The sequence below is a fragment of the Acidovorax sp. GW835-FHT14G06 genome, from assembly GCF_058793595.1.
Genome location: NZ_JBXAGA010000004.1, coordinates 1 through 56,875, shown reverse-complemented (window position 1 = coordinate 56,875; position 56,875 = coordinate 1). Strand labels below are relative to the sequence as shown.

Annotated in this window: 50 protein-coding genes (1 of these 50 cut by a window edge); 21 read left to right on the top strand and 29 right to left on the bottom strand. The window is 65.0% G+C overall.

Annotated elements, in window-relative coordinates; genetic code table 11:
- The 8 genes from AC1Q64_RS07640 to AC1Q64_RS07605 all read right to left on the bottom strand — a co-directional run.
- A protein-coding gene (locus tag AC1Q64_RS07640; RefSeq protein ID WP_291433728.1) for an ABC transporter ATP-binding protein crosses the window boundary here: on the bottom strand, positions 1–190 show its start. Its footprint begins 539 nt before the window's first position; 190 of the gene's 729 nt are visible here — the first part of the coding sequence; the start codon lies at positions 188–190; its stop codon lies beyond the left edge, outside the window.
- Between the two features lie 2 nt (positions 191–192).
- Positions 193–987, bottom strand: a complete 795-nt coding sequence (locus tag AC1Q64_RS07635) for an ABC transporter ATP-binding protein (RefSeq protein ID WP_291433727.1) — start codon at positions 985–987, stop codon at positions 193–195.
- 20 nt (positions 988–1,007) lie between these two features.
- Positions 1,008–2,084, bottom strand: a complete 1,077-nt coding sequence (locus AC1Q64_RS07630; protein ID WP_056061055.1) for an ABC transporter permease subunit — start codon at positions 2,082–2,084, stop codon at positions 1,008–1,010.
- Between the two features lie 13 nt (positions 2,085–2,097).
- Positions 2,098–3,027: a branched-chain amino acid ABC transporter permease gene (locus AC1Q64_RS07625; RefSeq protein WP_291433724.1), complete on the bottom strand. Its 930-nt coding sequence runs from the start codon at positions 3,025–3,027 to the stop codon at positions 2,098–2,100.
- Between the two features lie 357 nt (positions 3,028–3,384).
- Positions 3,385–4,740, bottom strand: coding sequence for a replication-associated recombination protein A (locus AC1Q64_RS07620; RefSeq protein ID WP_492250934.1), 1,356 nt, complete (start codon positions 4,738–4,740; stop codon positions 3,385–3,387).
- 96 nt (positions 4,741–4,836) lie between these two features.
- Positions 4,837–5,469, bottom strand: coding sequence for an outer membrane lipoprotein periplasmic chaperone LolA (gene lolA / locus AC1Q64_RS07615; protein WP_291433720.1), 633 nt, complete (start codon positions 5,467–5,469; stop codon positions 4,837–4,839).
- Between the two features lie 44 nt (positions 5,470–5,513).
- Positions 5,514–7,850 (bottom strand): DNA translocase FtsK, encoded by a 2,337-nt coding sequence (locus AC1Q64_RS07610; protein WP_492250933.1) that lies wholly within the window; start codon positions 7,848–7,850, stop codon positions 5,514–5,516.
- A 73-nt stretch (positions 7,851–7,923) separates the two neighbouring features.
- Positions 7,924–8,601, bottom strand: a complete 678-nt coding sequence (locus tag AC1Q64_RS07605) for a Crp/Fnr family transcriptional regulator (protein WP_492250932.1) — start codon at positions 8,599–8,601, stop codon at positions 7,924–7,926.
- A 194-nt stretch (positions 8,602–8,795) separates the two neighbouring features.
- Here AC1Q64_RS07605 and trxB point away from each other — a divergent pair, with 194 nt between their 5' ends.
- From trxB to rpmG, 3 genes are all read left to right on the top strand, one after another.
- Positions 8,796–9,749, top strand: coding sequence for a thioredoxin-disulfide reductase (gene trxB, locus AC1Q64_RS07600; protein ID WP_291433716.1), 954 nt, complete (start codon positions 8,796–8,798; stop codon positions 9,747–9,749).
- Positions 9,750–9,930: 181 nt separating this feature from the next.
- Positions 9,931–10,164, top strand: a complete 234-nt coding sequence (gene rpmB / locus AC1Q64_RS07595) for a 50S ribosomal protein L28 (RefSeq protein ID WP_015013086.1) — start codon at positions 9,931–9,933, stop codon at positions 10,162–10,164.
- 11 nt (positions 10,165–10,175) lie between these two features.
- Entirely contained in the window at positions 10,176–10,346 is a 171-nt protein-coding gene (gene rpmG / locus AC1Q64_RS07590; protein WP_008904999.1) for a 50S ribosomal protein L33, read from the top strand.
- 264 nt (positions 10,347–10,610) lie between these two features.
- On the opposite strand, the gene AC1Q64_RS07585 is transcribed toward rpmG, so the two are convergent.
- The 3 genes from AC1Q64_RS07585 to AC1Q64_RS07575 all read right to left on the bottom strand — a co-directional run bounded on the left by AC1Q64_RS07585 (position 10,611) and on the right by AC1Q64_RS07575 (position 15,228).
- Positions 10,611–11,825 carry a DesA family fatty acid desaturase gene (locus AC1Q64_RS07585; RefSeq protein ID WP_291433691.1) on the bottom strand — a complete coding sequence of 405 codons (1,215 nt, stop codon included), beginning with the start codon at positions 11,823–11,825 and terminating at the stop codon, positions 10,611–10,613.
- A 131-nt stretch (positions 11,826–11,956) separates the two neighbouring features.
- Positions 11,957–13,231, bottom strand: coding sequence for an RsmB/NOP family class I SAM-dependent RNA methyltransferase (locus AC1Q64_RS07580; protein ID WP_492250931.1), 1,275 nt, complete (start codon positions 13,229–13,231; stop codon positions 11,957–11,959).
- Positions 13,232–13,374: 143 nt separating this feature from the next.
- On the bottom strand, positions 13,375–15,228 hold the full coding sequence (locus AC1Q64_RS07575) for a M48 family metalloprotease (RefSeq protein ID WP_492250930.1): 1,854 nt from the start codon (positions 15,226–15,228) through the stop codon (positions 13,375–13,377).
- Positions 15,229–15,293: 65 nt separating this feature from the next.
- Between AC1Q64_RS07575 and AC1Q64_RS07570 the strand changes: the two genes are divergently transcribed.
- Positions 15,294–15,557, top strand: a complete 264-nt coding sequence (locus AC1Q64_RS07570) for a DUF1653 domain-containing protein (RefSeq protein ID WP_291433685.1) — start codon at positions 15,294–15,296, stop codon at positions 15,555–15,557.
- 2 nt (positions 15,558–15,559) lie between these two features.
- On the opposite strand, the gene AC1Q64_RS07565 is transcribed toward AC1Q64_RS07570, so the two are convergent.
- Positions 15,560–16,627 carry an ATP-binding protein gene (locus tag AC1Q64_RS07565; RefSeq protein WP_492250929.1) on the bottom strand — a complete coding sequence of 356 codons (1,068 nt, stop codon included), beginning with the start codon at positions 16,625–16,627 and terminating at the stop codon, positions 15,560–15,562.
- Between the two features lie 47 nt (positions 16,628–16,674).
- Positions 16,675–17,403: a response regulator gene (locus tag AC1Q64_RS07560; protein ID WP_492250928.1), complete on the bottom strand. Its 729-nt coding sequence runs from the start codon at positions 17,401–17,403 to the stop codon at positions 16,675–16,677.
- A gap of 240 nt (positions 17,404–17,643) precedes the next feature.
- Here AC1Q64_RS07560 and xopAW point away from each other — a divergent pair, with 240 nt between their 5' ends.
- Positions 17,644–18,663, top strand: a complete 1,020-nt coding sequence (gene xopAW / locus AC1Q64_RS07555; protein ID WP_492250927.1) for a XopAW family type III secretion system calcium-binding effector — start codon at positions 17,644–17,646, stop codon at positions 18,661–18,663.
- A 271-nt stretch (positions 18,664–18,934) separates the two neighbouring features.
- On the opposite strand, the gene purN is transcribed toward xopAW, so the two are convergent.
- Entirely contained in the window at positions 18,935–19,516 is a 582-nt protein-coding gene (purN, locus tag AC1Q64_RS07550; RefSeq protein WP_291433678.1) for a phosphoribosylglycinamide formyltransferase, read from the bottom strand.
- Positions 19,517–19,540: 24 nt separating this feature from the next.
- Here purN and AC1Q64_RS07545 point away from each other — a divergent pair, with 24 nt between their 5' ends.
- From AC1Q64_RS07545 to AC1Q64_RS07530, 4 genes are all read left to right on the top strand, one after another.
- The gene (locus tag AC1Q64_RS07545) at positions 19,541–20,242 is read left to right on the top strand and encodes a YceH family protein (protein WP_291433677.1); all 702 of its coding nucleotides are present in this window, start codon (positions 19,541–19,543) and stop codon (positions 20,240–20,242) included.
- 47 nt (positions 20,243–20,289) lie between these two features.
- On the top strand, positions 20,290–21,471 hold the full coding sequence (locus tag AC1Q64_RS07540; protein WP_492250926.1) for an acyl-CoA dehydrogenase family protein: 1,182 nt from the start codon (positions 20,290–20,292) through the stop codon (positions 21,469–21,471).
- A gap of 12 nt (positions 21,472–21,483) precedes the next feature.
- Positions 21,484–22,599, top strand: coding sequence for an acyl-CoA dehydrogenase family protein (locus AC1Q64_RS07535; RefSeq protein WP_099729596.1), 1,116 nt, complete (start codon positions 21,484–21,486; stop codon positions 22,597–22,599).
- Between the two features lie 88 nt (positions 22,600–22,687).
- Positions 22,688–24,082 (top strand): alpha/beta fold hydrolase, encoded by a 1,395-nt coding sequence (locus AC1Q64_RS07530; RefSeq protein WP_492250925.1) that lies wholly within the window; start codon positions 22,688–22,690, stop codon positions 24,080–24,082.
- Between the two features lie 420 nt (positions 24,083–24,502).
- Here AC1Q64_RS07530 and AC1Q64_RS07525 read toward each other — a convergent pair whose 3' ends face one another.
- A complete protein-coding gene (locus tag AC1Q64_RS07525; RefSeq protein WP_291433671.1) occupies positions 24,503–25,060 on the bottom strand; it encodes an HNH endonuclease in 558 nt (185 codons plus the stop codon).
- A gap of 167 nt (positions 25,061–25,227) precedes the next feature.
- Between AC1Q64_RS07525 and AC1Q64_RS07520 the strand changes: the two genes are divergently transcribed.
- The 4 genes from AC1Q64_RS07520 to AC1Q64_RS07505 all read left to right on the top strand — a co-directional run bounded on the left by AC1Q64_RS07520 (position 25,228) and on the right by AC1Q64_RS07505 (position 31,669).
- Complete coding sequence (locus tag AC1Q64_RS07520) at positions 25,228–26,280, top strand: bifunctional riboflavin kinase/FAD synthetase (protein ID WP_492250924.1); 1,053 nt, start codon at positions 25,228–25,230, stop codon at positions 26,278–26,280.
- A 113-nt stretch (positions 26,281–26,393) separates the two neighbouring features.
- Positions 26,394–29,279 (top strand): isoleucine--tRNA ligase, encoded by a 2,886-nt coding sequence (gene ileS / locus AC1Q64_RS07515; RefSeq protein ID WP_492250923.1) that lies wholly within the window; start codon positions 26,394–26,396, stop codon positions 29,277–29,279.
- The gene (gene lspA, locus AC1Q64_RS07510; protein ID WP_291433664.1) at positions 29,279–29,782 is read left to right on the top strand and encodes a signal peptidase II; all 504 of its coding nucleotides are present in this window, start codon (positions 29,279–29,281) and stop codon (positions 29,780–29,782) included. Before ileS ends, lspA begins: the two co-directional genes overlap by 1 nt.
- A 231-nt stretch (positions 29,783–30,013) precedes the next feature.
- Complete coding sequence (locus AC1Q64_RS07505; RefSeq protein ID WP_291433662.1) at positions 30,014–31,669, top strand: Na/Pi cotransporter family protein; 1,656 nt, start codon at positions 30,014–30,016, stop codon at positions 31,667–31,669.
- Positions 31,670–31,737: 68 nt separating this feature from the next.
- Here AC1Q64_RS07505 and AC1Q64_RS07500 read toward each other — a convergent pair whose 3' ends face one another.
- On the bottom strand, positions 31,738–32,718 hold the full coding sequence (locus AC1Q64_RS07500; RefSeq protein ID WP_492250922.1) for a bile acid:sodium symporter family protein: 981 nt from the start codon (positions 32,716–32,718) through the stop codon (positions 31,738–31,740).
- A gap of 133 nt (positions 32,719–32,851) precedes the next feature.
- Between AC1Q64_RS07500 and AC1Q64_RS07495 the strand changes: the two genes are divergently transcribed.
- On the top strand, positions 32,852–33,772 hold the full coding sequence (locus tag AC1Q64_RS07495; protein WP_492250921.1) for a LysR family transcriptional regulator: 921 nt from the start codon (positions 32,852–32,854) through the stop codon (positions 33,770–33,772).
- A gap of 152 nt (positions 33,773–33,924) precedes the next feature.
- Here the strand turns inward: AC1Q64_RS07495 and AC1Q64_RS07490 are convergent, their stop codons facing one another.
- On the bottom strand, positions 33,925–34,758 hold the full coding sequence (locus AC1Q64_RS07490) for an NUDIX hydrolase (protein WP_291433656.1): 834 nt from the start codon (positions 34,756–34,758) through the stop codon (positions 33,925–33,927).
- Entirely contained in the window at positions 34,755–35,738 is a 984-nt protein-coding gene (locus AC1Q64_RS07485; protein WP_291433653.1) for a quinone oxidoreductase family protein, read from the bottom strand. The genes AC1Q64_RS07490 and AC1Q64_RS07485 overlap by 4 nt, the downstream gene beginning before the upstream one ends.
- A gap of 164 nt (positions 35,739–35,902) precedes the next feature.
- Here AC1Q64_RS07485 and AC1Q64_RS07480 point away from each other — a divergent pair, with 164 nt between their 5' ends.
- On the top strand, positions 35,903–36,802 hold the full coding sequence (locus AC1Q64_RS07480; RefSeq protein WP_492250920.1) for a DMT family transporter: 900 nt from the start codon (positions 35,903–35,905) through the stop codon (positions 36,800–36,802).
- 97 nt (positions 36,803–36,899) lie between these two features.
- Here AC1Q64_RS07480 and AC1Q64_RS07475 read toward each other — a convergent pair whose 3' ends face one another.
- The 3 genes from AC1Q64_RS07475 to AC1Q64_RS07465 form a co-directional block, all read right to left on the bottom strand.
- Positions 36,900–39,569, bottom strand: coding sequence for a bifunctional diguanylate cyclase/phosphodiesterase (locus AC1Q64_RS07475; protein WP_492250919.1), 2,670 nt, complete (start codon positions 39,567–39,569; stop codon positions 36,900–36,902).
- A complete protein-coding gene (locus AC1Q64_RS07470; RefSeq protein ID WP_492250918.1) occupies positions 39,566–40,681 on the bottom strand; it encodes a TRAP transporter substrate-binding protein in 1,116 nt (371 codons plus the stop codon). The genes AC1Q64_RS07475 and AC1Q64_RS07470 overlap by 4 nt, the downstream gene beginning before the upstream one ends.
- 152 nt (positions 40,682–40,833) lie before the next feature.
- Positions 40,834–41,664, bottom strand: coding sequence for an SDR family oxidoreductase (locus AC1Q64_RS07465; RefSeq protein ID WP_492250917.1), 831 nt, complete (start codon positions 41,662–41,664; stop codon positions 40,834–40,836).
- A gap of 62 nt (positions 41,665–41,726) precedes the next feature.
- Here AC1Q64_RS07465 and AC1Q64_RS07460 point away from each other — a divergent pair, with 62 nt between their 5' ends.
- Both AC1Q64_RS07460 and AC1Q64_RS07455 read left to right on the top strand, forming a co-directional pair.
- Positions 41,727–42,353 carry an SH3 domain-containing protein gene (locus tag AC1Q64_RS07460; RefSeq protein WP_492250916.1) on the top strand — a complete coding sequence of 209 codons (627 nt, stop codon included), beginning with the start codon at positions 41,727–41,729 and terminating at the stop codon, positions 42,351–42,353.
- Between the two features lie 12 nt (positions 42,354–42,365).
- Positions 42,366–43,406, top strand: coding sequence for a M48 family metalloprotease (locus tag AC1Q64_RS07455; RefSeq protein WP_492250915.1), 1,041 nt, complete (start codon positions 42,366–42,368; stop codon positions 43,404–43,406).
- 59 nt (positions 43,407–43,465) lie between these two features.
- Here AC1Q64_RS07455 and AC1Q64_RS07450 read toward each other — a convergent pair whose 3' ends face one another.
- The 8 genes from AC1Q64_RS07450 to AC1Q64_RS07415 all read right to left on the bottom strand — a co-directional run bounded on the left by AC1Q64_RS07450 (position 43,466) and on the right by AC1Q64_RS07415 (position 52,398).
- The gene (locus AC1Q64_RS07450) at positions 43,466–44,365 is read right to left on the bottom strand and encodes a DMT family transporter (RefSeq protein WP_492250914.1); all 900 of its coding nucleotides are present in this window, start codon (positions 44,363–44,365) and stop codon (positions 43,466–43,468) included.
- A gap of 189 nt (positions 44,366–44,554) precedes the next feature.
- Positions 44,555–45,853 carry a DUF3422 family protein gene (locus AC1Q64_RS07445; protein ID WP_291433640.1) on the bottom strand — a complete coding sequence of 433 codons (1,299 nt, stop codon included), beginning with the start codon at positions 45,851–45,853 and terminating at the stop codon, positions 44,555–44,557.
- Between the two features lie 118 nt (positions 45,854–45,971).
- Positions 45,972–47,483, bottom strand: coding sequence for a tripartite tricarboxylate transporter permease (locus AC1Q64_RS07440; protein ID WP_492250913.1), 1,512 nt, complete (start codon positions 47,481–47,483; stop codon positions 45,972–45,974).
- 15 nt (positions 47,484–47,498) lie between these two features.
- Positions 47,499–47,987, bottom strand: coding sequence for a tripartite tricarboxylate transporter TctB family protein (locus AC1Q64_RS07435; RefSeq protein ID WP_291433637.1), 489 nt, complete (start codon positions 47,985–47,987; stop codon positions 47,499–47,501).
- Between the two features lie 199 nt (positions 47,988–48,186).
- Positions 48,187–49,980, bottom strand: coding sequence for a type IV pilus assembly ATPase TfpB (tfpB, locus tag AC1Q64_RS07430; RefSeq protein WP_492250912.1), 1,794 nt, complete (start codon positions 49,978–49,980; stop codon positions 48,187–48,189).
- Positions 49,981–49,993: 13 nt separating this feature from the next.
- Positions 49,994–50,758 carry a class I SAM-dependent methyltransferase gene (locus AC1Q64_RS07425; protein WP_492250911.1) on the bottom strand — a complete coding sequence of 255 codons (765 nt, stop codon included), beginning with the start codon at positions 50,756–50,758 and terminating at the stop codon, positions 49,994–49,996.
- Complete coding sequence (locus AC1Q64_RS07420) at positions 50,759–51,400, bottom strand: DNA-deoxyinosine glycosylase (protein ID WP_492250910.1); 642 nt, start codon at positions 51,398–51,400, stop codon at positions 50,759–50,761.
- A gap of 137 nt (positions 51,401–51,537) precedes the next feature.
- Complete coding sequence (locus tag AC1Q64_RS07415) at positions 51,538–52,398, bottom strand: TatD family hydrolase (RefSeq protein WP_492250909.1); 861 nt, start codon at positions 52,396–52,398, stop codon at positions 51,538–51,540.
- A 141-nt stretch (positions 52,399–52,539) separates the two neighbouring features.
- Here AC1Q64_RS07415 and AC1Q64_RS07410 point away from each other — a divergent pair, with 141 nt between their 5' ends.
- Genes AC1Q64_RS07410 through AC1Q64_RS07395 form a run of 4 tightly spaced genes read left to right on the top strand, consistent with a single transcriptional unit; the run spans position 52,540 to position 56,708 of the window.
- Positions 52,540–53,496: a S1C family serine protease gene (locus tag AC1Q64_RS07410; RefSeq protein ID WP_492250908.1), complete on the top strand. Its 957-nt coding sequence runs from the start codon at positions 52,540–52,542 to the stop codon at positions 53,494–53,496.
- A 43-nt stretch (positions 53,497–53,539) separates the two neighbouring features.
- Positions 53,540–54,556, top strand: a complete 1,017-nt coding sequence (locus tag AC1Q64_RS07405) for an AAA family ATPase (protein ID WP_492250907.1) — start codon at positions 53,540–53,542, stop codon at positions 54,554–54,556.
- Between the two features lie 12 nt (positions 54,557–54,568).
- Complete coding sequence (locus AC1Q64_RS07400; RefSeq protein WP_492250906.1) at positions 54,569–55,606, top strand: DUF58 domain-containing protein; 1,038 nt, start codon at positions 54,569–54,571, stop codon at positions 55,604–55,606.
- Positions 55,607–55,661: 55 nt separating this feature from the next.
- On the top strand, positions 55,662–56,708 hold the full coding sequence (locus tag AC1Q64_RS07395) for a VWA domain-containing protein (RefSeq protein WP_492250905.1): 1,047 nt from the start codon (positions 55,662–55,664) through the stop codon (positions 56,706–56,708).
- The last annotated feature ends 167 nt before the right edge of the window (positions 56,709–56,875 follow it).

Sequence of the window (56,875 nt, the reverse complement as noted above, 5' to 3'; positions counted from 1 at the left end):
CATCGTTCATGGCCAGGGTGCCAGTGATGGCCTTCATGGTGGTGGTCTTGCCTGCACCGTTGGAGCCGATCAGCGAGACCAGCTCGCCTTCGCGCACTTCAAAGTCCACGCCCTTCACGGCCTGGATACCGCCGTAGGCCACCTTCAGGCCCTTGACCTGCAGCAGTACCTTGTTGGATTTTTCGGCCATTCTCAATGTCCTCCGGTGCCCAGATAGGCCTCAATCACTTTTTCATTCTTCTGCACGGTGGCAGGTGTGCCTTCGGCGATCTGCTTGCCGTAGTCCAGCACCGTCACGCGGTCACACAGGCCCATCACCAGCTTCACATCGTGCTCGATGAGCAAGATGGTGCGGTTGTCGTTGCGGATGCGGTCGATCAGCTCGCGCAGCAGCACCTTTTCGGTGGCATTCATGCCGGCGGCGGGCTCGTCCAGCGCAATCAGTTGCGGGTCAGTGGCCAGGGCCCGGGCGATCTCCAGGCGGCGCTGGTCGCCGTAGCTCAGGGTACGCGCCTTGTAGTCGGCAAACTTGCCAATGCCCACGTAGTCGAGCAGTTCCTGCGCACGCTTGGCGATGGCGGCTTCTTCTTCCTTGAAGCCCTTGGTGCGCAGCACAGCGCCCAGCAGGCCGGACTTAGTGCGGATGTGGCGGCCCACCATCACGTTTTCCAGCGCCGTCATTTCTGCAAACAAACGGATGTTCTGGAAGGTGCGCGCAATGCCCGCCTTGGCCACTTCGTGCACGGCCGTGGGCTCGTAGGGCTTGCCCGCGAGTTCGAAGGTGCCGCTGTCGGGGGTGTACAGGCCGGTGATCACGTTGAAGAACGTGGTCTTGCCCGCGCCGTTCGGGCCGATCAGGCCATACACCTGGCCTCGCTCAATGGTGATGCCCACGTCGGAGAGGGCTTGCAGGCCGCCAAAGCGCTTGGAAATGCCGGCAACCCGCAGCACCACGTCGCTGGCCGATTTCTGAATGTTCTCTGCCATGTTCTAACTTTCTGCGGTGTTCAGGTCTTCTGCGTGAGGCTCTTGCCATGGTCGGGCGCAGGCCACAGACCACGGGGACGCATCAGCATGATGATGATCATGGCCAGTGCGATCAGCAGCTGGCGCAGGATGGCGGAGTCCAGGCGGCCGTCCGTCATGGCCTGCAGGGGGCCTGCCACATAGCGCAGCACTTCGGGCAGGGCCGACAGCAGCACGGCGCCCAGGATCACACCAGGAATATGGCCGATACCGCCCAGGACCACCATGGCGACGATCATGACCGACTCCATCAGGCTGAACGACTCGGGCGACACAAAGCCCTGGAACGCACCGAACATCGCACCCGACACGCCGCCGAACGAAGCACCCATGCCGAAGGCCAGCAGCTTCATGTTGCGGGTGTTGATGCCCATCGCCTTGGCGGCAATTTCGTCTTCACGGATGGCCATCCAGGCGCGGCCGATGCGCGAGTCCTGAAGGCGGTAGCAGATGATGATGGAAACCACCACCAGGGTCAGGAAGAGGTAGTAGTACAGCGTGACGGAGTTGATGTCGAAACCGAACACCTCCAGCCGCTTGCCCAGGTCCAGGCCAAAGATCTTGACCGAGTCGATCTGACCCAGACCCTTGGGGCCGTTGGTCAGGTTGACGGGGTGGTCCAGGTTGTTCAGGAAGATGCGGATGATTTCGCCAAAGCCCAGCGTCACGATGGCCAGATAGTCGCCGCGCAGCTTGAGCGTGGGCGCCCCCAGCATGGCGCCAAAGAACGCCGCTAACAACGCCGCCACCGGTATCACGATCCACAGCGAGGTGTGCAGCCCGTTAGGGAACATGGCGGCAAACGCCGCAAAATTGTCCGCAAGGTGCGGCGAGGCCATCAAGGCAAACAGGTAGGCACCCACGGCGTAGAACGCCACGTAGCCCAGGTCCAGCAGGCCGGCGTAGCCCACCACGATGTTCAGGCCCAGAGCCAGCAGCACGTACAGCAGGGCCAGGTCGGCAATACGCACCCAGGCGTTGCCGAAGGATTGCAGGATCAGCGGCAGCACCAGCAGCGCCACGGCGCCGATGATCCAGTTGGTTTTGGTGTTCTTCATGGTGTGAGGCTCCTCAGGCGCGATCGGCAACACGCTCACCCAGCAGGCCCGAGGGGCGCAGCGTCAGGATGATGATGAGCACGATGAACGCAAAGATGTCGGTGTAGTGGCTGCCCAGCAGACCGCCCGTGAGCGTGCCGATGTAGCCCGAGCCGATGGCTTCGATGAGGCCCAGCAGGATGCCGCCCACCACCGCGCCGGCCAGGTTGCCGATACCGCCGAACACCGCAGCCGTGAAGGCCTTGAGCCCGGGCAGGAAGCCCATGGTGTGCTGCGCCGTGCCGTAGTTAGAGGCATACATGATGCCGGCGATGGCCGCCAGAATGGCGCCGATGATGAAGGTGGCCGAGATCACCATGTCGGGCTTCACGCCCATCAGGGATGCCACGCGGGGGTTCTCAGCCGTGGCGCGCATCGCACGGCCCAGGTTGGTGTGGTTGACCAGATAGACCAGCGAGGCCAGGGCCACCGCCGTCACACCCAGAATCAGGATCTGCGTGGGAGTGATGTACGCACCACCTACCTGGAACGGCGTGCTGGGCAGCAGCGTGGGGTACGGCTTGTAGTTGGGCTTCCAGATGATCATGGCCAGCGTCTGCAGCAGGATCGACATGCCGATGGCAGTGATCAGGGGGGCGAGACGGGGACTTGTGCGCAGTGGCTTGTAGGCCACTTTTTCGATCACGAAATTGAGCGTGGCAGCGACCACGCAGGCGATGAGCGTGGCCAGCAGCAAGATGACCCAACCCGGCGCGCCGGGCATGGCAGCCTGCATCATTCCAATACAGCTCCAGCTGGTGAGGGCGCCGATCATGAGCACCTCGCCGTGGGCGAAATTGATGAGTTGAATAATGCCGTACACCATCGTGTAGCCCAAGGCTATCAAGGCGTACATGCTGCCGAGTACCAGACCGTTGATGATCTGTTGCAGCAAAATGTCCATAAGAGAAGTCCTTCGTTTGTGACGTACCCACCGCTTTGGCACCGGAATCGGTACAGCCTTGTGGGCCCGACTGCCATCTAGCAAAAAACCCGCCAGGAATGCAGCTGTGCGGGTTTGTGGACGGGATTGTAGCGAGTAGTCACAACCGCCCCAATCCAAGCCGGGCGGGGTTTTCCCTCGGGTTTTCGTCACATCAGCGCGCCACGCACTGCATAAGGAATTTTGATGCACGCAAGATAATTGATGTGCAAACTTATTACCTTGATCATGCAGAATCGGCATAAAGCGCGCTGCGCAGTGCGTTGGGGCCGCCGCAGGAGATGCGCGGCCACCTCGCCCAGCCGGCCAGACTACCGATCAGGAGGCGGTGTCTGAATCTTGTACGCCAGGCGTGGCCGCTGCGGTATTGCGGTCGCGCAACTCACGCAGCTTCAGTGCGATCTTGATCTCCAGGCCCCGCTCCACGGGCTGGTAGAAGCCGGGTTCCGGCATGCCTTCGGGCAGGTAGTTCTCACCCGCCGCAAAGCCACCCTCCTCGTCGTGGGCGTAGCGGTAGCCCTTGCCGTAGTCGAGCTCTTTCATCAACTTGGTGGGCGCATTGCGCAGGTGCATGGGCACTGGGCGTGTGCCATCCTGTTTGACCCAGGCCCGCGCCGCGTTGTAGGCCTTGTAGACCGCGTTGGACTTGGGCGCCACCGCCAGGTACAGCACGCATTCGGCCAGTGCCAGCTCGCCTTCGGGACTGCCCAGGCGCTCGTACACCTCGCTGGCGTCCAGCGCCAGGCGCAGTGCGCGCGGGTCGGCCAGACCCACGTCCTCGGCTGCCATGCGCACCAGGCGGCGCGCCATGTAGCGCGGGTCGGCGCCGCCGTCCAGCATGCGCACCAGCCAGTACAGCGCGGCGTCGGGATCGGAGCCCCGCACGGACTTGTGCAGCGCGCTGATGGTGTCGTAGAACTGCTCGCCACCTTTGTCGTAGCGGCGCATGCGCTCGCCCAGCACCTTGAGCAGCCAGGCATCGGTGATCTCGGGAAGTTTCTCCTGCGCGGCCGCCATGGACAGGGTTTCCAGCGTGTTGAGCAGGCGGCGCGCGTCGCCATCGGCGTAGGCCACCAGGCGGTCAATTGCTATATCTTCTATAGCAGGCAGCGCATGTTCTTTCTGCGCCAGCGCCACTATCTGCTTCAAATCCTGCTCGGACAGCGGCTGCAGCACGTACACCGCTGCACGCGACAGCAGTGCGGAGTTGACCTCGAAGGACGGGTTCTCGGTGGTGGCGCCGATGAAGGTGAACAGGCCCGACTCGACATGCGGCAAAAACGCGTCCTGCTGACTCTTGTTGAACCGGTGCACTTCATCGACGAACACGATGGTGCGCTGCTGCATGAGCCCGTCGCGCGCGGCCTGAGCCTGCTCTACGGCCTCACGGATGTCCTTGACCCCACCCAGCACGGCGCTGATGCTGATGAACTGCGCATCGAACGCATCGGCCATCAGGCGCGCAATGGTGGTCTTGCCAACGCCGGGCGGGCCCCACAGGATGCAGCTGTGTGGTCTGCCGGACTCAAACGCCAGCCGCAGCGGCATGCCCGGGCCCAGCACATGCTGCTGCCCGATCACCTCGCCCAGTGTGCGGGGCCGCAGGCGTTCAGCCAGGGGCTGGTGGGTGGAAGGGTGTACCGAGGAAGGGGCGGAGGCACCGCGTGCTGCCATGTTCGTATCCTGTCTACATCACGCTGATTTTGAAGCCAAACTGGCCTCTAGCGCCCAAAAAACATGCACCGGCAGCTATTCTTTTGAGAGCAAAACCTACTGCTTCACGACATCCGCCCCAGCCGGAGGCTTGAACTGGAACGTGCTGGCAGGCAGCGCCGTATTGGCCTGCATGCCGGTAAAACGAATCAGCGAACGCTGGCCAAAGCTGTCCAGGATGTCCAAGGCCGCAAGCTGCTCGCCCGCAAAGCCCACACGCACGCTCTTGAGCTGGCCGTCCTTGGTCTTGGGGCTGGCCAGTACCCACCGCAGGCCGTCCGCATCGGGCGAGGCCTCCAGCGTGAACTCGGCCTTCAGCGCCGACAGGTCGGGCGCGGACGCCAGCAGTGCTGCGGGCGTGCTGCCCAGGGCCTGGGATTGCGAGCGCTGCGTGACCTGGTTCAGGTCCACGTCGTACAGCCAAAGGGTCTGGCCGTCGGCCACGATGGTCTGCTCGAAAGGTTTTTTGTAGACGAACTTGAAGCGCCCGGGGCGCTGGAATTCAAAGCTGCCGCTCGATGTCTTGGTGCGCGCGGTCTGGCCATCCTTGGGGGGCGAAGTCACGGTCTGGGTGAAATCGGCCTTTCCCGTCTGCGTGCCCTTCATGAAGGACTCCAGGCTTTTTAACCCGTCAGCGCTAGCCACGCTTGCCGCAGCAGCTATCAAAATTGCAGTAGCGATCTTTTTCAACAGAAACTCCTGTGGGGTAGGGTCCGGCCTTGCGGTCCGGCCGGTCATTCGCTGCGGTTGGGTACCAGCACTTCGCGCTGGCCGCTGGTGGTCAGGCCACTGACGAGTCCGGCCTTTTCCATGTCTTCCAGCAAACGCGCCGAGCGGTTGTAGCCAATGCGCAGCTTGCGCTGCACGTACGAGATGCTGGCCTTGCGGTCCTTGAGCACCACTTCGACGGCCTGGTCGTACATGGGGTCCTTCTCGCCCCCTTCGCCACCACCGCCCTCCCCTGACAGATCACCCTCGCCATCCACAGTTCCACCTTCGAGCACGCCTTCTATGTAGTCCGGCTCCCCTTGCTGCTTGAGGTAACTGACGACACGGTGTACTTCTTCGTCCGACACAAAGGCGCCGTGCACGCGAATCGGCAGGCCCGTGCCGCTGGCCATGTAGAGCATGTCACCCATGCCCAGCAGCGCCTCGGCGCCCATCTGGTCGAGGATGGTGCGGCTGTCGATCTTGGAGCCCACCGAGAACGCGATGCGGGTGGGGATGTTGGCCTTGATCAGGCCGGTGATCACATCCACGCTGGGGCGCTGGGTGGCCAGGATCAGGTGGATGCCCGCCGCGCGCGCCTTTTGCGCCAGGCGGGCGATCAGTTCTTCGATCTTCTTGCCCACCACCATCATCAGGTCGGCCAGCTCGTCGATGATGACCACGATGTGTGGCAAGCGCTGCAGCGGCTCGGGCTCTTCGGGCGTGAGGCTGAAGGGGTTGTAGATGAACTCTTCCTTGGCCTTGGCCTCGTCGATTTTGACGTTGTAGCCCGCCAGGTTGCGCACACCCAGCTTGGACATGAGCTTGTACCGCCGCTCCATCTCGGCCACGCACCAGTTCAGGCCGTGGGCCGCCTGCTTCATGTCGGTGACCACCGGGGCCAGCAGGTGCGGAATGCCTTCGTAGACCGACATTTCCAGCATCTTGGGGTCGATCATCAAGAGGCGCACATCGCGCGCCTCGGCCTTGTACAGCAGCGAAAGGATCATCGCGTTGATCCCCACCGACTTGCCTGATCCCGTGGTGCCAGCCACCAGCACGTGCGGCATCTTGGCCAGGTCGGCCACCACCGGGTTGCCCACGATGTCCTTGCCCAGGCCCATGGTGAGCATGCTCTTGGCCTCGTGATACACCTGCGAACCCAGGATTTCGGACAGACGGATGGACTGGCGCTTGGCGTTGGGCAGCTCCAGCGCCATGTAGTTCTTGCCGGGGATGGTCTCGACCACCCGGATGGACACCAGGCTGAGCGAGCGCGCCAGATCCTTGGCCAGCCCCACAATCTGCGAGCCCTTCACGCCGGTGGCGGGTTCGATCTCGTAACGGGTGATCACCGGGCCGGGCATGGCGGCCACCACGCGCACCTCCACGCCAAAGTCCTTGAGCTTTTTCTCGATGAGGCGGCTGGTCATCTCCAGCGTCTCGGGGGCCACGGTTTCCTGGCGCTGCAGGGGGCCATCGAGCAGGTCTACCAAGGGCAGCTTGCTGTCCGGCATCTCGGTGAACAGGGGTTTCTGGCGCTCCTTCACCACGCGGGTGCTCTGTGGCACGTCCACCAGGATCGGCTCGATGATCTGCACGGGCTCAGGGTGGTGCACCTCGCTTTCGGTGCGCTCTTCAAGCACCACCACTTCGCGCTCGCGGGCCGCCTTGCGGCCCACGGCGACATCCTTGGCCACCTCGCGTTTTGCCAGGCGCGACTGCACCAGCGCATCAAGGCGCCCGCCGAGAAACTCCGCCACATGGCCCCACGAGAAGCGGAACACCAGGGCCGCCCCCGCCACCGCCAGCACGATCGCCAGCAAGCCGGAGCCCGTGAAACCCAGCCACTTCACGCCAGCCGGTCCCACCAGGTAACCCAGCACACCACCAGCATGCCCAGGCAGGAACGACTCAAACCGGTACAGACGCGACCATTCAAGCGCCGTGCTGGAACACATCAGCACCACCAGACCACCCCAGAACGTGGCCCGGCGCACCAGGGGACTGGCGGCGCCCGCCACCACTTCGCCCCCACGCATCCAGCGCGCTAGCGACGACAGCCAGGCGCGCACGCCTGCCGCCACGCACCACCACACTGAAAACCCCAGCGCAAAGTAGCTGCCATCGGCCAGCCAGGCGCCAAAGCGCCCCGCCCAGTTGGCAACGGAGCGTGCGTCGCGGGCGCCCGAGGTGGACCAGGCCGCATCCTGCGCCGAATAGCTGACGAGCGCCAGCAGCCAGAAAACCAGGGCCAGCAAGCCCACCACCAGGGCGATTTCGTGGCCAAAACGGGCGGCGCCCGTGCGGGGCGGCGACTTGGCCGCCGCCGATGCATTCAGGGTATTGAGGGAATAGGTCATAAACGTGCGGGGTGAGCTTACCCCATGCGTTGCGCTGGGCGCACCACCCGGCGCAGGGTCCACCCCCCGGCTTTCAGCCCAGCGCGTTCAGCCGGTCCTTGAGCAGGGTGGCACCGCTGGGCAGCGCCTCGATGAAGCCGCGCTCCTCCAGGTCTTTCATCACCCGGCTGACCATTTCGCGGGACGCACCCACCATCTTGGCCAGGTCCTGACGGGAGATTTTGTCCTTGATCAGCAACTGGCCCTGTGCATCGTGCACCGCAAAGTCCAGCAAGGCATGGGCCACACGGCCGTATACATCCAGTAACGCGAGTGACTCAATCTTGCGATCTGCATGGCGCAGCCGCTTGACCAGCCCGCGCATCACCACCAGCGACATGGACGCGTTCTCGGTGAGGCAACGTGCAAACTCCGCACGCCCCAGCATCAGCACGTCGGTCTGCACCTCGGCACGCACCGTGGCCGAGTGGGGTTCGTTGTCGATGATGCTCATCTCGCCCAGGTAGTCGCCCTGGGCCAGGGTGGCCAGAATCACCTCACGCCCCCGGCTGTCCGACGTCATGACCCGGGCGCGCCCTGTGAGCAGTATGAACAAGGCATTGGACTTTTGCCCCTGCTCCACCAGCGCCTCGCCACGCTTGAAGCGGCGCTTGATCACCGCACCGCTGATCACCTCGGCCTGCGCCACGGTCAGCAGCGAGAACAAGGGCACCCGGCGCAGCAGGTCCAGGTTGGACAACATCGTCGACATGAAACATCTCCTTTCAGGGCGCGACCCAGCCGGAGCCGCAGCGGTCATGCAGGGGTTATCAATGGGTTCTTACAATCACCGTGATTGAAAACGGGGCCACTCTTGCAAGCGGACGCCGGTTGATACTCGGCGGCTCGACCCCCAGCTTTCCCAACAGCGCCCCATGTAGCGGGCGCAAAACACAGGCTTTTACCATGTCCACCACCCAACACGCGAAAGTTCTGATCCTTGGCTCTGGCCCAGCGGGCTACACCGCAGCGGTATATGCCGCCCGCGCCAACCTGAACCCGGTGCTCATCACCGGCATGGCCCAGGGTGGCCAGCTGATGACCACCACCGAGGTGGACAACTGGCCTGCCGACGTCCACGGCGTGCAGGGGCCGGAGCTGATGCAGCGTTTTCTCGAGCACGCCGAGCGCTTCAAGACCCAGATCATCTTCGACCACATCAACAAGGTCGATTTCAGCAAACGCCCCTTTACGCTCACCGGCGATAGCGGCACCTACACCTGCGACGCATTGATTCTGGCCACTGGCGCATCGGCCAAATACCTGGGCCTACCCTCGGAAGAGGCCTTCATGGGCAAGGGTGTGTCCGGCTGCGCGACCTGCGACGGGTTCTTCTACCGCGAGCAGGATGTCTGCGTGGTGGGCGGCGGCAATACGGCGGTGGAAGAAGCGCTGTACCTCTCGAACATCGCCCGCAAGGTCACACTGGTGCACCGCCGCGACAAGTTCAAGGCCGAACCCATTCTGGTGGACAAGCTCAACGAAAAAGTGGCAGCGGGCAAGATCGAGCTCAAGCTCTTCAACACGCTCGACGAGGTGCTGGGCGACAACACCGGCGTGACAGGCATCCGCATCAAGAGCACAAAGGACGGCAGCACGGAAGACATCAAACTTCAGGGCTGCTTCATTGCCATCGGCCACGCGCCCAACACCGAGATCTTCCAGGGCCAGCTGGAGATGGAGAACGGTTACATCATCACCCAGGGCGGACTCAAGGGTTTTGCCACCCAGACCAGCGTGCCCGGCGTGTTCGCCGCCGGCGACGTGCAGGACCATGTGTACCGCCAGGCCATCACCAGTGCTGGTACGGGCTGCATGGCTGCACTGGACGCCCAGCGCTTTTTGGAACAAGAGTCTTGATGAAAAAATGAGCTGCAGGTTATAATCTGCGGCTTTGCTGAATTCGGCCCGTTTTTGCGGTCCTTCGAAACAGGCAAATCGGGTTACCGCCACCCTTTCTGGCGAGGTGAGGCCGCAAGCCAACCTGGTCAAACAGCCCAGGGCTCAGCGAGCGGCCGTTAATAAGTATCGGAGTGTCCTCATGGCACGCGTCTGCGACGTAACGGGCAAGAAGCCCATGACGGGGAACAATGTTTCCCACGCCAACAACAAAACCAAGCGCCGGTTCCTGCCGAACCTGCAATACCGCCGTTTCTGGGTTGAGAGCGAAAACCGCTGGGTTCGCCTGCGTGTTTCGAGCGCTGCCCTGCGTTTGATCGACAAGAACGGTATCGACTCGGTGCTCGCAGACCTGCGTGCCCGTGGCCAGGCTTAAGGAGTAGCACCATGGCAAGCAAAGGCGGACGCGACAAGATCAAGCTGGAATCCACTGCGGGTACCGGTCACTTCTACACCACGACCAAGAACAAGAAGACCATGCCCGAGAAGATGCTGATCATGAAATTTGATCCCAAAGCTCGCAAGCATGTGGAATACAAGGAAATGAAGCTGAAGTAATTCAGTCTCTTTCTTGTCATCCAAAAAGCCGCCCGGCATCCAGCCCGGCGGCTTTTTTCATGGACGACTCTCACGCGCGACCTGCCGCGCACCCCGCCCCCTGCCGCAGCAGTCCAACCTCCATCGACCACTTGCTCCCCGCCAGCTTTTCGCGCTGAACCCACAGCCAACAAAAAACCGCTGAAGGCACAAGGCCCTGCAGCGGTTTGGGGGGAGGTGCGCCGGGGTCAGTGGTCCGACCGGCTGCGCCACCAAGGCGTTACATCAAACCCGTGCAGCGCGCAGACGGATGGAGAACTCGCGCAAGGCCGCCACACCGCTTTCTTCCGCCCGGCGGCACCAGGCTTGCAGGTCCGCAGTGAGCTGCTCGCGGGATTGGGAGGTGTTCAGCCACAACTGACGCAGCTCTTCGCGCATGGTCACCATCTTGTCGAGCGTCGGAGATGCAGCGCGGGCCTGCGCCAGCTGGGGCAAGGCACCTGCTGGCACCTTCTCGGTATCGCGGTGCAGCCAGCGCTTGGCGGCCTTGAGCACCGATACGTCGGCCTGGCGCGCCTGCAGCGCGGCAATCTCATCCTTGCAAGCCTGACGCACGCCGCGCGCATAGCCAGCCATCACTTCGTAGCGGTTGGCGATCAAGGCCTCCAGCGTCTTTTCATCGGCCACGGGCTTCACATCGCCCAGTTGCAGCTTGGGCGGCACCTTCTTCACATTGGCCCAGCCAATTTTCTTCATGAGGCTGATGTACACCCAGCCAATGTCGAACTCATAGGGCTTGACCGAGAACTTGGCCGACGTGGGGTAGGTGTGGTGGTTGTTGTGCAGCTCTTCACCGCCAATGATGATGCCCCAGGGCGACAGGTTGGTGCTGGCGTCCTGCGCCTCGAAGTTGCGGTAGCCCCAGTAGTGGCCCACACCATTGACCACCCCTGCTGCCCAGAACGGAATCCAGAGCATCTGCACCGCCCACACCGCGGCGCCCAGGGCGCCAAACAGGGCCAGGTCCAGGATGAGCATGAGGCCCACGCCTTGCCAGCCGTAGCGGGTGTACACATTCCGCTCCATCCAGTCATCGGGCGTGCCGTGGCCGAACTTCTTGATGGTTTCCATGTTCTTGGACTCGGCGCGGTACAGCTCGGCGCCGCGCCACATCACGGTATCCAGCCCGCGGGTCTGGGGGCTGTGGGGGTCGTCCACGGTTTCGCATTTGGCGTGGTGCTTGCGGTGGATGGCCACCCATTCCTTGGTGACCATGCCAGTGCCAATCCACAGCCAGAAGCGGAAGAAATGCGAGGGGATGGCATGCAGGTCCAGCGCACGGTGCGCCTGCGCGCGGTGCAGGAAGATCGTGACCGCCGCAATGGTGATGTGGGTCGTGGCAAGGGTGTACAACACGATCTGCCACCAGGCCAGGTTCCACAACCCATGTCCCAGCCAGTCAATGGCGGCGTTCAGTACAGCCCAGTCGGGTAACAGCATATTCACAAAAACCTTACTACAGAGAACCCGCTCACCAACGAAACAGGTGGTTAATTTTAGATGGCCTGCCTCTGAACGGATCAGGGGAATCCACAGTATTTACGCTGGTTTAGAGCCATACCCCCAGCATTTCAGTCCTTCTTGGCCCAGATGGCGGCAAAAAACCCGTCGGTCTGATGCAGATGGGGCCACAAACGCAAATAGCTATTGCCCGATGCGCCGCCGCTGCACAAACCCTTGGCGCCCTCGACCTTGAGCTGCTCCAGCAGTTCACCAGCATCCAGCAGCTGAAAGTCGGGGTGTGCGGCGCTGAAGGCCTCGGCAATGGCCTCGTTTTCTTGCGGCAGGATGCTGCAGGTGGCATACACCAGACGGCCGCCCGACTTGAGCAGGCGGGCTGCGCTGTCCAGGATGGCCGTCTGCTTGGCCACCAGCTCATCGATGGCCTTGGGCGACTGGCGCCATTTGAGGTCGGGGTTGCGCCGCAAGGTGCCCAGGCCCGAGCAAGGCGCGTCCACGAGGACGCGGTCGATCTTGCCCGCCAGACGCTTGACGCGGTCGTCGCGCTCGTGCGCGATGGCGGCGGGGTGCACGTTCGACAGGCCGCTGCGTGCCAGGCGGGGCTTGAGCGCATCCAGACGGTGTGCTGACACATCGAACGCGTAGAGGCGCCCGGTGCTGCGCATGCTCGCGCCAATGGCGAGCGTCTTGCCCCCTGCGCCGGCGCAGAAGTCCACCACCATCTCGCCACGCTTGGCGTCCAGCAGCAAAGCCAGCAGCTGTGAGCCCTCGTCCTGCACCTCGATGGCGCCCCGTGTGAAGGCATCGAGCTTGGTCAGCGCAGGCTTGTCGTCAATGCGCAGGCCCCAGGGCGAATACGGCGTAGGGACTGCCTTGATACCGGCCTTGGCCAGCTCCTTTTGCACATCGGCACGCTTGTCCTTGTGCGCGTTGACGCGCAAATCCAGGGGTGCGCTTTGGGCGAGACTTTCCACCAGCGGCCAGAAACCATCGCCCAACTGGTCCTTCAGGGGTTTGACCATCCATTCGGGCAGGTTGTGGCGGTGGCGCTCCATGAGGTCATCGACCGTGACAGCATCGCACTGGTCCAGCCAGTTCTTTTCCTGATCGGTCAACGCGCTCTTGAGGAAGTCGCGCGGGCCGTAGAAGCCCAGGATGGCCAGGCGGCGCTCCTTGGGACCCGAGCCCGACGGAGCCATGTGGTCAAACAGCAGCTTTTTGCGCAGCACGGTGTAAACCGTTTCAGCCAGCGTGGCGCGCTCGCGCGGCCCCAGGCCCCGGTTGTCGCGGAAGAAACGTGACACCACCGCGTCGGCGGGGTGTTCAAACGTGAGGGTGAGCCTGACCAGTTCGGCACAGGCGTCGAGAAGAACTTTGGGATGCATCCCCCGATTGTCCCATTCCCCGCCGCGAGGGCCCGCTCGACGCCTTTTCTTTGGCGGTCCATTGCCCTGGCAGCGCAGCGCCCCAAAGCGCTGCAGAACGGGTATGCAACAAAGTCAGCGCTGGGATTGATCGCTCTTCTTCTTCAGCGTGAGTAGATCGGTTCAAACGCCGAGCGCTCGATCTGCTGCAGCGTCGGCGACTCTCCCGCCCACAGCACCAGCGCGGGGCCGGGCAGGCTCAGGTTGCGCTCCAGCGCGCGGCACAGGTGGTAGCGGCTTTCATCGTCCATACCCGGCAGCTCTACGAACACCAGGTAGGCCCTGCGCTGGGGGTATTCGCGCAGGTTCTTGCGCACCAGCCAGCACCGGGCCAAAGGAGCGCAGCGGGCCAGTTCGGACTGCAGCTCGGCCAGTTCGAAGGAGCTCAGGTCGTGCCGCACGATCTGGCTGAAGAACGACGTGCCCGACAGCTCTTCACAGGCCCGTTCTTCAGACTCCTGCGCGCGCTCCAGCCGCTTGCGCCACTGCTTGAAGACGGCTGCATCGTGATCCAGCCCCAGGCGTGGCGTCTCCAGCTCGGCCAATGCCGTGCGCGCGGCCCAGTAGCGGTCGCTGCTGCCCGTCTCCCACAACCGGTGCAGCAACTGGAGCTTGCCCTCGCGATCATCATCCGCCAGGCAAGGCACCAGTCCACGCAGGGCAGCGGGGTATTCGGGGCTGCGCTGCAACGCCAGCTCGTAGAGTGCGCGCACATCGGCATGCGGGTCCAGGTGGCGCTTGAGGCGGGCCAGCTCCACCAGGTCGGCGGCACTGCTCTGCGCCGTCGATGCACCCAGGGCCTCGGCGCGTGCGCGCACGCGCCCCAGCCAGGCGTGGTGCTGCTTCCATTCGCTGGCGTTGTTGCGGCACCATTGCTTGTCGAAATGCGCCACCCAGCGCTTGGCATCAGGCCCCAGCAGGGCCAGCGCGTTGCCGCGCGACCAATCGGGCAGCGTGGGGGTGGCATCCAGTGCCTCGATGCGGTCGCGCAGGCCGGGGTGGGTGTCGTCCAGATTGCTCAGGCGCTTGAGCGCCTGGCGCAAGGAGTCGTTGGCAAAGGCTGCGTCGGGGGCCTTGGCCAGGGCACGGCGCATGCTGCGGTAGGGCCCCACCGGCAAGGGGTTGCCCGCAGCTGCACACCAGTGGTTGCCCCAGAACTCCGCTTGCAGCCACGCGCCCCGTATCTCGATCTCGGCCAGGGCCGCAGCGGTCACATCTCGGCCCAGCAGCTTGCCGGCAATGCGGTCGGCCTCGTACTCGTCCTGGCGAGCCAGCGCAAAGGTCTTGGCAGAAAAGCGCGGGAAGTACCAGCGCATGAACAGCTGCGTGGCGGCAGCCACCGGCCCCTCGTCATCAGCCAGGCTGTGGTTCAAGCGCATCCATGACAGGCGCGTGCGGTAGATCCAAGCGGCAAAACGGCCATGGTCGCCACGCAGGTGGCCGTATTCATGCGCCAGAACCGCCAGGAAACGCGGCCGGTCCAGCGCCATCAGCAAGGGCAGGCCAATGCTCAGGTGGTTGACAGCGCCGCCCAGCAGCCCAAAACGCGGCAGTTGCTGGATGCTGGCGTTGAACTCGTCGGTCAGCGTGACCTTGTGGATGGGTGGGCCTTTGATCTTGCGGCGGATGCGCGCCAGCGCTTCAAACAGGTCGGGAGCATCCAGCGCTGTGATCTCCACGCCCTGGGGCTCATCAAACCGCACCCACAGCGCACGCAGGCTCACCCACAGCAGACCTCCGGCACCCAGCAGGGCCCACAGCATCGCGAAACGAAAGCGCCCTTGCAGCAACTGGGGCACCACCCACAGCAAAATGCCAACGGACAGTGCCATACACCCCAGCACCCATGCATAACCCAGGGCGGCAAACGCAGCCACACTGCGGCGGTATGCGCGACTGTTCTCGGCGCTGGCATGCTCGCTCATGCGCACCATGTGCACAAAATCTGCCTGATCCACGGGCGTCCCTCACTCTGGTTGTTTTTTTCAGCCGCCATCCTAACCACTCACGCCACCAAAGCACCATGACCGACGACGACCTGCCCGACCTCATCCGCACGCCCCCCGGCCTGTATCGCCACTACAAGGGCATGCTCTATGAAGTGATCGACACCGTGCGGCACAGCGAGACGCTGGAGCCCATGACGCTGTACCGCGCGTTGTATGGCCAGCGCGGCCTGTGGGTGCGGCCGGCCGCCATGTTTGAGGAGCAAGTGCTCATCGAAGGCGTACTGCGCCCCCGGTTTGAGAAATGGGAGGGTGAAGCCCCGCCGCCTGAACCCCGCTGATATCAAGCGACCGTGCGCGGGAACACCGCCGCCACCACCAGCCCACCGCCCGGTGCATTGCGCAGGGAAAGTTGCCCACCGTGGCGCCGGACGATGTCGCTGGCGATGGTGAGCCCCAACCCCACCCCGCCGCTCTGGCGATTGCGCGAAGCCTCGACGCGGTAGAAAGGCTCCATGACCCGGTCCAGCTCTTCGGGAGTAATGCCCGGGCCATGGTCACGCACCTCGATGGTCAGGGCGTCCGCCGCGTCGTGCAGCGTGACCTCGGCGCTGCCGCCGTAGCGCACGGCATTGCCCACCAGGTTGTCCAGGCAACGCCGCAGTGCCACGGCCTGCACCCGCAAGGGGACGGCGTGCCCCGCCACGGTGACGGCATGGCCCATGGCCACCTGGTCGTCCGTCATGCTGTCCACCAGGGCCTGCACATCCAGATGCACCCAAGCCTCCGCCCCCGCCACGCCGCGCAGGTAATCCAGCGTGGAGGCAATCATGGCGTCCATTTCGGCAATATCGCGCCGAAACAGCTGCTGCGCCTGGGCGTCGCCCAGGCTTTCGGTGCGCAGGCGCAGCCGCGTCAGGGGCGTGCGCAAGTCGTGCGACACGGCTGCCACAAACCGGTCGCGCTCGGCCAACTGCTGGCGGATGCGCGCCTGCATCTGGTTGAACACGCGGCTGGCGTCGCGGCATTCCAGCGTGCCGTCCTCGGGCAAAGGGGGGCGGTGGATGTCGCGCCCCAGCTCCTGCGCGGCCGTGGCCAGCCGGCGCATGGGGCGCGACAGCCAGCGCGCGGCCCACCACGCCGCAGCCACCAGCGCAGCCAGGCGCACGCTGATGTCCAGCAGCAGGCCCAGCTGCAGCGAGGACGGCGCGTTCCATATGCCTAAGCCCTCAACCGGCCTTGGCGGCGGGAACGAATGCCCATCGGCAGCCACCGCATGCGGCGGCGGGCCCGGTGGAGGCCCTGGGTGGGCGGGGCGCAGCTCGAACATCAGTGTCAGCGCCAGCACATGGCTCACGATGACGGCGGCAATGAGCAGCAGAGCGAGCCGGCCAAACAGGGTGTCAGGCATGCAGCGCTGAAATGCAGCGCGCAGGTGTGAAGGCGATGACGAGGGCGTCAGTGGGGCCACCCTACCTGCCCTTGCAGCGACTGCACATTGAACAGATACCCCGCACCGCGCACGGTACGGATCATGGAGGGCGACCGCGGGTCGTCCGCGAGCTTGCTGCGCAGCCGCGACACCAGCAGGTCGATGCTGCGCTCGAACGCATCCATGGCACGGCCCCGGGCCTGTTCCATGAGCTGATCGCGGCTGAACACACGGCGTGGCATGCGCAAAAAGGTGCACAGCAAACGGAACTCGGCATTCGACAGCGGCACCACCATACCGCCTGGCGACACCAAGTGCCGCTCCAGGCTGTGCAACGTCCAGCCATCAAACCGCACCACTTCGTCGGGCCCCTGGCGCACAGGAGCCTCGGCGCCACGCGTGCGGCGCAGCACGGTCTGGATGCGGGCCACCAGCTCGCGCGGCTCGAAGGGTTTGCCCATGTAGTCGTCCGCCCCCATCTCCAGCCCGAGCACGCAGTCATACGGGTTGGCGCGGGCGGTGAGCATGATGATGGGCACCCTCGAGCGCTCGCGCAGCTCCCTCGCCAGCGTGATCCCGTCGGTGCCGGGGAGCATCACATCCAGCACCACCAAGCCGATGGGCTGCGCGGCCATCTGGGCGCGCATCGTCTGCGCGTCGCAAGCCGCGTAGGCGGCATAGCCAAAGCGGGTCAGGTAGTCGGTGAGCAGTGTGGTGATCTCGACATCGTCGTCCACCACCAGGATGTGTTGCATGGGCGGGCACAGGCACAAAAGAACGCACCAAGTTTAGGGAGCCTGCGCACCGTCCTCGGGACAATCTGGCAGGCCTTTGCACCCCTGTTCATGCCTTGTTGCCGCCTTTTGTATCGGCGTTGGTACAAAGCAGACAAACCCCGGAGACACGCGCACCCAAGAATGGTTTCAGGCCATGGCTGAGGGCTTCCGCAGTGGAGGGCCCGGCACCGGCCCACCCTTGGAACGAAAGGAACGACGATGACGACCATGAGTAGCGTCAGCAGTGCCTGGTCCAGTGCGAGCGTGCAACGGGCATCGCGCCCGGGGCCTTCGCCGGAGCGGCTGCTGTCCAAAATCGATGCCGACGGCAGCGGCGGCGTGAGCGACACCGAGTTGCAGGGCCTGCTGGACGACGTGGCGAAGAAGACCGGCGTCAGTAGCCAGACCAGCGCGGCAGACCTGGTCCAGCAATACGACGCCAACGGCGACGGCAACCTCAATGCCGACGAGCTGGGCAAGACCCTGCAAAGCGTGCTGCCACCGCCCCCGTCCACCATGGCGTTTGCCCAGACGCGCAATGGAGAAGGCCGCAGTTCCGCCACCAACGCCACGGGCCAAGCGGGCGACGACCTGTTTGGCAAGGTGGACAGCGACGGCGATGGCGCCGTGAGCAAGACCGAGCTGCAGGCCCTGCTGGAAGCCATGTCCGGCGGCACCGCCAGCCAGACCGGCGTGAGCAGCGACGACGTGTTCAGCCAGCTGGATACCGATGGTGATGGCAGCCTGACGCAGGCCGAGTTCGATGCGGGTCGTCCCTCAGGCCCCGGCGCGGGTGCCGAGGGCATGCAGGCCATGGGCGGCATGCCACCACCTCCGGGTGGTCCGAGGGGGGCAGGTGGCGCTGACGCCGCATCCGACAGCAGCTCGGCGACCAGCTACGACCCCCTGGACACCAACGAGGATGGCGTGGTCTCGGCCGCCGAGCGCCTGGCGGGAGGAACCAGTACGGCCGAGCAGGACGCCATCACCGCGCTGTTCAACGCCATCGACACCGACGGCGATGCCAGCATCAGCGCCAGCGAGTCGAAGGCGTTCATCGACCAGCTGACCAGCCAGGTGCAGTCCACCACCACCACCACCAGCACCAGCACCAGCACCGAGTCCACCGGCCGCAACGACCTGGCGCGGCTGGCCGACTTTGCGCGACAGCAGTACGAACGCGCCGCCAGCGACTGGCGCACGGCGTCGAACACCAGCAGTCTGAGCGCCGTAGCCTGACAAGGTGTGAACGACCCGGCGGCGCCCTCCGGGACGCGCCCCTGACTTCTGGCCGCACAGTGCGATTCGCCCGTCAGTTGACGAGCTGTGCGAGCCAGAATCCGGCCCCGGGGCTGGTGGGTGGGCCCTGGGACACGAAATCTGATTCAAATCGGCCAGATGCGCTAGTGCATCATGCCTTGATAGCTATAAATTTAGCAGCATTAACCCTGTCAGCGAGGGAGCGGTGGGCACGCCACGCGCCCAGCCTGCCTCGCCCCGACCTCCCCCCTTACAGGGAGCGCACCAGCGCCCGCACGGCGCGGGGGTAGATCACATGCTCCTGGGTCAGCACCCGGGCGGCCAGCGTCTCGGCGGTGTCGCCCGGCAGCACCGGCACCACGGCCTGGTCGAGAATGGGGCCCACATCCAGCTCTGCTGTCACCTGGTGCACCGTCACGCCCGCAAACTTGCAGCCCGCGTCGATGGCGCGCTGGTGCGTGTGCAGCCCGGTAAAGGCTGGCAACAGCGAGGGGTGGATATTGATGAGCCGCCCGGCGTAGTGCGCCACAAATCCGGGCGTCAGAATACGCATGAACCCCGCCAGCACCACCAGCGTAGGCTGGTGGCGGTCGATGGTGGCGGCCAGTTCCGCATCGAACGCCTCGCGGCTGGCAAAGGCCTTGTGGTCTAGCGCCTCGGCGGCGATACCGTGCTCGCGCGCAAACACCAGCCCCGCAGCATCCGGTTTGTTGCTGATCACGGCCGCCACGCGGGCGCCATAGCGATGGGCCCAGTTCTCTTGTTGCGCGGTGCGAACGATGGTGGCCATGTTCGAGCCGCCGCCAGAGATCAGAATGACGATGTTCTTCATAAATTGCCCCGGATTATCCCAGCCATGCCTTTTGACCCTGCGACCCGCCCCCTCACCCCCAACGAAGCCCGCGTGCTTGCCACCCTGATGGAAAAGGCGCGCACCGTGCCCGACAGCTACCCCATGTCGCTCAACGGCCTGGTCACGGGCTGCAACCAAAAAACCAGCCGCGACCCGGTGATGAACCTGAGTGACGCCGAGGCGCAGGAGGCGCTGGATTCGCTCAAGCTGCTGACGCTGGCGTTTGAAAGCAGCGGCAACCGCACCACACGCTGGGAGCACAACTTCCAGCGCGGCGTGGGCGTGCCCGAGCAGTCGGCCGTGCTGCTGGGCCTGTTGATGCTGCGCGGCCCGCAGACGGCGGGCGAGCTGCGCATCAACGCCGAGCGCTGGTACCGGTTTGCCGACATTTCGTCGGTCGAAGCCTTTCTGGACGAGCTGCAGGAGCGCAGTGCCGAAAAGGGTGGCCCGCTGGTCGTGCAGCTGCCCCGCGCTCCTGGCGCGCGCGAGCAGCGCTGGGCCCACTTGATGTGCGGGCCGGTGGATACCACCGCCAGCCATTCAGCGCCCGGGAATACGGCAACAGCCGCATCGCCCGCATTGCAGGCCCGTGTGGACGCCCTGGAGGCCGAAGTGGCGAGCCTGCGCAACACCGTGCAGCGCCTGTGCGCCGAGCTAGGCATTTCCCCTGACTTCAGTCCAATGTCGCCACCCGGACAGGAATAAAACGAACGACCGTGCTACAAATGCGTAATCATTAGGAGACGCACCGCATGGATCTCGCATTCACCCCCGAAGAGCAGGCCTTTCGCGAAGAGATTCGCGCTTGGGTTCACGCCAATCTGCCCAAAGAAATCTCTCACAAGGTCCACAACGCCTTGCGCCTGACCCGCGAGGACATGCAGGGCTGGGCCAAGATTCTGGGCAAAAAAGGCTGGCTGGGCTTTGGCTGGCCCACAGAATTTGGCGGCCCCGGCTGGACGGCCGTGCAAAAGCACCTGTTTGAAGAAGAATGCGCCCTGGCCGGCGCGCCCCGCATCGTGCCGTTTGGCCCGGTGATGGTGGCCCCGGTGATCATGGCGTTTGGCAATGCCGAACAGCAAAAGCGCTTTTTGCCTGGCATCGCCAGCGGCGAAGTGTGGTGGAGCCAGGGCTACAGTGAACCCGGTTCTGGCTCGGACCTGGCCTCCGTCAAGACCCGCGCCGAGCGCGTGGGCGACAAATACATCGTCAACGGCCAGAAGACCTGGACCACCCTGGGCCAGCATGGCGACTGGATGTTCAACCTGGTGCGCACCAGCACCGAGGGCAAGCCGCAAACCGGCATCTCCTTCCTGCTGCTGGACATGAAGTCCAAGGGCGTCACCGTGCGCCCCATCAAGCTGCTGGACGGCGAGTGCGAAGTGAACGAGGTGTTCTTCGACAACGTCGAAGTGCCCGCCGAAAACCTGATCGGCGAAGAGAACAAGGGCTGGACCTACGCCAAGCACCTGCTGAGCCACGAACGCACCAACATCGCCGACGTGAACCGCAGCAAGCGCGAGCTGGAGCGCCTCAAGCGCATTGCCAAGACCGAAGGCGTGTGGGACGACCTGCGCTTCCGCGACCAGATCGCCCTGCTCGAAGTGGACATCGTCGCCCTGGAAATGCTGGTGCTGCGGGTGCTGTCGGCCGAGAAGTCAGGCAAGAACTCGCTCGACATCGCAGGTCTGCTCAAGATCAAGGGCAGCGAGATCCAGCAGCGCTATGCCGAGTTGATGATGCTGGCCGCCGGCCCCTTTGCCATGCCCTTCATCGAAGAAGCCATGGAAGCTGGCTGGCAAGGCAACTTCCCAGGCGGCGTCACCGCCAACGCGCCCCTGGCATCCACCTACTTCAACCTGCGCAAGACCACGATCTATGGCGGCAGCAATGAAGTTCAACGCAACATCGTCGCGCAGACGGTTCTGGGCTAAGGAGACAAGAACATGGATTTCGATTTTTCTGACGACCAGGAACAACTGCGCGACGCCGTGCGCAAGTGGGTGGACAAGGGCTACACGTTCGAGCGCCGCCGCGCCGCCGTGGCCGCTGGCGGTTTTGACCGCGCCGCATGGAACGAGCTGGCCGAGTTGGGCCTGACAGCCCTCACCGTGCCCGAAGCGCAAGACGGCATGGGTCAGGGTGCCATCGATGCGATGGTCGTGGCCGAAGAACTGGGCCGCGGCATTGTGCTGGAGCCGATTGCGCAAGCCTTCATTGCCAGCAGCGTGCTGTCGCACTACGCACCGGCCGACGTACAGGGCGCATGGCTGCCCCGCGTGGCCAGTGGTGAAGCCCTGGTGGTGCTGGCCCAGCAGGAGCGAAAGGCGCGCTACCGCCTGGACGTTTGCGATGCAAAAGCGGCCAAGGCGCAATCAGGATATGCGGTAACAGCTATCAAAAGCGTAGTACCTGCGGGCGACAAGGCCGACGCCTTCATCGTGCCTGCGCAGCTCGACGGCCACATCGCCCTCTTTCTGGTCGAACGCACTGCCAGCGGCGTGACCACGCAGGGCTACGTCACGCAAGACGGCAGCCGCGCCGCTGAGGTGCACCTGACCAACGCCCCTGCCACGCTCATCACCACCGACGGCCTGGCCGCGCTGGAGCTGGCTGTGGACACTGGCATCGCCGCAGCCTGTGCGGAAGCCGTTGGCGTGATGGACAAGACCGTGGCCATCACGGTCGAATACATGAACCAACGCAAGCAGTTTGGCGTGTTCATTGCCAGCTTCCAGGCACTGCGCCACCGCGTGGCCGACATGAAGATGCAGCTGGAGCTGGCCCGATCAATGAGCTACTACGCCAGCCTCAAGCTCGGCGCCCCCGCTGCCGAACGCCGCGCCGCCATGGCCCGTACCAAGGTCCAACTGGGCCAATCGATGCGTTTTGTGGGCCAGCAGGCTGTGCAACTGCATGGCGGCATCGGCGTGACGGACGAATACATCGTGAGCCACTATTTCAAGAAGCTCACGCAGTTGGAAGTGACTTTTGGCGACACGCTGCACCACCTGGGTGAAGTGTCCGCCCGCATGCAAGACACCGCAGGCGTGTTCGCCTGATGTGAACTGACGCGGCCGCGTAACACCCGCAGACGATGCTCGTGGATTCCCCAGTCCACGGGCATTTTTTCTTTTTGGAGACACCCCCATGAATCACGCATTCCTGTTGCCACGCCGATCCCTTTTGCTGGCTGCCGCTGCGGCCGCCACCCTGGCGCTGGCAGGCTGCGCCACCAAGAGCCCCAGCCTGGCCGAGGCGCCGCCCATCGTCTTTGTGCATGGCAATGGCGACACCGCCGCGCTGTGGCAGACCACCGTATGGCGGTTCGAATCCAACGGCTGGCCACGCGAGCGCCTGCACGCCATTGACGTGCCCTACCCCCTGTCGCGTGATGAGGACGCCAAACCCCAGGCGGGCCGCACGTCGGCCTCAGAGCATATGGCCTACCTGAAGGCCGAGGTGGACAAGGTGCTCAAGATCACGGGCGCCCGCCAGGTGGTGCTGGTAGGCAACTCGCGCGGCGGCAATGCCATCCGCAACTACATCTACAACGGCGGCGGTGACAAGACCGTGAGCCACGCCATCCTGGGTGGCACCCCCAACCACGGTGTGTGGGCGATCCCGGGGTTCCGCGAAGGCAACGAGTTCTCGGGCACAGGCCCGTTCCTCAAGGCGCTGAACGCCCCCAAGAATGCGGCGGGCGACGAGGTGAGCGGCCCCGTGAAATGGCTGACCATCCGCTCGGACAACAACGACAAGTTCGCCCAGCCCGATGGCCTGTGGATCGGCCAGAAAGGCACGGCCACCAACGTGACCGCCGCCGGCCCCGAACTCAAAGGTGCCACCAACGTGGTGATTCCGCGCATCGACCACCGCGAAACGTCGTACTCGCCCGCCGCGTTTGAAGCCACCTACCGCTTCATCACCGGCAAGGCTCCGGCACGCACCGACATTGCGGCCGAAAAATCCGTCGTGCTCAACGGCAAGGTCACCGGTCTGGGCGTGGACTCTGCGGACCCCAAGACCGGCAACTTCAGCAACAACCTGCCCCTGGCGGGCGCGCAGCTGGAGGTGTACGCCACCGACCCCGCCACGGGCGCCCGCACCGGCAACGCCCTGCTGCGCAAAACGGTGGGTGCGGATGGCCAATGGGGCCCGCTGGCCGTCCCCACCGGCTCGCCCATCGAGTTTGTGATCGCCGCCCCCGGCTACGCCACCACCCACATCTACCGCAGCGGCTTCCCGCGCAGCAGTGATCTCATCCACCTGCGCCCCGAACGCATCGCCGACGCTGACAAGGCCGCCGAATCCATCGTCACACTGAGCCGCCCCCGTGGCTATCTGGACCCGGCACGCGACAAGATGCTGCTGGATGGCACCCCACCTGCTGGTGTGCCCGCTGGGGCAGGTGTTGCATCTGCCAAGGTCAAGCCTGCGGGCGGCGGGCGCGCTATCGCGGCAGAGTTCAACGGAGAGCGCTTGGTGGGGCAGACTTGGCCTGCGGCCAGCGGCCACCTGGTGTTTCTCGAATTGACTTACTGATGGAATAGGCGCTGCCCGGGGCCTGTGCTGTACGCAGGACATCACCAAGAGCGGTCAAGACGGCCCCGATGGCTAGGCGCTCCATCGCAGACAGTACGAAGGGCCTGTCAACCCTCTTTTCGGGGTCGCGAAGGCCCTTGCGGGCGTGCCAATCTAGGCGCGCGACGCCGCGTGCGCTCTTGCACACGTAAGGAGCGGAACGACGAGTGGCGCGCCCGCAGGGGCCTTCCCTTCGGGTTGCCCGGCCTGGGGGCGGTCTGCGGCGTTGCCCGCGCTTGCAAGGTGCCTACCTTGCTGCGCACAGGCGCCTTGCATCCCGCCCCCAGGTCGGGCAACGCGATCCCCGAAAAGAGGGTTGGCAGGCCCTCACGGCAAGACGGAGCAACGACGCCAGCGGGGCCATATTGGCCGCTTCGCCAACTAAGCCAACAGTCTGGAAGACTTCGGCACGTGGGCCATCAGGAACTCCATCTGATCGGCCAGGATGCGCCGGTTGCGCAGGATGAAGTCTTCCCAGAGGCTCGGCACATAGGGCGCATACAGCAACGGCATGTGCGCCTGCTCAGGCGTGCGAGGACCTTTGCGGTGGTTGCAGGGGCGGCACGCCGTGACCACGTTCATCCAGTGGTCCTGGCCGTTGCGGGCAAACGGCACGATGTGCTCGCGCGTGAGGTCTTCTTCGTGAAAATGCCCGCCGCAGTAGGCACACACATTGCGGTCGCGGGCAAACAGCTTGCTGTTGGTCAGGCTGGGTTTGAGCTCAAAAGGGTTGATGCTGGGCACGCCCTTGGTGCCGATGATGCTGTTGATGGCGATCACCGATTGCTCACCCGTGATGGCGTTGTGCCCGCCCCGGAACCGGGCGATCTGGGCACCGGACTCCCAGCGCACCTCACCAGCGGCGTAGTGAATCACCGCCTGTTCGAGTGAAATCCACGATTGGGGCAGCCCTTGGGCTGACAGCTTCAAGACCTTCAAAACACGCCTCCTGGAACACAAAGTACACAAGGATCGGAACGCAGATGTCTCGCGGGCAGCCCTGCGCGAGGCCAGCCGTGGGTCACAATATACTCCGTTTTCATGACAAATTGGCGTCCTGCGCTTATTGCGCTTGCACAGACCGCTATCAAAAAGATAACAAACCGATGAAGATCTTTCGCGGATTCCACCACCCTGGCATCGCCGATGCGTGTGCGCTGACCATCGGCAATTTCGATGGCGTGCACCGGGGTCACCAGGCCATGCTGGCACTGTTGAACAGCGAGGCAGCACACCGGGGAGTGGAAAGCTGTGTCCTGACTTTCGAGCCCCACCCACGCGACTACTTTGCCGGGGCCCACCACAAGCCCGAACTGGCACCAGCCCGGATCGGCACCTTGCGGGACAAGCTCACCGAACTGGCCCGCTGCGGCGTGCAGCAGACCGTGGTGCTACCGTTTGACGCGCTGCTGGCAGTCCAGTCGCCCGACGCTTTCATCGACGAGGTGCTGGTGCATGGCCTGGGCGCACGTTACGTGCTGGTGGGCGACGATTTCCGCTTTGGCCGCCAGCGCGCGGGCGACTACGCCATGCTGGACGCTGCCGGGCAAGCCAAGGGCTTTGACGTAGCGCGCATGAACAGCTATGAGGTGCATGGGCTGCGCGTGTCCAGTTCCGCCGTGCGCCAGGCCCTGGCCGCAGGCGACATGGAGGCGGCCGCGCGCCTGCTGGGGCGGCCCTACACCATCAGTGGCCATGTGGTGCATGGCCGCAAGCTCGGGCGCGAGCTAGGCGCCACGGCAGAAGGCGCGGGCGATGGCTTTCGAACGCTCAACTTGCGATTTGCCCACTGGAAGCCTGCCGCCAGCGGCATCTTTGCCGTGCTGGTGCATGGCCTTGCTGGCGAGCCCTTGCCGGGAGTGGCCAACCTGGGCGTGCGCCCCTCCCTGGACCCCAATGACGTGAACGGCGGCCGCGTACTGCTAGAAACCCATTGCCTGCACTGGCCTGCGGAACTGGGCGCCGAAGGGGCGTACGGTAAAATCGTGCGTGTGGAACTGCTGCACAAACTGCACGACGAACTGAAGTACGACAGTCTGGACGCCCTGACGACGGGCATCGCGAAAGACTGTGCGGATGCGCGCGCCTACTTTGCATCGGCCCACGCCGCCCCCAACCACACCGAGACCCGGCGCCAGACCACGCGCGACCGAATTTAGGGGGCTGCCTGCGCAGCGCCTGCCCTGCAGGCCCGACACCTCCCGCGTTTCGCTCCCTCTTTCCCCGCATTGCCCCGGGCCTGCCCCGGAATGCCCCGTTTTAAGGCTCCTTCATGTCCGACAACGCCAGTACCCCCGCATCCACCGCCCCGGACTACCGCAGCACGCTGAACCTGCCTGACACCCCCTTCCCCATGCGCGGCGACCTGCCCAAGCGCGAGCCGGGCTGGGTCAAGGACTGGGAAGACCAAGGCATCTACAAGCGCCTGCGTGATGCCCGTCGGGGTGCGCCCAAGTTCATCCTGCACGACGGCCCGCCCTACGCCAACGGCCAGATCCACATGGGCCACGCGGTCAACAAGATCCTGAAGGACATGATCACCAAGGCGCGCCAGCTCGAAGGCTTTGACGCGCTGTACGTGCCTGGCTGGGACTGCCACGGCCTGCCGATCGAGAACGCCATCGAGAAGAAACACGGCCGCAACCTGAGCCGCGACGACATGCAGGCCAAGAGCCGCGCGTTCGCCACGGAGCAGATCGCGCAGCAGATGGTGGACTTCAAACGCCTGGGCGTGCTGGGCGAATGGGACAACCCTTACAAGACCATGAACCCCGCCAACGAAGCGGGCGAAATCCGCGCCTTCAAGCGCGTGATGGAGCGCGGCTTTGTGTACCGTGGCCTCAAGCCCGTGTACTGGTGTTTTGACTGCGGCTCGTCGCTGGCCGAGTTCGAGATCGAGTACCAGGACAAGAAGAGCACCACGCTGGATGTGGCCTTCAAGTCGCACGACCCCGCCAAGCTGGCCGCCGCCTTCGGCTTGCCTGCCTTGACCAAGGAGGCGTTCGTCGTCATCTGGACCACGACCGCCTGGACCATCCCCGCCAACCAGGCCCTGAACCTCAACCCCGAGATCAGCTATGCGCTGGTGGACACGGGCGAGCGCATCCTGCTGGTGGCCGAGCCGCTGGTAGCCTCTTGCCTCGAGCGCTACAGCCTCACCGGCAGCGTGCTGGCCACCACCCTGGGCAAAAACCTGGGCAGCCTCGAATTCCAACACCCGCTGTACGACGTGGCCAGCGAGGACGGCAGCTTTGGCTACCGCCGCCTGTCGCCCGTGTACCTGGCCGACTACGCCACGGCCGACGACGGCACGGGTATCGTGCATTCCTCGCCCGCCTACGGTCTGGAAGACTTCAACTCCTGCCGCGCGCATGGCATGGCGCTCGACGAGATCCTGAACCCCGTACAGGGCAACGGAACCTACGCGGCGGACTTCCCGCTGTTTGGCGGCCAGCACATCTGGAAGGCCGTACCCGTCATCATCGAAGCGCTGCGCAACGCAGGCCGCCTGATGACCACCAAGGACATCACCCACAGCTACCCGCACTGCTGGCGCCACAAGACGCCGGTGATCTACCGCGCGGCGGCCCAGTGGTTCATCCGCATGGACGAGGGCGAAGGCGTGTTCACAAAGCCCGGCATGAAGCCCGCCAAGACGCTGCGCCAGATCGCACTGGACGCGATCGAGCACACCAGCTTCTACCCCGAGAACGGCAAGGCCCGCCTGCACGACATGATCGCCGGGCGGCCCGACTGGTGCATCTCGCGCCAGCGCAGCTGGGGCGTGCCCATCCCGTTCTTTTTGCACAAGGATTCGGGCGAGCTGCACCCGCGCACCATGGAGATCATGGACCAGGCGGCTGACATCGTGGAAAAGGGCGGCATCGAAGCCTGGAGCCGCGTGACGACCGAAGAGATCCTGGGCGCCGAAGACGCGCCGCACTACACCAAGAGCACCGACATCCTGGAAGTGTGGTTCGACTCCGGATCCACCTTCAGCCATGTGCTGCGCGGCACGCACCCCGAGGTGCACCATGACACCGGCCCCGAGGCCGACCTCTACCTCGAAGGCCATGACCAGCATCGCGGCTGGTTCCACAGCTCGCTGCTGTTGGCCTCGGCGCTGGAAGGCCGTGCGCCCTACCGCGGCCTGCTGACCCATGGCTTCACCGTGGACAGCCAGGGCCGCAAGATGAGCAAGTCGCTGGGCAATGGCATCGACCCGCAGGAGATCAACAAGAAGCTCGGCGCCGAGATCATCCGCCTGTGGGTGGCCGCCAGCGACTACTCGGGCGACATCGCGGGCGACGAGAAGATCCTGGCGCGCGTGGTGGATGCCTACCGCCGCATCCGCAACACGCTGCGCTTCTTGCTGGCCAACGTGAGCGACTTCAACCCCGCCACAGACGCCGTGCCGTTCGACCAGATGCTGGAGATTGACCGCTACGCGCTCACCCGCGCGTCCGAGTTCCAGGCCGAGGTGCTGGCGCACTACAAGGTGTACGAGTTCCACCCCGTGGTGGCCAAGCTGCAGCTGTACTGCTCGGAAGACCTGGGCGGCTTTTACCTGGACGTGCTCAAGGACCGCCTGTACACCACGGCACCCAAGAGCCTGGCCCGCCGCAGCGCGCAGACCGCGCTCTACAACATCACGCACGCCATGCTGCGCTGGATGGCGCCCTTCCTGTCGTTCACGGCCGAAGAGGCATGGAAGGTGTTCGGCAGCTCCGATTCCATCTTCCTGGAGACCTACGGCAACGTCGCAGGCGTGGGCGCTGGCGCCGACGAGGGCTTGCTGGCCAAGTGGGCGCGCTTGCGTGAGATCCGCGACGCAGTGAACAAGGAGATCGAGGCCCTGCGCGCCGCCGGCCAGGTGGGATCGTCGCTGCAGGCGACGGTCACGCTCACGGCTGCGCCCGAAGACCACGCGCTGCTCGCCAGCCTGGGTGATGACCTCAAGTTCGTCTTCATCACCTCCGCTATCGAATTGGTAGCTGGTAGCGCTTTGCAGATCAGCGTCAAGCCCAGTTCGGATGCAAAATGCGAGCGCTGCTGGCACTACCGCAGTGATGTGGGCAGCGATGCCGCCCACCCCACCATCTGCGGCCGTTGCACCAGCAACCTCCATGGGGACGGCGAAAGCCGGGCGCACGCCTGATGGCCCGCACAGCACAAGCCGGGCGCACCGGCGCGGGCATGTGGCCCTGGCTGGCGTGGGCGGTGCTCCTGATGGGGGCCGACCAGATCACCAAGACGCTGATCCTCAACCACTACCAGCTGGGCGACTCCACGTTCATCACCAGCTTCTTCAACATCGTGCGCGCCCACAACACCGGGGCGGCGTTTTCTTTCCTGTCGGACGCGGGCGGCTGGCAGCGCTGGCTGTTCACCGGCATCGGTGTGGTGGCCACGATCTTCATCGTATGGCAGTTGCGCGCCCACCCGGGCCAGAAACTGTTCAGCTTTGCGCTGTCCAGCATCCTGGGCGGAGCGGTAGGCAACGTGGTGGATCGGCTCATGCACGGCTATGTGGTGGACTTTTTGCAGTTCCACTACGCGGGCTGGTACTTCCCATCGTTCAACCTGGCGGATTCGGCCATCACGGTGGGCGCGGCCTGCCTGATCCTGGACGAGCTGCTGAGGGTGCGGCGCGAGCGCTGAGGCCGCCCCCTGACTTCCCCCCAATACGGCCCGCTGCATGCGGGCCGTGCTGTTTGGGACACCGCAACGCACCCAGCACCGACATGGGCATCTGCTCCAGCGCTATGGATTCAGGAGTATGCTTATGTGTCAGTTTTATGACAGTCCGTGTGTGCGGTTCTTGCATTGGTCCACGGGGTCTGGTCGTAGCAGGGTTTGCGCCCATCACAAGAAGAAGAAACAACGGTTTTCATGAAGCATCTCCTCAATCTCCTGGCAGCCGTGGCGCTGCTGATCTGGGGCACCCACCTGGTGCGCACCGGCATCCTGCGGGTTTTTGGCGCCAACCTGCGCCAGCTGATTGCGCACAGCGTCAGCAGCCGGTTCACCGCCGTGCTCTCAGGCATCGGCGTGACGGCCGTGGTGCAGTCGAGCACGGCCACCGCGCTCATCGTGTCGTCCTTTGTGGGCCAGGGCCTGGTGGGACTGCCCGCCGCGCTGGCCGTGATGCTGGGCGCCGACGTGGGCACCAGCGTGATGGCCGTGGTGTTCTCCATGGATCTGTCGTGGCTGTCGCCCCTTTTCATCTTTGTGGGCGTGGTGCTGTTCATCTCGCGCAAGGACACCGCCGTGGGCCGCGTGGGCCGGGTGCTGATCGGCCTGGGGCTGATGCTGCTGGCGCTGCGCCTCATCACCGAATCGACCACGGTGCTCACCCAGTCGCCCACCGTGCGCACCCTGCTGGGCGCGCTCACCAGCGATCTGCTGCTGGAGATTTTTACCGGCGCCATTCTGGCCATCGTGGCGTACTCCAGCCTCGCCACCGTGTTGCTCACAGCGGCGCTGGCGGGCTCGGGCGGTATTCCGGCGGACGTGGCGCTGGGTCTGGTGCTGGGCGCCAACCTGGGCAGCGGCGTGCTGGCGGTGTTGACCACCATGAAGTCCAACGTGCAGACACGCCAGGTACCACTGGGCAACCTGTTCTTCAAGATCATTGGCGTGCTCATCATGACGCCGCTCACGGGCCTGTGGCTGCAGCATGTGAGGCCTTACGTGCCCGAAACCGCCGCCCTGGTGGTGCTGTTCCATCTGGCCTTCAACGTGGTGGTGGGCATTGTCTGCATCGGCCTGACCGGCACGGTGGCTCGCACCGTGCAGCGTCTGCTGCCTGTCGAAAAGGCGCAGGCTGCTGCGGGCACCCGGCCCCAGCATCTGGACCCTTCGGCCCTCGCCACTCCATCCCTTGCCATCTCATGCGCCGCGCGCGAAGCCCTGCACCAGGCCGACGTGGTCGAATCGATGCTGCTGGGCCTGCACAAGGTGATCCGCACCGACGACCTGCAACTGGCGGAGAACCTGCGCAAGCTCGACGACGAGGTGGACGGCCTGTATTCGGCTATCAAGTACTACATGACCAAGATCTCGCGCGAGGCCCTGGACGAACGCGAGGGCCGCCGCTGGGCCGACATCATCAGCTTCACCATCAACATGGAGCAGATCGGCGACATCATCGAGCGCGTGCTCATCGACATCGAGGACAAGAAGATCAAGAAGGGCCGCCAGTTCTCCGAGGCGGGCATGGAAGAAATCAACGAGCTGCACGCCCGCCTGATCGACAACCTGCGGCTGGCGATGAGCGTGTTCTTGAACGGCAGCGTGCGCGATGCGCAAAAGCTGCTCGAAGAAAAAGCGCGTTTTCGCGACCTGGAACACGCCTATTCGGCCACCCACCTGGCACGCCTGTCGGACAACACGGTGCAGAGCATCGAGACCAGCTCGCTGCACATCGACCTGATCAGCGAACTCAAGCGCATCAACTCGCTGTTGTGCTCGGTGGCCTACCCCATCCTGGAATCGGCCGGTGCCCTGGCGCCCAGCCGCCTGCGCACGCTCAACGAACAAAGTTGAAGCCTTTTGGGCTGCAGGCGCATATTCTCCATACGCTTTCAGCTACATAAAATATAGCAAACTGGCGTCTACGCACTGCGCTGCGCATAGCGCTGCGCCAGCACCGCACACACCATCAGCTGCATCTGGTGGAACACCATGATGGGCAGCACGATGGCGCCCACCGCGTGCGACGCAAACAGCACCTTGGCCATGGGCACACCGCTGGCCAGGCTCTTCTTGGAGCCGCAGAACACCAGGGTGATTTCGTCCTCCTTGGAGAAACCCATGCGCCGCGCGACCCAGGTGGTGGTCACCAGCGCCAGGGTCAGCAGCACGGCGCACACAACCACCAGGCCCAGCAGCGCAGACGCGGGCAGCTGCCGCCACAACCCCTCGACCACCGCCGCACTGAAGGCAGTGAACACCACCAGCAGGATGGAGCCCTGGTCCACCAGCTTGAGCGCGGCCGCCCGGCGTTGCACAAAACCGCCAATCCACGGACGCAGCAGGTGGCCCGCCACAAAGGGCACCAGCAGCTGCAAGGTGATGCGGCCGATGTTGGCCAGCGTGTCATGCTGCGCAGCACCCGCCTGCTGCTGTGCCTCGGGCAGCAGCAGACCCACCAGCAGCGGTGTGATCACAATGCCCAGCAGGGTCGATGCCGACGCGCTGCAGATGGCCGCAGGCATGTTGCCGCGCGCCATGGCCGTGAACGCAATGGCCGACTGCACGGTGGCTGGCAGCACGCACAGGTACAGGATGCCGGTGTAAAGCCCGGGCGTGACCAGCGGCAGCAGCAGCGGCCGCAGCGCCCAGCCCAGCAGCGGGAACAGCACAAACGTGGTGCCCACGACCACCAGATGCAGCCGCCAGTGCGAGAGCCCCGCCACAATGGCATCCCGCGAGAGCTTGGCCCCGTGCAAGAAGAACAGCAGCGCCACAGCGGCGACGGTGATGCCCTCCAGCGCCTGCGCCACCACGCCCGATGCAGGCAACACACTTGCGAGGGTGACGGTGCCCAGCAAGGCCAGGGTGAAGTTGTCAGGGAGAAAACGGGAACGGGCCATGGGTGACAGCGCAGCGGCAGCGCAAAAAAAATGCAAAAGGACATGGGGCACACAAACCCCAAAGACACGCATTGGACCGCAGCCTGATTCCAAAGAGAAATGGATTTCTCTGATGGATTTATGATTCGAGCGCATGAATATCACCCTGCGCCAGCTGCATGTGTTTCAGTCGGTGGCCGCCACCCGCAACTTAAGCCGCACCGGCGATGCGGTGGGCCTGACCCAACCGGCCGTGAGCCGCTGCATCACCGAGCTGGAAGCCCAGCTGGGCCTGAAGTTGCTCAACCGCACCACGCGCGAAGTGACGCTGACCGATGCGGGCCAGCGCCTGTCGGCACGCCTGCCGCGTGTGCTGGAGGAGCTGGAGAACACGCTGCTGGACGTGCGGGAACTGGCCACCGAGCGGCGCGGCCGCGTGCGTGTGGCCAGCAGCCCCACGCTGTCGGCCAACCTCATGCCCGACTGCATCGCCGACTGCCAGCGCACCCTGCCTGGGCTGGAGCTGGTGCTGCTGGACCGCATCCAGAGCGCAGTACTGGCCAGCGTGCTGTCGGGCGAGGTGGACTTTGGCGTGGTCATCGACCCCAGCGAGCGCGACGCGCTGCACTGCGAGACCATCCTGACCGAACCCTTTTGCCTGGCCTGCCCACCCGGCCACCGGCTGGCGGGCAAACGCCAGGTGCGCTGGACAGACCTGCAAGGCGAAGCGCTGGTGCTGCTGGACCACGACTCCGGCAGCCGCCGCCTGATCGACCGCGCCCTGGCCGAGCACGGCGTGACCTGCACGGTGGCCCAGGAGGTGGGCCACCCCACCACCATCTTCCGCATGCTGGACGCAGGCCTGGGCATCTCGGTGATCCCCACCCTGGCGCTCCCGCCAGAAGGCCTGACACGGCTGGCGGTGCGCCCCCTGGTGCCGCGCGTGGACCGCGAGATCATGCTGGTGCACCGGAGACACCGTGCGCTCTCGCCCGTAGCGCAGACGGCCTGGGACCTGGTGAAAACGGTAGCAGCGCAGCGCAACACCCAGACGCCAGGCAGAAGAATCCAGTGAGAGCAGCCCGCGCGCATGGCCAACGGCCGGCTGCGGGCTTAAAGAAGAGCTCCACACACCGCTGGATGCAGCCGTGCGGGCCACGTTACAGGGCCTGGGCTGCGTCCCGGCCAGCGCTGGGAACGCCTGCAACGCCCACACCACACCGGCGACTACACCCCTAGAAACCCCGCAATCACCAGCCCGGCTTCCAGGGTGAACAAACCCTGGGCCACGCGCTCGCGCACCACATCGAGGGGGAGCAGCTCAAAGTGCTCAACCTCACCGTCCTGGTTGTCGGGCTCCATGCCCTGAGGCACCTGGGCACGGAACCAGTCAATGCGCTCGACCATGAAGCCCGCGCCACCGCCCTCGCGGCTGGGGCGGCTGAACAGCACCTGCCCACCGTGCGCCACGTCGGCCAGCGCTTCCACCCGCAGGCCGGCCTCTTCCCAGGTTTCACGGGCCAGGGCCTGCGGCAGAGAGTCGGCGGCCGAGACCATGCCGCCCATCAGCGTGTCCCAGAGCCCGGGATTATTGGGTTTGGTCAAGGAGCGCTTTTGCACCCACATGCGTCCATCAGGCGCCAGGCCCACCAGGTGCACAGCACGGGTGGCCACGCCCAGCACGCGCACCGCCCCGCGCTCCACGGTGCCGATGACCTCGCCCGCCGGGTTGGTGACCGCCAACTGCTCGTTGCGCCAAGGGCCACACAGGCCCGCATCGCGCAGCGCGGCCGCCAGGGTGTTGAGGGCATCCGTGGTGTCAGCGGGTGATGCCTGCAAATGCCAAGCACGGCCCTCAGAATGCTCTGCTTCTGATAGCTGGTAGCACTTATGAATCAAGCGCTTCAGGCTGATCTGACTGAAAAACCCCGGCGCTACCGAGCCCACCACCTGCCCCGCCACCACCAGGGGCTGGCGCGGCTGGGCCGGGGGCTGCTGCGCCGCCCGGCGCGCACCTGCCAGCCACTGGTCGAACGTGGGCGTCTGAACAGCCGCGGTCACAGCGTGAGGATGGTGCAGCCGGTGGTCTTGCGCGCTTCCAGGTCGCGGTGCGCCTGCTGCACATCGGCCAGCGGGTAGCGCTGGTCGATATGGATCTTCACCTGCCCGCTGGCCACCACGGCAAACAGGTCGTCGGCCATCGCCTGCGTGGCCTCGCGCGTGGCGATGTGGGTGAACAGGGTCTGGCGTGTAACGTAGAGCGAGCCCTTGGCGCCCAGGCTTCCGGGCGCAAACGGTGCCACCGGGCCCGAGGCGTTGCCGAAGCTGGCCATCAACCCGAAGGGGCGCAGGCACTCGAGCGACTTGTCCCAGGTGTCCTTGCCCACGGAGTCATAGACCACCTTCACGCCCTTGCCGCCAGTGATCTCCTTCACCCGCGCCGCAAAGTCCTCGGTGCTGTAGTTGATGGCATGCGCCGCGCCGTTGGCCAGCGCCAGCTGGCACTTGGCATCGGACCCCGCCGTGCCGATGAGCTGCAGGCCCAGCGCCTTGGCCCATTGGCACGCGATCAGGCCTACACCACCCGCAGCAGCATGGAACAGCACATGGTCACCGGGCTGCAAGCCTTCCACGGGCAGCGTCTTCTTGAGCAGGTACTGCGCCGTCAGGCCCTTGAGCATCATGGCCGCACCGGTCTCGAAGCTGATGGCATCGGGCAGCTTGCACACGCATTTGGCGGGCATCACGCGCACTTCGCAATAGGCGCCGGGCGGGTTGCTGGCATAGGCGGCGCGGTCGCCCACCTTCAGGTGCGTGACGCCCTCGCCCACCGCCTCGATCACGCCCGCGCCTTCCATGCCGATGGTGGCGGGCATGCTCAAAGGGTACAGGCCGGTGCGGTGGTACACGTCGATGAAGTTCAGGCCGATGGCGTGGTGGCGGATGCGGACCTCGCCGGGGCCAGGCTCGCCCACGGTAACGTCAACGATGTGGAGTTCTTCGGGACCACCGTGCTGGCGGATCTGAACGGCAAGGCTCATGGCAAACGTCTCCTCAAACAAAAAAATGGGGCTGGAATCACGACGGCGGCCATCCTGCCACGAATCGCGTGTGGTTGCCGAAGGCCCGTGAGGCATCGATCTGCACTGGGGCCTTGTGCCCCAGGCGCAGCATGGCCCGGCCCGCACCGTTACAGTGCAGCCCCATGACTCAAAAAATCACACCCGGCACGGCCGTGCTGCTGGTGATTCCGCCCCTGCTTTGGGCCGGCAACGCGGTGGTAGGGCGGCTGGTGCATGACCTGATTCCCCCCATCACCCTGAACTTCATCCGCTGGGTGCTGGCCTTTGCCATCCTGCTGCCCCTGGCCCACGGCGTGCTGCGCGCCGACGGCCCCCTGTGGCCCCACTGGCGCCGCTATGCGCTGCTGGGGCTGCTGGGCATCGGGGCCTACAACGCGCTGCAGTACATGGCGCTGCAGACCTCCACACCCATCAACGTGACGCTGGTGGGCTCCAGCATGCCAGTGTGGATGCTGGCTGTGGGTGCCCTGTTCTTCGGGGCCACAGTGACCCGGCGGCAGGTGCTGGGGGCACTGCTGTCGGTGTGTGGTGTGCTGCTGGTGCTCAGCCGGGGCGAGTGGTCGCAGCTGCTGGCCTTCCGCCTGGTGCCGGGGGACCTGTTCATGCTGCTGGCCACCATCTCGTGGGCGTTCTACAGCTGGCTGCTGTCGCGCACCACCGAGCCCTCCAGCATCCGGGGCGATTGGGCCGCATTCTTGATGGCGCAGATGGTGTTTGGGCTGGCCTGGTCGGGCAGCTTTGCTGGGGCCGAATGGGCCAGCGGGCGCACGCACATCGAATGGGGCTGGCCGCTGGTCGCCGCCCTGGCCTTCATTGCCGTGGGACCTGCGGTGGTGGCCTACCGCTGCTGGGGCGTGGGCGTGCAGCGCGCCGGGCCTGCGGTGGCGGGGTTTTTCATCAACCTCACGCCGCTGTTTGCCGGGGTGCTGTCGGCGGCGTTTCTGGGCGACACGCCCAAAGCGTTCCATGCTGTCGCGTTCACGCTGATCGTGGGGGGCATCGTGGTGTCGTCACGGCGCTGACGGATTCAATTTTTGATAAATATCGGCAGTAGCGCCGGTATCTGTTGCCCTAGCCGCTATACAAAACGTAGCACACAGCGGTGCCCAGCTGCCCCGCTCAGCCTGGCGCAATGGCGGTGGTGGTGGACTCCATCAACGCCTCCAGATCGGCCACCGGAGTGGGCCGCCCCAGCAGGTAGCCCTGAAAGTACACACAGCCATGCCGGGCCAGGAAGTCCTTTTGTGCCTCGGTTTCCACCCCTTCGGCAATCACATCCAGCTCCAGGTTGCGTGCCATGCCGAGGATGGTCTGGACGATCACATCGTCGGTATGCCGCACCCCCAGGTTGCGCACAAAGGACTGGTCGATCTTGAGCTGGTCCAGCGGCAACCGCGTGAGATAAGCCAGCGATGAATAGCCGGTGCCAAAGTCGTCCACCGAAAAGCGCACGCCCTTGGTCTTGAGCGTGCCGATCTTGGCGATGGTGTCGTCCACGTTGTCCAGCACCAGCGACTCGGTCAATTCGAGCTTGAGCAAATGCGGGCGGGCGCCGGTCTCGCGCAGCACCTCCACCACCCGCGCCACAAAGTCGCGCTGGCGAAACTGCCGCGCACTCACGTTGACCGACACCTGCAGGTGCCGGTAGCGTTCGTCCCCTTGCCAGGCCGCCAGTTGCTCGCAGGCGGTACGCAGCACCCAGTGGCCCATGGGCACGATGAGTTCGCTCTCTTCGGCCACGCCAATGAATTCGCCAGGGGGGACCAGCCCGCGCTCCGGGTGTTGCCAGCGGATCAGGGCCTCGGCGCCCACCATGCGGCCGTCCAGATGGAACTGCGGCTGGTAGTGCAGCACAAATTGCCGCCCCGTGAGCGCCATCTGCAGGTCAGTCTCCAGCTGTGCACGCATGCTGATGACGATCTGCATCTGGGGGTCAAAAAAGCACAGTGCGTTACGCCCCTGCGATTTGACCTGGTACATGGCGATGTCGGCCTCCTTGAGCAGATCCACCGAAGAGTGCACGGAGCCACCCATCAGCGTGGCGCCGATGCTGGGCGTGCTGTGGTGCGCGTTGCCACCCAGCGTGTAGGGCACGTTGAGCTTGCGCAAGATTTTCTCGCCCACCCGGCGCGCCTGGGCTGCGGCCTCATCGCGGTGGACCGACAGGTCGCTGAGCATGACCACGAATTCGTCGCCCCCCAGGCGCGCCACCGTGTCCTCGCGCCGTACGCAGGTCTTCAGGCGCTGGGCCACCTGGCGCAGCAGCATGTCGCCCACCTCGTGGCCCCGCGTGTCATTCAATGTCTTGAAGTGGTCCAGATCCAGGAACAGCAGGGCCCCGTACTGTCCACTGCGCACGCTGGCGGCAATGGCCTGCTGCATGCGGTCCATCAGCAAGCGGCGGTTGGGCAGGTTGGTCAGTGGGTCGTAAAAGGCCAGGCTCTCGATCTCGGTGCTGGCCTTGCGCAGCGCAGTGACGTCGTGGTAGCTGATGACCAGCCCGCCGTCGGGCGTGGAACGTTCGGTGATCTGAATGGTGCTGCCGTTGGCGTAAGACTGTTCGCGCGGCTCGGGTTGATGCTTTTGGCGATGCAGACGCTGGTCTACCCAGCGCTTGCGCTCGTCGTCGGACAGGCGGGGCACATGGTGCTCCACCGTGGCCTCCAGCACCGCGCGAAAGGGCACCAGCGGCGTGATGACGCCGTGCAGCCAGGGGAGAATCGTCTCCAGCTGGCGGTTCCACTGCACCACGCGCTGCTGGCTGTCCAGCAGCAGGAAGCCGCTCACCATGGACTCCAGCGCCTGATCCAACGTGGCCTTGGACTGCGCGATGGCCAGGCGGGCCTGGGACATCCGGTCCACGTAGCGCAGTGCCAACACCCCTGCCGCAAAGATCATGGCAATGAAGAGTGCGGTGGTCAGTGCAATGGCATCGCGCTGGTCACGCCAATTGGCCAGCGCCGCGTCCAAGGGAATGCTGGCTGCAATGCGCAGGTCTTGGTACAGGATGGGCCGGAACACCACCAACGATGGCTCGCCGGTCAGACGCGCCGGGGCCTGCCAGGCCATACCCTGATCGGACAGATCGCCGATGGGCGGCGTGAGGGTGGGCACTGTCACGTCTTCGCGGTTGGGCACGCTGAGCAGCAGTTGCCCGGTGGCGCGCTCCAGCGTCACCTGCAGGCCGCTGATGTCCACACCCTGCACCAGCACCGAGCTGAGGGCCGATACCGGCAGCTCGGCCACGGCCACCACCCGCGAGCTGTCTGCCATGCGCAGGTGGCGCGCAAAGTACAGCACCCGCTCGGAACTGGCGAAGCTCACGACCGGCGCGCTGACCATCAGCATGGACACAGGTTGCTCCAGCACGCTCTCCAGAAAACCGGCAGGCAGCTGTACCTGCAGGCTTCCGCCAGCGGGGTCGGACGATGCCACGGTCTTGCCGGTGCCATCGAGCACCGCCACATAGCGCACCATGAGGTTCTGCCGGGCCGACCCACGCAGCCGCTGGCTGGCAGTGTCGGCGTCCACCCATGCCGTCATGGCGTTGGACAGGCCCAGCAGCTCGTCCATGCTGGCCAGCAGCACGTCCACAGCCAGCAGAGAGCGGTTGAGGGCAGCCTCCGCACCGGCCACAAAGCGAGTGGCTTGTGCCTCGCTATCGGCCAGCGCGGCCTGGCGGGCGTTCCATGCCAGGGCGCCGGCCACCGCCACCACGGCCGCCACAAACACGGCAGCGCCCGCCCAGACATAGGCCTTGATGCGCGAGGGTACGGCGGACTCTGTCATTTCGCAGGCGCTGCCTGCAGCCCACGCGCGGGCCCGATGGTCTGGTTCCAGACCTGTGCGCAGCGAGCGCCACAACGCTGCACCCAGCGCGGCAGTACGGTGGATTCGAGGATCTCCTGGCGGCTGCGCTCATCCTGGGGCGACACAGGCACCACCACCATGCTGCCCTTGGTACCGCCGCTGCAGGTGGACGCGCCCCGGTTGCAAGCCAGGCCGTCGGCGGTTTCACGCTCGGACTCGGCCCAGATGGCGGCCTCCAGGCGGGGCAGCTCGCGCTTGAGCAGCGTGCGCAGGTCGGCCGGCAGCGCCGCCCAGGCGGCCTGGTTGGCACCGAACACCGCCAGCCCCCAGGTCACCGGCAGGGTATGCACGTGGGTGGTGAGCGCCGGCAGGCCAAGCATGTTGCCCGACATGGTGCCGGTAATGGCGCATTCGGTATTGCCCGCGGTCAAGCTGGGCACGATCTGCGAAAAGCTCGTCAGCACGGGTACCCCGCCCAAGGCACCCACAAAGTCGGCCTGGCTGGCCGACGACACACGCACGCGGCGGCCAGTCAGCTCGGCCAACGTACGCAGTGGCTTCTTGCAGAACACCACCTGCGCCGGGTACACGTAGATGGCGAGTGCCTCGACGCCATGCTGTTCGCGCAACGCCTTTTCAAGGTAGGGGCGAAACGCGGCCAGCGTGGTCTTGAGCGTGGCGATGTCGGGGTTCAGCCCGGCCAGGTCGGGCGCGGTGTATTCGGGGTATTGCGCGGTGAACGAACTCATCAGCGCCGTGCCAAAAGGAACCACGCCCAGCTGCAACAGCCGCAGCATCTCGGCCCCAGGCACGCCGGCCCGGTCAAAGGGCACGATCTCGGCCTGGAAGCGCCCGGCGCTCAGGCGAGAAAGCTCTTTGGTCCAGAAGGGCTCTTCCTGTCGGACGTACTGGCTGATACCGGCCAGACCGCCCACGATGCGCAACCGGTACGCAGCTGCCGGTGTGGCGCCCGCCCCTGGCGTGTTGGCCGCATCGGCTGCCTGCACCGCACCCAAAGCGCCCAACACCATACACAGCAGGACGCAGTGGCGTTTCAGGCGCAGCAGAAAGGGTGTGTGGGCAGGGTGCATGACGGCGGACAGTAGCAGGCGCTGGCCCGCAGTATTCCACCAATTATTCAGCGTGCCGCCAAAGCTGTCGGCAAAACACCACGGGCGCAAACCCGTTCTGCGGAAGCACTGCGCCCGCCCAGCCCACCGGGCCACGCCAGGCCCGGCCTGCGTCAGAACGTGCCAGGGTAGGCACCGCCATCAGCGAGCACGTTCTGCCCGGTCATGTAGCCGGCCTGCACGCTGCACAGGAAGGCGCAAATGGCGCCGAACTCTTCGGCGGTGCCGTAGCGCCCAGCCGGAATCTGCGCCTGCTGCGCAGAGCGTACGTCCTGGACGCTCTTGCCCGCCTTGCTGGCGGCTGCAGTGACCGTGGCGGCGAGCCGGTCGGTGTCGAACTTGCCGGGCAGCAGATTGTTGATGGTCACCCCACGCGCTGCGATCTTGCTGCGCGAGACACCCGCCACAAACCCCGTAAGACCACTGCGAGCGCCGTTGGACAGCCCCAGGATGTCAATGGGCGCCTTCACAGCGCTGGAGGTGATGTTGACGATGCGACCGAACCCTCGGGCAGCCATGCCATCCACCGTGGCCTGGATCAGCTCGATGGGGGTCAGCATGTTGGCATCCACAGCCTTGATCCATGCATCGCGATTCCAGTCCCGAAAGTCGCCGGTCGGCGGGCCACCTGCGTTGGTGACCACGATGTCAAAGTCACGCCCCGGTCCTCCGGCTACCGAGAACACCGCCGCACGCCCCTCGGCGGTGGTGATGTCTGCCGCCACAGCCAGCACCTGCGGTGACACACCCTTTTGGCCGCTAGCGCCGGTTGCATTTGCACTTTCAGCTATTAAAAGAGTAGCAGCCTGGTTTAACGCCTCGGCGTTGCGGGCGTTGATGACCACATGGACACCCTCGCGCACCAGCGCCTGTGCGCAGCCATAACCCAGCCCCTTGCTCGCGCCACACACCAGCGCCCATTTGCCTGCAATACCCAAATCCATAACAATCTCCGGTTTCTCGCTGCGTGCCGCAGCCACAACAAATCATAAGTGGAGAGTACAAAATGACCCGGCTGCACTGCAGAGCCCTGGCTCCCTGGCTGGCATCGGCCGCGATGGCCCTGGTGCCCTTTCTGGCAGGCACAGCACATGCCCAGGAGGCGGCTGTGGTCAAACGCGCCACTCAGCTGCGCGACAGCCCAGCGGAAAGCGGCGCCAGCGTGGCCCCCCTGGAAGCCAACTCCGTGGTCACGCGCACGAGCGAGCGCAAGGGGCCCTGGACCAAGGTGAGTACGCCACAAGGCGCCACAGGCTGGGTCCACATGTTTGACCTGGGCCCGCAGTCTGGCGCAGCGCCCACCAGTGGAAATGCCGCCACCAGCGGGATGCGCGGCTTGGGTGGCCTGTTTGGCGGCAATGGCGGCAACACAACGACGGCAACTTCCACCGTAGGCATCCGGGGTCTGGGCGCCGAAGACATCGCCAAGGCACAACCGAACCCTGCCGCCGTGAACCAAGCCGAGGGCCTGCGTGTCAATGCCGACCAGGCTCGCCAGTTCGCCAGCAATGCAGCGCTGCAACCACGCAACGTGGCTCCGCTGGCTGAGCCGCCCCGGTCCTCCTCCATTGGTGGATCAGGGGCGACAGGCTCGTCCAACAACCCGTCCGACCCCAATTTCAGCCCCAACTGAGCGAGAGCTGTCATGCGCCTGCCCCAATCCCTCCGCCGCACCCGGCTGCTCGCAACGGCGTGCACAGCCCTGGCCCTGACCCTGCTGCCCAGCCAGGGGCAGAGCCAGGGTGTCATGAACCTGCTCAATGCCCTGGGCGGCGGTGGCAGCACCAACAGCAGCACCGGCGGCGGCCTGCTGGGTGCCATCACCGGCGGGGGCAGCCCCGCAGGCCAGGGGGATGACCTCATCAGCATGCTCACCCGTTCGGTCGAGAGCATCGATGAACCCCGCGAAATCGAGATCGGCCGCCAACTCTCGGCCGTGCTGCTGGGCAGCAAACCCCTGCACCCGGACATGGCACTGCAGCGCTACGTGAACCAGCTCGGGCGCTGGATCAGCCTGCAATCGCCCCGCCCCAATCTGCCCTGGACCTTTGTGGTGCTGGATGACCCCGGCTACAACGCGTTTGCGGCACCGGGTGGTTATGTGTTCGTGACCAAGGGATTGATCGACCGCTGCGCCGACGAGGCCGAGCTGGCTGGCATCCTGGCCCACGAAATCACACACGTCACCGCCAAACACCACCTGTTGGCCATTCGCAAGACAGCACAGTCGGGCATGCTGACCCAGCTGGTGGCGTCCCAGATCAAGACCAATGCCGTGGGCAACGTGGTGGCCTCGCAATTTTTGGCACTGGGGCGCAACCTGTACGCACGCGGCCTGGATCAGACCGATGAGTACGACGCCGACCGCACCGGCGTGGCCCTGGCCACCCGCGCTGGCTTCGACCCGTATGGACTGGTGTCGGTGCTTCAGCAGCTGCGCACTGCCACCCCGGACAACCCGGCCTTCACGCTGGCGCTGGCCACCCACCCGCCAGCCCAGGCACGGCTGGAGCAGCTGGAGATGGCCATGGGTAAAAACCTCGATGGTTTCACGGGGGCGGCCCCGGTAACAGTAGCCCAGCGCATGAACCCCAAGGCCCCTGCCGCAGCCACAGCAGCTCCATCGCCAGCTGCCCCGGCCGAGGCGCCGACCCGCAAGTCAGCACCCAAGAAAAAGACATCGTAGAACGCGCGAGAAGGCCCTGGCTGCGCGACGCCAAGTGGCTGTGGCCACGGCCATGGCCATCAGGCCCTTCGCGCCATGCGCGTGAAGGTGAATATGCCCGCGACTACCAGCGCCGTACCCGCTGCCACCCACACCGTGAAGGGTTCGCCCAGAATCCACACGCCCATAAGAATGGTGGACAACGGGCCCACCATACCCGTCTGCGCGGTCATGCCGGCGCCAACGCGCTCAATGGCCATCATCACCATCAGCACGGGCGCGGCCGTGCACAGGGTGGCGTTGAGCACCGACAGCCAGATCACCTCAGGCGCAACGACTGCCGCACTCAGTGGCCGCAGCACCACAAACTGCAACAGGCAGCACAGGCAAGCCACGGTGGTGGCAAGCCCCACCAACCGCAGCGCGCCCAAGCGCTGCACCATCTCGCCGCTGTAAACCAGATAGATGGCATAGCTGACTGCGCTCAGGAACACCAGCAAGGTGCCCCAGGCAGCATTGGCACCCTGCAGGTTGGCCTCGTGACCAAACACCAGCACCACGCCGCAGTAGCTCACCAGCATGCCTGCCGCCTGCGCCCAGCGGATACCGCGCCCGTACAGCACCCAGCCCAGCAGCACGACCAGCGTGGGGTTGAGGTACAGAATGAGCCGCTCTAGGCTGGCACTGATGTAGGCGAGCCCTGCAAAGTCGAGAAAACTCGCCAGGTAATAACCGGTGACACCCAGGCCCAGCACGCCCAGCCAGTCCTTGCGGGTGAGCGGCGGCTTGCCCCGACTGGCCCACCAGGCCATCACGGCGAAGATGGGCAGCGCAAACAGCATGCGGTACATGATGAGCGTGACTGCATCCACCCCATAGCGGTAGGCCAGCTTGACGATGATGGCCTTGCCGCTGAAGGCGATGGAGCCCAGGAATGCCAGCACGAGGCCAGATGCAACGCTCTTCTTCTCAATGGTCACGGGTATGAAGGGGCGCGAAGCGCCCGCTGGAGTATTTGCCCGACAGCGGTCGCCGGAAGTTGCGCCCAGTGTGACACGGCAGGGCCGGCGCAGGCCATCGAACCTCTGCGCGGGCGCCCCCTTCATCAACGATGGCTGACGAGCCGAAGTGCGCTCCGTGCTGTTCGACGAATCGCCGGGCCTACCGCCTCAATGGTGCTTGTGGAACACCCGCTGGTGCAGCCGCCGCAGTGACCACCACACCCCCACTGCTACCACCGGAATCGCCAGGGCTGCCGTGGTCTCTGCCGACAACGGCCACCCCAATTTTTGCGCGCCCTTGGCCAGGTAGCTGACCAGCCCGACGATGTAGTAGGTGATGGCAGCCACGGACAATCCCTCCACCGTGGACTGCATCTGCAGCTGCAGATCCTGCCGGTGGTTCATGGTGGTCAGCAACGCCTGGCTACTTTGCTGCTGCTCGATTTCTACCCGGGTGCGCAGCAGGTTGCTCATGCGCGATACACGCTGCGACAACGCATCCTGCCGACGGGTCGCCCACTCACAGGTGCTGCGCGCGGGGGTCAGGCGCCGGTCCATGAATTCCCGGATGGTCTGCATGCCCGCCAGGCGCGACTCGGCAATGTCCTGGATACGGCGGTCCAGCAATTCAAAGTAGGCACTGCTGGCCGAGAAGCGCGAGTGCGTGGCTGCGTACTGGCTCTCCACCTGCCCGGCCAGGCGCGTCAGCCGGTCCAGCAATGCGGGCTCGTCATCACGGTTGGCCGTGCGGATGGCTTCAGCCAGCGCCGCCAGTTCGCGCTCAGCAAAGGCCAGCACGCTGGCAGCCTCGCGGGCGGCGGGCAGGCCCAGCAAGGCGGCCATGCGGTAGGTCTCGATTTCCAGCAGGCGCTGCACCAGACGCCCCAGGCGCCTTGGTGTCATGCCTCCTGCCAGCAGCACCATGCGCGAGAAACCGTCAGCGTGGATCGCAAAGTCGGTGTACACCTCGCCATGCCCATCGGCCACGGTGGACGCCACCAGCGTGTCTTCGTGCAGCACATGCTTGACCAGAGAGCCCGATCCAAAGGTATGTGTGGGCAGCACCCACAGGTTCAGGCTGCACAGGCACTGGCCGGGCAAAGCTGCAAGCCAGTCGTGCGGAACGGAATCCACGGCACTGACCGGCTCCCGTTCTCCAAAAGCCTCCACCGGCGCCGGGACCATGAAGGTCCAGGTGACGAATTCGGTGTGCATCTCCCAGCGCATCCGAAAAGCGCCCAGGTCCATCCGCAAGTGGGTGGTGTGGGCGTCGGGCAGCGCCATGTGGTGGTCCCGCAGGAGCGCGGCCACATGGGCCCGGCTGGCCTCGCGCCCTGCCGCATCGGCCAGCATCACGATGTGCGCGATGGCCAGCGGGGCGTTCATCGCCTCAGGCGGGCGGGCGTGGATTTCGTTGTGCAGCATCGCCCGGTGCGGGTGCTGCGTGGGATGAAACGGTGTAGACATGCGGACCTCTGCCCGCAATTGTGTACTGGCGACAGCAGTGCCAGTTGGACGCCACTGCCCAAAAAACAACGGCACCCGAAGGTGCCGTTGATCAGGGTGAGAAAAGAATCGGAACCGATCAGTCTTCCACAAACGCTTCTTCGCGCTTGTTCTTCACCGAAGGCAGCAGCACGATGATGAGCAGCAGGGCCGCAGCCGCCAACAGGCCGGCCGACAGAGGACGCGTCACAAACACGCTCCAGTCACCACGCGACAGCAGCAGCGCACGGCGCAGGTTCTCTTCCATCATGGGGCCCAGAATGAAGCCCAGCAACAAAGGTGCAGGCTCGGTACCCAGCTTGTAGAAGATGTAGCCAATCAGACCAAACGCACCCACCATCCAGATATCAAAGGTGTTGTTGTTGGTCGAATACACACCCACCGCGCAAAACAACACGATGGATGGATACAGCCAGCGGTAAGGCACGGTCAGCAGCTTGATCCAGATGCCGATCAACGGCAGGTTCAGGATGATCAGCATTGCGTTGCCAATCCACATCGAAGCAATCAGGCCCCAGAACAGCTCGGGGTTGCTGGTCATCACCTGGGGACCAGGCTGGATGTTGTGGATGGTCATGGCACCCACCATCAGCGCCATCACGGCGTTGGGAGGAATGCCCAGCGTCAGCAATGGGATGAATGAGGTTTGTGCACCAGCGTTGTTGGCAGCTTCCGGAGAGGCCACACCACGGATGTTGCCCTGGCCGAAAGGTACTTCGCCGGGCTTGAGCTTGGTCTTCTTCTCGAGTGTGTAGGCAGCAAAAGCGGCCAGCAAGGCACCACCACCGGGCAAGATGCCCAGAGCAGAACCCAGCGCTGTGCCGCGCAGCACAGCAGGGATCATGTTCTTAAAGTCTTCCTTGGTCGGGAACAGACCTTCCACCTTGGCAGTGAACACCTCACGCTCATCGTCGGGACGCGAGAGGTTGGCGATGATTTCACCGTAACCGAACACACCCATGGCAATGGTCACAAAACCGATGCCGTCGGTCAGCTCAGGGATATCGAAGCTGAAGCGAGCCACGCCCGAGTTCACGTCGGTCCCCACCAGCCCCATCAGAAGGCCCAGCACGATCATGGCCACGGCCTTGAGCAGCGAGCCCGAGGCCAGCACCACGGCACCAATCAGGCCCAGAACCATCAGCGAGAAATATTCGGCGGGTCCGAACTTGAAGGCGACTTCGGTCAGCGGAGGCGCAAAGGCCGCCAGGATCAGCGTACCCACGCAGCCCGCAAAGAACGAACCCAGGCCCGCAGCCGCCAGCGCCGGCCCTGCTCGACCCTTGCGCGCCATCTGGTAGCCGTCAATCACGGTCACCACCGACGAGGACTCACCCGGCAGGTTCACCAGAATGGCAGTGGTCGAACCACCATATTGCGCGCCGTAGTAGATACCGGCCAGCATGATCAGCGCGGCGACGGGGGGCAGCGCATAGGTGGCAGGCAGCAGCATGGCGATGGTCGCCACCGGGCCGATGCCTGGCAGCACACCAATGAGCGTGCCGAGCAAACAGCCCACAAAGCAGTAGATCAGGTTCTGGAACGTGAAAGCAACGCCAAAACCCAGCGCGAGGTTATTAAATAATTCCATGGTCAGTGCTCCTGCTTAACCTGCGATGAAACTCGGCCACACAGGGAACTGCAGCTTGAGCGCCCACACAAAAGCCACATAGCTGCCGATGGCCAGCACGGTGGCGAGAACAAATACGGCCTTGGCGTTGAACTCATTGCCAGCCAGGCTGGAGATGAAGGTCAGTGCATAGATGCCCACGATGAGCCCCATGGCCGGAATGCCCAGACTGGGCAAGCCGCCGAGCAGGATGCCGAAGGCAAAGTTGGCGGCCAAGATGAAGAACAGCGGCTTCCAGGCCCATTTGCCGATCTTGTCGCCGTCGGCAGTTTCCACGGTCAGCGCCTTGAAGGTGATCACGCTGCCGATGATGGCCAGCAAGACCCCCAGCAACAACGGGAAGTAGCCGGGGCCCATGCGCGCGCCCGTCCCCACGTTGTAAGTAGTGGCACCCCACGCAAATGCGACCCCGACGCCCATGAACATGAGCCCGGACGCAAAGTCTTTATTACTCTTGATTTTCACGAATTGTCTCCTTGACGGAATTCTCGACTGCGCGATTGTGCTGGCAAGGCGGGGGCGGCGCGATGTGGATTCCACCTACATCCGGTAACGCTCCACCCACACCGACAACAGCACCTCACCCCGCAGACCGTCTCAAAAACCTGAAAAGAAGGGCAATCGGGGAAGATTGCACAGAGCGCAACCTCGCGCGCCCCGTCGCTCACTCCAGGGGCGGTGTGGCCAAAATCACCTCTTCCATGGTGGTCAGCCCCTCTGCCACGCGCAGCGCGCCGGCCAGGCGCAACGGACGCATGCCATCTTGCACGGCCTGCCGGCGCAGCACATCAATGGAAGGCGCCTGGGTGATCTTGTCTTTGAGCGCCTCGCTGACGGTGAGCAATTCATAGAGCCCCATGCGACCCCGAAAGCCCCCCATGCGGCAATCCACACAACCAACCGGCTTGTACGGGTGGTAGCTACCGCTGATCTTCCAGGGCTTGACCACCTCGGTCAGGGCTTCGCGGCTAGCGGCCTCATCCTTTTGTTTGCACTGCTTGCACAGCGTGCGCACCAGCCGCTGGGCCAACACACCCAGCAAGGTGGCATTGATGAGGTACGACGGCACACCCAGCTCCATCATGCGGGTGATGGCGCTGGGGGCATCGTTGGTGTGCAGGGTGGAGAACACCAGGTGGCCCGTCAGCGCCGCCTGGATGGCCATCTCGGCAGTCTCCAGGTCCCGGATTTCGCCCACCATGATGATGTCGGGGTCCTGCCGCATCAGCGCGCGCAGGCCTTCAGCAAAATTGAAGTCGAGCTGCGGCTGTACCTGGGTCTGGTTGAAGCTGGGCTCGATCATTTCGATCGGGTCTTCCACCGTGCTCACGTTGACCTCTTCGGTGGCCACGCGCTTCAGGGTCGAGTACAGCGTTGTGGTCTTGCCCGAACCCGTGGGGCCGGTCACCAGGATGATGCCGTGCGGCCGCTTGACCAGCGCCTCCCAGCGCTGCGCATCGTGCTGCGCAAAGCCCAGGGCATCGAGGTCCTTGACCGCGTTGTCGGGGTCGAAAATGCGCATGACCATCTTTTCGCCAAACGCAGTGGGCAAGGTGGACAGGCGCATTTCCACCTCTTCCCCCCGCTGGTTACGGGTCTTGATGCGGCCGTCCTGGGGGCGGCGCTTTTCCACCACGTCGATGCGGCCCAGCAGCTTGATGCGCGCCACCATGGCGTTGTGCACACCCATAGGCATCTGGTAGACCGGGTGCAGCACGCCGTCGATGCGAAACCGGATCACGCCCTGGTCGCGGCGCGGCTCCAGGTGGATATCGCTCGCGCGCTGGTCAAACGCGTACTGCCAGAGCCAGTCCACCACCTTGACCACGCCCTGGTCGTTGGCGTCGAGCTGCTTGTTGCTCTTGCCCAGCTCCACCAGCTGCTCAAAGCTGTTGCCGCCCGAACTGCCTCCGGCCTTTTGCGCCGCGCGCACCGACTTGGCGAGCGCAAAAAATTCAGCTGTGAAGCGGTGGATGTCCTGCGGGTTGGCCACCACCCGGCGCACCGAGCGGCGGGACTGGCGTTCCACTTCGGCCACCCAGTCGTCGATGAAGGGCTCGGCCGTGGCAACCACCACTTCTTTGCTGGTCACCTGCACAGGCAGCACCTTGTGGCGCTCCGCATAGGTGGCGCTCATGGTGTCTGCCACACGCCCCACATCCACCTTGAGCGGGTCGATGCGCATGTAGGCAAGACCCGCCCGTTGAGCCAGGTACTCGGTCAGCGCCTCGATGTCGAGCGGCTTGCCGTCGCTGGATCGCTCCATGGCCACGTTGGCCAGGCGCACCAGGGCGTGCTGGGAGCTCTCGGCCTGCGAGCAGCGGGCGATGGTGCGCTGCGCTTCCTCGCGCGAGATCACCTTGTCATCGCTGAGCCACTGCACCATGCGGCGCCAGTCCACCGGGCCAATGTGCGAAGCCGACTTCAGCCGGTCAGGCGTCACGACAGGAGCATTCATTGCAAGATTCCTTTCAGGGGTTCACCGGCTTGAACACCCGCAGCCACTTGGTGGTGGGCAGGTCCCAGCGCGTCTGGATGGCCTCAGCCCGCTCGGCCAGCTCCGCACGCTTGGGCCGTGTGGGGGTGCGCTGTGCCAGCACCACCGTATTGCCTTCGCGCGTGGGCTTGAACGCCCACAGCGCCTGGTCACCAAACGCCTGCGCCATGCTCTGCAGGCTGCGGTCAAAGCTCGACGCACGGCCAAACAGGTTGACCGTCATGCAGCCCGTATCCGTGAGCAAAGCGCGGCAGTCGGCATAAAAGTCGGGGCTGTCGAGCACGGGAGCTGCTGCTTCGTGGTCATACAGGTCCACAGCCAGTGCATCCACCGTGCCAAGCCACATGGGGTTCTGGATTTCCTTGGCAGCATCGGCCAGCACCACACGCAGCTTGGGACCGTCGGGCGGCAGCTTGAACCACTGGCGGCACACGGCCAGCACCTGCGGGTTCAGCTCGATGGCGGTGGTGCAGATGCGCAGCTTCTTGTGACAGAACTTGGTGATGGCCCCAGCCCCCAGGCCCAGCTGCATGGCATGGCCCTTGGACACCTGGGCCAGGTCGGCAAACAACAGCCAGGCCATCATGCGCTGCACGTATTCGAGCTCCAGGGCAAAGGGCTCGTCAATGCGCATGGAGCCCTGGATCCAGGGCGTTCCCAGGTGCAGGTGGCGCACTTCGCCATCGTCGGACACGCTGACTTCGGGCAGTTCTTGCAGGGTTTCTTTTTTTCGGGCCATTCACAGCAATCCGTGCCGGGCCATGACATCGGCCCAGGCGGTCAATTTACGTTCAAAACTCCAGGAGGCATTGGCCGGGCTGGTCGATGGCAGCCTGACCGCCTCAATGGGCGGTGCAGCGGGCCGTACCCCTGCATTCCCCCCATCATGCGGCAAGAGCGGTAAGTGCCTGGAAGCGCTCAGCCCGGCGAGCACCGCCTGGGCGTGTCGAAAACTCTCCGCACCGTTGTGCGCCAGCGCTGCCAGCTGGGGGCAGACGCTGCGCAGTGAGGCAAAGTCGTTAAGCCGGGCGTGGCGAATGCTGGTGTCCAGACTGCCCTCGCGCTCGCAGCTTTGGTACACATCCCACAGGCCGAGGCCCCGCGCCAGCAACCAGGCGCAGCGGTCGGAGTAACCATCCGGCCCCGCCGGCGGCAAAGGATGCTGCGGCCACAGGGCCTGCAGGATTTTCCAGAAATGGTTCTGGGGATGGGCGTAGTACTGACGGGCCTGTAATGATGCAGCCCCAGGAAAGCTGCCCAGCACCAGCACCACGGTATGCGCGCCGGCCACCGGCGCCAGACCGTGCCAGCGCACTGACGACCCGGTGGAATCAGGGGTAGAGGCCAGGGACGGTCCGGCTGCAGCGGGGGCGAAGGGCATGGTCCAATTTTGGGCCCAAAGGGCAGCCAACCCCGCCCTGCATCACAAAAAAGATAGCTGTGAGCCCTTTGCCACAGGGCGCAAAGCTCCCAAATTTCTCCATATTGATCGCCCTGTTGATCGGCCCGCCGATCGCTCTAGAGATCCGACCGTTCATCCTGCAACGCTCTCCCGTCCGCCAGCAGTCGCTCCAGCCGTGGCAACGCAGCCATCGCATTGGCCCCGGTACTGCGGGCCAGCGCCTGCATGGACTGGCCGCGCAGTTGTGCCACAACCGCCGCAATGCCTGGTAGCTCTCCCGGGCTGTTTCGGCCCTGGGCCTGACCCGCGGCGCGCTCTGCGGCGGTGGTGTACAGCCAGTGGGGCGGAATATCGGGCGCGTCGGTTTCCAACACCAGCGCATCCCCAGACAGTTCGGTCGCCAGGCGGCGCAACTGCAAGGCGCGGTCATAGGTCACCGCTCCGCCAAATCCCAGCTTGAAGCCCAAGGCAACAAACGCCTGGGCCTGCTGCAGGCTGCCGTTGAAGGCGTGTGCAATGCCACCGCGCACAGGCAGGTCCCGCAGGCCCTTCAGCAGCTTGTCGGCGGAACGCCGCACGTGCAGGATCACCGGCAGGTCGAACCGCCGGGCCAGCTGCAGCTGGGCACGGTAAAACCGCTCCTGGCGCACCGGGTCAAGACCCGGCACAAAATAGTCGAGGCCGATCTCGCCGATCGCCACCAGGCGCGGGTCTGCGTGGTGCTGCTCCAGGTACTCGCCCAGATGCCGCAGGTCCTCATCCTCAGCGCGCCCTGTGTAGAGGGGGTGAATGCCCAGCGCATAACTGTCCCCATGCTGGTGCGCCAACGCCCGCACGGTGTCCCAGTTGCTGCGCTCCACGGCCGGGATCACGCAGTGGCACACCCCCTGGGCCGCCGCCTGAATGCGGACCGCGCTGCGGTCGACATCGAACTCGGGCGCATCGAGGTGGCAGTGTGTATCGATCCAGGCGGTCATGCGCCGATGATGCCCGATGCAGCGAGCTGGGCCTGCAGAGCCTGCGGGTCCTGTGTAGCCCTGCATGTGCATTTGCCCGCAAACCGTGCTACTGTCATTTGCGTGCGCCAAGCCCTGGCGTGTACGAGCAAAGGTGACAGGATGCCCCGGCCCGCCCTCTACAGCAGCTCCCGCCCCGCCCGCAGCCGCACGCCTGCGGCGGTGGATGCCACCGATCCGGCTGCGCCTGCTGCCCAGGCACCAGACGCTGCAGCCCCCTTGCCGTCCAGCCAGGCCGCACCCACCCTGCCGCCGGCCTCGCACCCACCTGCCCTCAAGCGCCAACTGGTGGCCCTGTGGGCTATCGTGGTGCTGCTGGCAGCCCTGCTGGCGGCCAGCGCCTGGCAGCACAGCCGCACCGCCCCCCGCAAGATCACCCAGGACGATATTGACGCTGCAGTGCTGCGCACACTGGAGACCACCAACCCGCCCTCTGCCGCCGCCCGTGCCGTGGAGAGCATCGGCCCCTCGGTGGTGCGTGTGGTGGGCTACGGGCGCAGCAAGAACGGCAAGGAAGAGGTCGAGCGCGGCATTGGTACGGGCGTGGTGATTGTGGACAAGGGCATCATCCTGACGAACCTGCACGTGGTAGCCGGCGCAGACCGCATTGGCATCACCTTCCACGACGGGCTGGAAACCACGGCCAGCGTGACCGGCGCCCAACCCGAGAACGATCTGGCCGTGCTGCAGGCCCACAAAGTGCCTGACGACCTGGAGGCCGCCACCCTGCGGTCCACCCAGGACCTGCGCCCGGGCGATCATGTGGTGGCCGTAGGCTTTCCCTTCGGCATTGGCCCATCGGCATCGGCGGGCGTGGTGTCCGGCCTCAAACGCGAGTTCACGTCGCCCGAGGGGAAGCGCCAGCTCAGCAACCTGATCCAGTTCGACGCGGCTGCCAACCCGGGCAACTCCGGCGGCCCACTGGTGACGATGGACGGCGAGGTGGTGGGCATCGTCACCGCCATCCTCAACCCCACCCAGGCGCGCACTTTCATCGGTATCGGTTTTGCCGTGCCCATTGAAAACGCCGCCTCGGCCATCGGCATGCCGCCGTTCTGATCCAGAACCCCATTCATTCCATTCCGCCATCGCAAGGAGCACCATGTCATCCAGCACGTCGCCCAATGCATCGAATGCCGCCACTGCCACGCTGATGGAGCAGGTGCTTTACGAGGTCAAACGCGTGGTGGTCGGGCAAGACCGCTTTCTGGAGCGCGTCATGGTTGCCATGCTGGCCCAGGGTCACCTGCTGGTCGAAGGCGTGCCGGGCCTGGCCAAGACGCTCACCGTCAAGACGCTGGCCAGCACCATCCAGGGCAGCTTCAAGCGCATCCAGTTCACGCCCGACCTGGTGCCTGCCGACCTGGTCGGCACGCGCATGTACAACCAGAAGACCGGCGAGTTCAGCACCACGCTGGGCCCCGTCTTCACCCACCTGCTGCTGGCCGACGAAATCAACCGCGCGCCTGCCAAGGTACAGAGCGCGCTGCTGGAGGTAATGCAGGAGCGCCAGGTCACCATTGCGGGCGAGATCCACAAGGTGCCCGAGCCCTTCCTGGTGATGGCCACCCAGAACCCCATCGAGACCGAAGGCACGTACGCGCTGCCCGAGGCGCAGGTAGACCGCTTCATGATGAAGGTGCTGCTGGGCTACCCCACCGAGGAGGAAGAGTTCGTGATCGCCCAGCGTGCGCTCGACCTGCCCGTCCAGGTGCTGCCCGTGGCCACCACGGCGCAGCTGGCAGCGCTGCAGGCCGAATGCCGCACCGTGTATGTGGACCCGTCGATGCTGCAATACGCCGTGAAGCTGGTGGCAGCCACCCGCGAGCCCGCACGACATGGCCTGAAGGACCTGGCCGGCTACATCAGCTGCGGCGCCAGCCCGCGCGCCACCATTGCCCTGGCCGAGGGCGCTCAGGCCCTGGCCATGCTGCGCGGGCGCAACTACGTGCTGCCCGAAGACATGACCGATCTGGCCGCCGATGTGCTGCGCCATCGCGTGGCGCTGTCGTACGAAGCGCTGTCCGACGGGCTGGATGCCGACGCACTCATCCAGCGCATCATGGCCAAGATCCCGGCACCAGCACGTCCCTTGCATCACGAGCAAAAAGCTGCTTGAAGTGTCATCGCCATGAACAGCAAGCCGCCTGCAACCTCCGCCACGGTGCACACCCTGCCCACATTGCCCGGGCAGGCCGACCGGCTGCTGCGCGAGCTGGAGTGGAAGGTGATCCGCCGCCTGGACGGCCTACTGCAGGGCGACTACCGCACGCTGATGCGCGGCAGCGGCCTTGACCTGACCGACCTGCGCGAATACCAGCCGCACGACGACGTACGCCACATCGACTGGAACGTGACCGCACGGCTGAACACCCCCCATGTGCGCGTGTTCACCGAAGACCGCGAAATGTCGGCCTGGTTCCTGCTGGACCTGAGCCCGTCCATCAGCTTCGGCCCCACAGGCCATGCCAAGCGCGACATCCTGACCGGCTTTGTGGCCGTGCTTTCGCGCCTGCTTACCCGCCACGGCAACCGTGTGGGCGCCGTGCTCTACGGCGGTGCCAGTCCGAAGGCCGAACGCGCAGTGGACGCCGTGCTGCCCCCGCGCAGCAGCCGCGCCCATGTGCTGCACCTGGTGCACAAACTGCTGCCGTCCAAAACCCCGGTGCCACCGCACAAGACGGGTGGCGGCGCCACCGAACTGCACCGGCTGCTGCAGACCGGCCTGGCCACGCTCAAGCGCCGATCCACCGTGTTTGTGGTGTCCGACTTCATCAGCGCGCCCGGCTGGGAAAAGCCCCTGGCCCAGCTGGCCCAGCGGCATGACGTGGTGGCCGTGCGCCTGCTCGACCCGCTGGAGCTGGAGCTGCCCGACGTGGGCCTGGTCACGCTGCGCGATGCCGAAAGCGGCGAGCAACTGCAGGTGGACACGCACGACGCGGGTTTTCGCCGCCGCTTTGCCCAGTTGGCCGCCGACCGCGAGGCGGCGCTGCGCGAGGGCCTGACCCGCGCGGGCGCCGACACGCTGGAGCTGTGCACCGACGACGACCTGGTTGATGCCCTGCTGCGCTTCATGGACCTGCGCCAGCGCCGGGTGCGGGCGCACAGCCACCCCCTCGTCCCCGCATCGGCATCCGCAGGCCCTGCCGCAACGGCTGCCGCCGCCTGACCGATCGATTGATCACCCGCCGCACACGCTGTACTCGCCACCAAGGACACACACCATGGTTTTTCTCTGGCCCACCCTGCTCTGGCTGCTGCTGGCTGTGCCCCTATTGGTACTGCTGTACTGGTGGCTGCTGCACCGGCGCAAGAAAACAGCGCTGACCTACTCCAGCCTGTCCCTGGTGCGCGAGGCCATGGGCCCCGGACAGCACCTGCGCCGCCACATCCCGCCCGCGCTGTTCCTGCTGGCGCTGGTGGCGCTGCTGTTGGCCGCCGCGCGCCCCCTGGCCATCATCACCCTGCCCTCGCAGGACCAGACCATCATGCTGGCCATGGACGTATCAGGCAGCATGCGCGCCGCCGACGTGGAGCCCGACCGCATCACCGCCGCCCAGAACGCCGCCAAAGCCTTCATTGCCGACCTGCCGCGCCATGTGCGCGTGGGCATCGTGGCCTTTGCCGGCAGCGCCCAGCTGGCCCAGCTGCCCACCCAGAGCCGTGAAGACCTGGTCAAAGCCATCGACAGCTTCCAGCTGCAGCGCGGCACGGCCACGGGCAACGGCATCATGCTGTCCCTGGCCACGATCTTCCCCGACGCGGGCATCGACATCGCCGCCCTGGGCGGCCGCCAGGCCATGCGCCCAAAGCCCATCGAAGAGCTGGGCAAGCAGCAGGACCCCGCCAAGACCTTCACGCCCGTGGCCCCAGGCTCCTACAACTCGGCCGCCATCATCATGCTGACAGACGGCCAGCGCACCACGGGCGTGGACCCGCTGGAAGCCGCCAAGTGGGCGGCCGACCGGGGGGTGCGTGTGTACACGGTCGGGGTGGGCACGGTGCAGGGCGAGACGATTGGCTTTGAGGGCTGGTCGATGCGCGTGCGGCTGGACGAAGAAACCCTGAAGGCCGTGGCTGCGCGGACCAATGCCGAATACTTTCATGCGGCGACGGCGGCAGACCTGAAAAAGGTGTACGAGACGCTGAGCTCGCGGCTGACGGTGGAGAAGAAGGAGACGGAGATTTCTTCTTTGCTGGCGTTGTTGGGGGCGGTGCTGGCGTTGGTGGCGGCGGGGTTGTCGGTGTGGTGGTATGGGCGGGTGATGTGATCTTTTTTTGGTGATTTTGGCTGGATGCGCTATTGGGATATGGGTTGGTAGCTATTGATTTTGCAGCGTTTGGTTGCGTGTACTGACTGAGCCGCATGCCTTTGTTGAGGGCGGAGGCCGGGAGTCGCCCGGCGTGCGAGTCCCTTTCTTTCGCGTCGCCGAAAGAA

What these genes read in the sequence shown, in the direction of transcription:
- AC1Q64_RS07635 (WP_291433727.1), bottom strand. Translation starts at nt 987, where the DNA reads ATGGCAGAGAACATTCAGAAATCGGCCAGCGACGTGGTGCTGCGGGTT.
- AC1Q64_RS07630 (WP_056061055.1), bottom strand. Translation starts at nt 2,084, where the DNA reads ATGAAGAACACCAAAACCAACTGGATCATCGGCGCCGTGGCGCTGCTG.
- AC1Q64_RS07625 (WP_291433724.1), bottom strand. Translation starts at nt 3,027, where the DNA reads ATGGACATTTTGCTGCAACAGATCATCAACGGTCTGGTACTCGGCAGC.
- AC1Q64_RS07620 (WP_492250934.1), bottom strand. Translation starts at nt 4,740, where the DNA reads ATGGCAGCACGCGGTGCCTCCGCCCCTTCCTCGGTACACCCTTCCACC.
- AC1Q64_RS07610 (WP_492250933.1), bottom strand. Translation starts at nt 7,850, where the DNA reads ATGACCTATTCCCTCAATACCCTGAATGCATCGGCGGCGGCCAAGTCG.
- AC1Q64_RS07605 (WP_492250932.1), bottom strand. Translation starts at nt 8,601, where the DNA reads ATGTCGACGATGTTGTCCAACCTGGACCTGCTGCGCCGGGTGCCCTTG.
- trxB (WP_291433716.1), top strand. Translation starts at nt 8,796, where the DNA reads ATGTCCACCACCCAACACGCGAAAGTTCTGATCCTTGGCTCTGGCCCA.
- rpmB (WP_015013086.1), top strand. Translation starts at nt 9,931, where the DNA reads ATGGCACGCGTCTGCGACGTAACGGGCAAGAAGCCCATGACGGGGAAC.
- rpmG (WP_008904999.1), top strand. Translation starts at nt 10,176, where the DNA reads ATGGCAAGCAAAGGCGGACGCGACAAGATCAAGCTGGAATCCACTGCG.
- AC1Q64_RS07585 (WP_291433691.1), bottom strand. Translation starts at nt 11,825, where the DNA reads ATGCTGTTACCCGACTGGGCTGTACTGAACGCCGCCATTGACTGGCTG.
- AC1Q64_RS07580 (WP_492250931.1), bottom strand. Translation starts at nt 13,231, where the DNA reads ATGCATCCCAAAGTTCTTCTCGACGCCTGTGCCGAACTGGTCAGGCTC.
- AC1Q64_RS07570 (WP_291433685.1), top strand. Translation starts at nt 15,294, where the DNA reads ATGACCGACGACGACCTGCCCGACCTCATCCGCACGCCCCCCGGCCTG.
- AC1Q64_RS07565 (WP_492250929.1), bottom strand. Translation starts at nt 16,627, where the DNA reads ATGCCTGACACCCTGTTTGGCCGGCTCGCTCTGCTGCTCATTGCCGCC.
- AC1Q64_RS07560 (WP_492250928.1), bottom strand. Translation starts at nt 17,403, where the DNA reads ATGCAACACATCCTGGTGGTGGACGACGATGTCGAGATCACCACACTG.
- xopAW (WP_492250927.1), top strand. Translation starts at nt 17,644, where the DNA reads ATGACGACCATGAGTAGCGTCAGCAGTGCCTGGTCCAGTGCGAGCGTG.
- purN (WP_291433678.1), bottom strand. Translation starts at nt 19,516, where the DNA reads ATGAAGAACATCGTCATTCTGATCTCTGGCGGCGGCTCGAACATGGCC.
- AC1Q64_RS07545 (WP_291433677.1), top strand. Translation starts at nt 19,541, where the DNA reads ATGCCTTTTGACCCTGCGACCCGCCCCCTCACCCCCAACGAAGCCCGC.
- AC1Q64_RS07540 (WP_492250926.1), top strand. Translation starts at nt 20,290, where the DNA reads ATGGATCTCGCATTCACCCCCGAAGAGCAGGCCTTTCGCGAAGAGATT.
- AC1Q64_RS07535 (WP_099729596.1), top strand. Translation starts at nt 21,484, where the DNA reads ATGGATTTCGATTTTTCTGACGACCAGGAACAACTGCGCGACGCCGTG.
- AC1Q64_RS07530 (WP_492250925.1), top strand. Translation starts at nt 22,688, where the DNA reads ATGAATCACGCATTCCTGTTGCCACGCCGATCCCTTTTGCTGGCTGCC.
- AC1Q64_RS07520 (WP_492250924.1), top strand. Translation starts at nt 25,228, where the DNA reads ATGAAGATCTTTCGCGGATTCCACCACCCTGGCATCGCCGATGCGTGT.
- ileS (WP_492250923.1), top strand. Translation starts at nt 26,394, where the DNA reads ATGTCCGACAACGCCAGTACCCCCGCATCCACCGCCCCGGACTACCGC.
- lspA (WP_291433664.1), top strand. Translation starts at nt 29,279, where the DNA reads ATGGCCCGCACAGCACAAGCCGGGCGCACCGGCGCGGGCATGTGGCCC.
- AC1Q64_RS07505 (WP_291433662.1), top strand. Translation starts at nt 30,014, where the DNA reads ATGAAGCATCTCCTCAATCTCCTGGCAGCCGTGGCGCTGCTGATCTGG.
- AC1Q64_RS07500 (WP_492250922.1), bottom strand. Translation starts at nt 32,718, where the DNA reads ATGGCCCGTTCCCGTTTTCTCCCTGACAACTTCACCCTGGCCTTGCTG.
- AC1Q64_RS07495 (WP_492250921.1), top strand. Translation starts at nt 32,852, where the DNA reads ATGAATATCACCCTGCGCCAGCTGCATGTGTTTCAGTCGGTGGCCGCC.
- AC1Q64_RS07485 (WP_291433653.1), bottom strand. Translation starts at nt 35,738, where the DNA reads ATGAGCCTTGCCGTTCAGATCCGCCAGCACGGTGGTCCCGAAGAACTC.
- AC1Q64_RS07480 (WP_492250920.1), top strand. Translation starts at nt 35,903, where the DNA reads ATGACTCAAAAAATCACACCCGGCACGGCCGTGCTGCTGGTGATTCCG.
- AC1Q64_RS07475 (WP_492250919.1), bottom strand. Translation starts at nt 39,569, where the DNA reads ATGACAGAGTCCGCCGTACCCTCGCGCATCAAGGCCTATGTCTGGGCG.
- AC1Q64_RS07470 (WP_492250918.1), bottom strand. Translation starts at nt 40,681, where the DNA reads ATGCACCCTGCCCACACACCCTTTCTGCTGCGCCTGAAACGCCACTGC.
- AC1Q64_RS07465 (WP_492250917.1), bottom strand. Translation starts at nt 41,664, where the DNA reads ATGGATTTGGGTATTGCAGGCAAATGGGCGCTGGTGTGTGGCGCGAGC.
- AC1Q64_RS07460 (WP_492250916.1), top strand. Translation starts at nt 41,727, where the DNA reads ATGACCCGGCTGCACTGCAGAGCCCTGGCTCCCTGGCTGGCATCGGCC.
- AC1Q64_RS07455 (WP_492250915.1), top strand. Translation starts at nt 42,366, where the DNA reads ATGCGCCTGCCCCAATCCCTCCGCCGCACCCGGCTGCTCGCAACGGCG.
- AC1Q64_RS07445 (WP_291433640.1), bottom strand. Translation starts at nt 45,853, where the DNA reads ATGTCTACACCGTTTCATCCCACGCAGCACCCGCACCGGGCGATGCTG.
- AC1Q64_RS07440 (WP_492250913.1), bottom strand. Translation starts at nt 47,483, where the DNA reads ATGGAATTATTTAATAACCTCGCGCTGGGTTTTGGCGTTGCTTTCACG.
- tfpB (WP_492250912.1), bottom strand. Translation starts at nt 49,980, where the DNA reads ATGAATGCTCCTGTCGTGACGCCTGACCGGCTGAAGTCGGCTTCGCAC.
- AC1Q64_RS07425 (WP_492250911.1), bottom strand. Translation starts at nt 50,758, where the DNA reads ATGGCCCGAAAAAAAGAAACCCTGCAAGAACTGCCCGAAGTCAGCGTG.
- AC1Q64_RS07420 (WP_492250910.1), bottom strand. Translation starts at nt 51,400, where the DNA reads ATGCCCTTCGCCCCCGCTGCAGCCGGACCGTCCCTGGCCTCTACCCCT.
- AC1Q64_RS07415 (WP_492250909.1), bottom strand. Translation starts at nt 52,398, where the DNA reads ATGACCGCCTGGATCGATACACACTGCCACCTCGATGCGCCCGAGTTC.
- AC1Q64_RS07410 (WP_492250908.1), top strand. Translation starts at nt 52,540, where the DNA reads ATGCCCCGGCCCGCCCTCTACAGCAGCTCCCGCCCCGCCCGCAGCCGC.
- AC1Q64_RS07405 (WP_492250907.1), top strand. Translation starts at nt 53,540, where the DNA reads ATGTCATCCAGCACGTCGCCCAATGCATCGAATGCCGCCACTGCCACG.
- AC1Q64_RS07400 (WP_492250906.1), top strand. Translation starts at nt 54,569, where the DNA reads ATGAACAGCAAGCCGCCTGCAACCTCCGCCACGGTGCACACCCTGCCC.
- AC1Q64_RS07395 (WP_492250905.1), top strand. Translation starts at nt 55,662, where the DNA reads ATGGTTTTTCTCTGGCCCACCCTGCTCTGGCTGCTGCTGGCTGTGCCC.